Raw genomic sequence first — 57,671 nt, 5'->3', positions numbered from 1 at the left:
GAGGTATTGCAAGCAGCCACAGGGCTGTAAATTACAGTCTAAATAAAATGGAGTATTTTCAAAAAGCCAACCAAGATGTAATCGTGATTGTGGCAATTGAGACTCCAGAGGGAGTGAAAAACATAGAAGAAATAGCATCGGTAGAAGGTGTCGATGGCATATTTATTGGTCCGTCCGATTTGTCCACATCCATGGGTTATTTGGTTAATCCGTCAGCCGATGCCGTACAGGATGCAATTCGAACCATCGAGGATGCAGTATTCAAAACGGAGAAATTTCTCAGCACCATTGCTCCTAATGTACAAGCTGCCAAAAAGCTTTTCGATAAGGGGTACAGAATTGTTTATACTATGTCCGATGCAGTTCAGTTGGCCCAATCAGCACGCGCCGAAATTTCAGAATATAAAAAAAATATCGACAAAGAGCGTTTAGAGTAAGATGGATTTAATTAAGCTAACTCTAATATTTGAGATGAGAGGGTCAAAAGGTTTAGAGCTATGATAACATACACTTTGTTTGTCACTATTCGTAGCAAATGAAAAAAGTATGAAACTAGGGAATAGCCAAAGAGCGGAAATAGAGGAGATAGCGTATTTCACTTTGACCGTGACAACGGAGAACTTCAACGGGATGATTAACATCGATTATCCTCTCATGCACGACTAAGTTCTAGGTCAAAAGACCTCGGAATCATAGCACATGACAAGGCCAAGTTTTTATAGTAGACCATAATCTATTAGTCTATAAAAAGAAAGGAAGAAGTTTATTATTATGTGGAGTTCTACATTATTTGCGATTATGTTTTTCGCAGTCACAGCCGCCATTGGTGATTACATTTCCTTCAAAACCAGAGGCATCTTAAACAGTCTGCTCTTCATGTGTATTATCTATATGGTAGGCTATATGACTGGGTTCATACCCGAGACAACGCCGGCAGATACAGGCCTGGTGGCCATACTAGGCGCATTCGCTACAATGCTCATTATCACCAGTATGGGTACAATGATAGAGTTAAAGCAGTTCGTTGACGAATGGAAGACCGTAGTGATTTGTTTTGCTGGTCTACTTGTACTCGGACTCATCCTTATACCTGTATTAACGATGCTTTACGACCGTTCGATGGCGTTCGCTGCCTTACCACCCGTTTCAGGAGGCATAATAGCGACCGTAATGATCAGTGATGCGGCAAATGCTGTGGGAAGACCGGAGATTGCGGTATTCGCGGTACTGCTGTGTACACTTCAGAACTTAGTGGGAGTGCCACTTTCATCATACTTTCTTGGAAAATACTGCAGAACATATATCAAGACCGACGCTTTTCTCAAGCCCGGCGAAGAGCTGGCAGCTACGGCTGAGACCGTCACAAGTGCAAGTAAGACAAGAAAGCCTTTTGACATCCGTCTATTTAAGCCAATGCCAGACAACATCAACACACCCGCCATGATTGTCGCCAAAGTGCTTCTTATCACGTATTTGAGTTACTTGCTTTCAACGGTTACCCACATACCTTCTGCCGTATTGGCACTGGTGTTAGCCCTATTGTTTACAGAACTTGGCTTCCTCGATAGGAATGCCTTGCAGAAAGCCGGCATGATGAACTTCATCATGTGGACACTAGCGTGTAACCTGATTCCTAGTTTTGCGACAGTTACTCCTGAGTCACTTGCAGGCTTGACGGTAGCTATCATTGTGACTCTGCTTGTTGGCGCTATTGCCCTATCAATCGGCGGCGGTATCATGAGTAAGTTATTAAAAACGGACTTCCGTCTAGGATCGGCTCTGGCCCTTACTTCCATGTTTGGTTTCCCTTTTACATTGATAATTGCAACAGATGTAACCCGCACCCTGAACCTCCCTGAGGAGCAAGTAAAGAGGCTACAGGAGTTCATCATACCTAAAATGGTCATTGCAGGTTTTACCACGGTCACTATAACGTCCGTTCTCATCGCAGGAGTAATAGCACCTCTTTTGTAAACGGATACACAAAAAAAGAAAGCGTTTACCTAGGATTCGACTTTGGCTTAATATCCGAGAAAGTCAACTAAAATCGGTGGGTTAACTCTTTACCGTTAGACTGATTCCCAACATGGGTATTTTCTATTTTCTTACTAAGTCTGCCACGCACATCTAAATAACGGGAGGTTATATTATGAAAACAATTCAAATGGAACAAATGAGTTGGCCTGAAATCAAGCAAGCAATGGAGGATGGCTTTAAGACGGTGATCATTCCTGCGGGCTCCGTCGAACAACACGGCCCACACTTGCCAGAATGTACCGATACGTACATAGCACAGGCGATAGCAATAAGATTGGCGGAGAGTCTGGGCAAGACTTTAGTAGCCCCAGCCATCCGACCGGGTCTGTCTTTGCACCACATGACTTTTCCAGGTACGGTAACCCTGAGACCTACGACTTTCATTTCAATCGTAGAAGATTATATCGACTGCTATGTTAAGCACGGATTTAAGAATATCATCATGTATTCTGGGCATGGCGGCAACTTCATTACATTGGATAAGTTGGCGATCGAAGCAAGAAAGAAATATCCGGGGCTTACTATACTTAACTGCATAAACAACAAGGATATGGAAGTAATCTTTCCCGACATGGAAAGAATTGAAAATCTTCCAAAAGGAGCCATCGGAATGGCACACGCATGCGACTATGAAACATCAATGATGTTAGCTCTGTGCCCGAATCTTGTTAATATGGCTGTCGTAGAGAAGGGCACTACCTCTGAACTGACAGATGAAGCGTTAGAATTGCTATATCGTGATGGCATATTCGCAATTACAGAGAACGGTGTGCTGGGTGATCCTAGTGCAGCAACCGCCGATAGGGGGGAACGGCATCTTAAGCGCATGGTTTATGAATGTGAGAGAAAAGTCAGAGCAATTATTAACTTTACCGAAGTTGAAGTTATTCAACCAGTTTAAGAATGCATGTGGAGAACCAGATATGCAAAATACATTTGAACTTAGGAGGTTATTTTATGAAGACATTATTCTTGGAACAAATGAGTTGGCCTGAAATCAAGCAAGCACTGGAGGATGGTTTTAAGACGGTGATCATTCCGGCGGGTTCCGTCGAACAACACGGCCCGCAACTGGCGGAGTGTACTGATTCGTATGTAGCAGAGGAAATAGCAATAAGATTGGCAGAGCGTCTGGGCAAGACTTTGGTAGCCCCCGTCATTCGTCCAGGTCTATCCTTACACCATATGACTTTTCCAGGTACGGTAACATTGAGACCCGAGACATTTACTGCAATCGTTGAGGATTACATTGATTGTTACGTTAAGCATGGCTTTAAGAACATCATCATGTTTTCAGGACACGGTGGAAATTATAGGTCGTTGGACGAGGTAGCAATTGCAGCAAGAAAGAAATATCCGGAGCTTACAATATTTAACGTTATTAATATTAAGGATATGGAAATAATCCTCCCTGACCTGGAAAGAAGTGAAAGTCTGCCGAAGGGAGCCATCGGAATGGGGCACGCCTGCAATTATGAAACCTCTATGATGCTTGCGCTTCACCCCGATCTTGTTAACATGCCTGTCGCAGATAAAGGCAATACCTCTGAGCTGAATGATGAGACGTTGGAAACACTGTACCGGGATGGCATATCCGCAATCACAGAAAATGGTGTGCTGGGCGACCCGAGCGCAGCAACCGCCGACAGAGGGGAACGATATATTAATCGCCTTGTCTATGAATGTGAGAAAAAAGTCAGAGCATTGGTTGAAATATAATCAGTGCGGAACAAGTAGAGAAGTAGACATGTAGAACATCAATAGCCGTATTTAATGCCTTTAGGTTCTAATAGGTTAAAAATACAATCGGATGTGAAAATGGAATACAAAATGAAAACGTTGTGTTAGAGCAAATGAGCTGACCTGTAAGAATAAATCGCTGGAGGTTATATAATACAGTGGTCTTTTCAATGCCATACTGGGACAGAGGTGGAAATGTCCATCTATTCATAAAACCAATAGTCCATATATGTTTTCATTCGTGGTTCCGAGTGGCAAAACAAAGGAATTATTTTCCCATGGAGGATATCTAATGAAAGTATTGATCCCACAACCTATTACCGAATTGGGTGTGAATTATCTGCTGGAAAAAGGGTACGAGGTGGTTGTTCTTAATGATCATTCGGAAGAGAATATTATAATAAATGGAAGAGATGCCGACGCTATGTTGGTTCGCACAGCCCAATATCCAAGGTCAATCATTGAAGCATGCCCAAAACTGAAAGTCGTTAGCCGTTTTGGCGTTGGCTTCGACAACATAGATGTAGCTGCCTGCACAGAAAAAGGCATTTGGGTTTGCATTGCAGCGACGGGGAACGCCAATGCTGTGGCAGAGCACACGATAGCGTTTATACTTGCGGTTGCGACCAATCTTAAATATCTAGACAGACAGACACGAAACGGCAACTGGGAATCACGTAACAAAAACAAAGGCAGAGAAGTAGTTGGGAAAACTGTTGGCATTATTGGCTGTGGCAGAATTGGCCGGTTGGTAGCCAAAAAAGCTGCACTTGGGCTGGGAATGAATGTGATTGGTTATGATCCGTACTTGCCCATTGATACGAAACTAGAATATATAGATAGAAAAATTGAAATGGAAGAGGTGCTTGCGCAAGCGGACTACGTATCAGTGCATACACCATCCACACCGGAAACAATCGGACTGGTGAATGCCAGTTTTCTGAGGCAGATGAAGCCGACAGCGACATTGATCAATTGTTCCCGTGGCGCTGTTGTAAACGAACAAGATCTTTTTACTTCGCTAAAAGAGAAATGGATTTACGCAGCTGCGCTTGATGTGTTTGTCGATGAGCCGGTTAAGAACGACAATCCCCTGCTCATGCTGGACAATATTATTTTGAGTCCACACAGTGCCAGTTTGAAATTTGAAACCATGGACGCGATGGGACTACAAGCGGCGGAGCAAATTCATGAAGTGCTAAGCGGGAAACGCCCGTCCTATCCCATAAATGAGATTGGGTAGGGAGAATGTGAAGCTCGAAGAAAATAAATTTACAATGATGAATGGGGAATTTACTATGGAGTACACTTTATCGGATGAAAAATATTTTTGTTTTTGGAGCGAAGAGAATGAGCCTGTCCTGACAATTGATTCCGGAGATACTGTAGAATTTGAAACCAGGGATAATATAAATAATCAGTTTCGAAAACAAAGTGGGAATGTTCCATTTGAGCCGATTACTTATGATAAAGTCAATGTCAATCCAGTCACTGGTCCTGTTTACATCCGTGGAGCCATGCCTGGTGATGTTCTGGAAATTAAAATTGAAAAGATTGAGTTAAAAGACGACGGCATAATCATTGCTTCGGGTGGAAAAGACGTTTCCGGGCATCTCGGGGATTTTTTCGAGGGTGACTACATTAAAGTATGCCCTATCAAAGAGAGTATAATTACCTTTAACGACAAATTGAAACTCCAGTCAAAAACTATGATTGGAGTGTTAGGTGTTACACCGAAAGAAGAAAAGATCTGGGCGGGTTACAACGGCTCATGGGGAGGAAATCTGGACAATACCATGATAGCCGAAGGTGCTACTATATATTTGCCGATTGAAGTAGAGGGCGCTTTAGCCGGCTGCGGTGATGTCCATGCATTGATGGGAGACGGCGAAGCTGGCAGTAACGGAGTCGAATGTCCTGCTCATGTTACCTTGACTTTTACGGTTCGTAAGGATTTGAAACTTAACGCTCCTGTCCTTCAAAATAAGGATTTTTTCACCACCATCTCAACTCAAAAGACTTCAGATGAGTGCATTCGGGAAAGTACAAGAGCAATGTTCCGCATACTTAGTGAGAAAACTACATTACAGCCACAGGAGATATGCATGCTGATGTCAATTGTCGGACACAATCAGGTTTGCGTTGCTGTAAGTAAAAGAACCAAAACATTCCGATTTTTAATGCCGAAGTACGCGATAGAACCATTTGGATTTACCTTTTAAATTGAGCGGATATGGGGTGCTGATGTGAGCACTGATTCAGAATGGATGGAACCGATGTTGAATAGTCAACATTTTATAGCATCTTGTTAAGGATCTGCAGTCATTCCTGATAGCTACTAAGTTATGACTTCGGTGGTGACTGTATATATAATTGTTGATTGACCTATAGTAATTTTTTTAATGAGGGATACTGCAAGAAAGGACAGATGAGTATGACAGGAGATGTTGAAGCTGCAGTACATGATTTTATGCGGCAATATAGGTCGGCCATGGTACGTGACATTATGGAACTGTGCAGAATACCCAGCGTGCGCAGCGAAGCGGGGCCAAGCATGCCCTTCGGACAAGAGTGTGCCGAAGCAGTGAAAGCGGCGGCTACGCTTGCGCGGCGCCTGGAGTTTGAGACTGATGAATATCCTCAGCAGGGTTACGCGGTGGCAAGCTATGGTACAGGTGATAAAACTATCGGTTTTTTTGGCCATTGTGACGTGGTACCCGCAGGGAGTGACTGGACCTATACTAATCCCTATGAGCCTGTAGAAAAAGAGGGTATTCTGATTGGCCGTGGAGTAAGGGACAACAAATGTGGTGTTGTGGCTGGTCTGTATGTAATGAAGGCGGTACGAGAACTTAAGTTGCCGGTACGAACAAAACTTTTAACGTTTATGGGAAGTGACGAGGAAAACGATATGTACGACGTGATGGCGTTTACGGAAAAGGAGCCACCCCTCGATTTGTGCATTGTGCCTGATACCAGTTTTCCGGTATGCATTGGTGAAAAAGGCTTGCTGGAAGTAACAGCAAGCTGTCAAACACCCTTTAAGCAGATTGTTAGCGTAAGTGGTGGGACGATGGTGAATGTCATCATCGGTCGTGCGGTTGCGCAGATTCACTTGAATGATGAACTGTACGAAGAATTGGAGCAGCTGTGTGTCGGAAACGATGATTTTACCCTGACTCGAGGTAATGGCCTGATCACGCTAGAAGCGCGAGGACGCTCGGGACATGCGGCCAAACCAGAAGGTACGGTTAATGCCGTTCGCTTATTAGCTGAAGTGTTGGCCAAGTGTGAAAGCCTATATTCAGAGGACCGTGCAATCATGACCACGGTCGCAACAGCATTAGCCGACGACTATGGCAAGGGGATGGCTATGTCTGATGAGCCATCCGGTAGCATGACGGTATCCTGCGGTTTAGCGAGAACTATAGATGGTAAATTTAGTTTAACTTTTAATCCAAGGTATTGTGTTACCTCTACCGTGGAACAGGTGTTGGAAGGTTTCAGAAACTTCTTTGGGCAGAGGGGATGGGTGTTGAGTGATATTAATAACAACAACGGATACTACACCCCACCAAGTACGCCTGCTGTTCAGGCATTAATGAAAGCTTATAGCCAGATAACAGGTGATAAACATAGGGAACCATACATCATGGGAGGCGCAACTTATGCTCGTAAGCTAAAAAATGCCATTCCTTTCGGACCCAATTTCCCGTGGGTGAAGAAACATATCCAGTTTGATGCAGGTCACGGCGAAAGCCACCAGCCAGACGAGGCATTGGATGTAGAGAGTTTTTTGACAGCTATGGAGATATATGTACATGCTGTGCTTGAGATGGATAAAGTTCTTCACGATTAAAAAAGAGTATAACATCTTGAAATAAAAACAGGAACATAGTTTGTAATATAAGAATGGAATTAAGGAAACAAAGAAAGTGCACGAAGCAGAGGCTATGTGCACTTTTCACTTTTATTTACCCTTCTTCTTGCTGATTGTCTACACTTTTACCACTGTACAATCGTTTTATTTGATTTCCAGTAGAGCTTCCACACCAAATTCTATTGCAAATTTATTAAGCTCACTAACAATTGCCTTAGAAATCGGTATACCATTTGTTTTACGTTCGTGCTCGCGTGTCCATTCAAGTTCTCCCGGTAGCAGTAGTTTTTCAATTCCCTCAATGTGCTTTACAGCACGAAAATCGGAAACAAACTGTTCCATTATTCTGTTGATATGCTCTTCTGACATAAAACAATCCGGTTTAATGGCGATAAACATGTGCGGAATTGACTGTTTACCACTTGTATCAGCATTTGGGAGGATCCCCCTCGAATACTGACCGCCACTAAGTGTCCCTACGATTATTTCTATCATCATGGCAATTCCTACGCCTTTATAACCAGCTATGGGCTGCAGAAAACCGTCAAGCGCCTTTTGAGCATCCGTCGTTGGATGCCCATCCCGATCTGTTGCCCAATCTTTGGGTAACGCCCATCCTTCTCTCGCATATGATATGATTTTATTTCGCGCGGTAACTGAATTGGAAATGTCAAGCATTATTGGAAATTCACGCCACGGAAATGAAATGGAAAACGGGTTATTGCCAACAAAGGCTTCAAGTCCTCCCCAGGGTGCCATCATCGCAAGAGATTCCGTAAAGGCTAAACCAATATATCCCGCTCGTGCTGCATGGCAGGTGTAATATCCTGCCGCACCGAAATGACATGAATTTTCTACAATTGAAAACCCAATCCCGCATTTTTCCGCTTTTGACATTGCCTTATCCATCGCAAACACAGAAACCGGTGGCCCCATATTCCCTCCACCATTTATGTAGCAGGCTGCTGGCATTTCATCGACTACCCTGATATCGCTGTGACCAGCTGTCATAAATCGACTGACATAAAACGGAAGAAGATTGATCCCGTGTGTATCGACTCCGCGAAGGTTAGACGATACTAGCGCATCAGTTACTATAGTTGCATAGTCATCGTCGACCCTACATTTTTTTAAGGCAACCTTACACCACTGTCTGAGCCTGTCTTCCGTAAAAATACAATAATCTGGTGATTGTTTCATGCTTTTCACCCTTTCAAGTATTTGTAAAGTATCACCTATCTGCATCATTATGCTATATGCGATGAAAAACAATTTAATATTAATTAAGGCTCGTTAAGTAAAATTTAATAATCCGAATTCTCGTATACAGAGGAAACAATGTTACTTATTTTTTGCTAGTTCATCCAGGGAATTGTTCGATCCTAGCCTCCGCAATCTCCTACTATCGCCTGTCTGTATGGCCGATTTCTTATTCGTTCTGCCGTAAATCCATGACGGGGATGTTGCTATCTATTAAGTTTTACTTAATAAAATCTTCACTTAATGTAGATTGCCCAAAATTTATTGGTGTAGATATACTACAGTCAAATGACACTTTTAACATGTCTTTAGAAGTGTTAGTTATGATTAGAATATTCTTAGTACCAAAATATGAGGTTTATGAATTTAATAAGGTGATATTGCCGGAAACGGAAAGGAGAAGAAAAATCATGAAACTGAATCTGACGGATAAAGTTGTAGTGATCACTGGTGGTGGCTCTGGCATCGGAAAGGCAGCTGCACTGGAATTTGCACGGGAAGGGTGTACACTTGCAATCTGTGGTCGCACAGAAAGCAAGCTAGAAAGCGTTCGAGACGAATTAGAATCGTTGGGATGCAAGGTATATACACAATCAGTGGATGTCTCTGATATTACTGCGCTGAAGGAATTTGCAGCAAATATATATCATCAGTTTGGACGTATTGACGTTTGGGTCAATAATGCGGGTATGAACATAAGAAAGCGCATTTGGGATTATACCGAAGAGGAATGGGATCAGATTGTAAACACCGATTTTAAAGCAGTTTTCTTTGGTTCCCTTTCTGGAGCAGAATATATGCGGCAGAATGGAGGAGGAGTCATAATCAATGTTTCCTCCTATTCAGCTCTTATTCCAAATGCCGACCGTGCAATCTATTCGGCCGTGAAGAGTGGTGTACTAAGCCTGACGAAATCCTTTGCTGCAGAGTACGCTCAGTTTGGTATCCGTGTATTGTCGATATTACCTGGCCTTATCAAGACAGATATAGTGTCCTGGCTTAACGATTCCGATACCGCCTCTTATACGGTAGATGTGGCGGCTGGACGATTGGGAGCACCGGAGGATCTTGCAAGACCTATAGTATTCCTTGCCTCCGATGCAAGTGGCTATATGACCGGTACTCATGTGGAGATCAGCGGCGGGAAATTATGTGTGCAAAAACCGTCGCTTTCCTGGCTGTGAGGAAGAATATGAGGAGTATAATAAACCAGCCCATTTTGATGCTAGCACCTAAGTCTATACGAGATTGCCCTTATTCCAAGTACCAATGTCAAGATAAGTGCGGATGGGAGATTAATAGTAGAACCGTTCTTTTTGATCAGTGTTTATTGAATGGAAAACGAACATCGCTGGTAGGAAGGTGTCACTACGCTCATTATTAAACCTCCGGTTCATTTGGTGTGTTAGGAAAGCTTTGTGATTCTTGTTTTTTTTACCTTCGTAGTCATCTAAGAGTACGATAACTTGCCATACAAAATGCGCTCGTAGCTTATAATCTAGCGACCTTAATCCATAAGTTGAACAGTGCGTAGGAACTTAGACGATGAAATGAAGAAAGATAATTAGAGTTAAATGCTCTTCTAACGAAACATCAAAAGTTCTAATAGATTATCGGAAGTGCCAAAGGTAGAAGACAAAGGGGCCACGTATGCAGTGCTGAGGGAATGATTCGTGTACTTGGGATATGATTAAATACTTATGAGGTTAGAGCGAAAAGCTAAAGAGAGTACTAGAGATAACTATGTTTCCCCTGACAAATAAGAATAGTCACAGTATGAATAGTAATTTTACAAAAGGAGGTTTTCAATCATGGTAGATGTGTTAAGGAATTTTATTAATGGCCAATGGGTTGAATCTAAAACAGATAGTCTGGTAAATTTGGTGAATCCCTCCACTGAAGAAGTATTCGCAAGAGTTCCTTTATCAACAAAAGAAGATGTAGATAATGCGGTAAAATCAGCTAGAAGAGCCTATAAAGAATGGAGTAAAATTCCTGTACCCAAAAGAGCGCGTATGTTATTTGATTATCAACAACTTCTAAAAAATAATCACAAAGAACTTGCTCTATTGATTACAAAGGAAAACGGTAAATCTTATGATGATGCATATGGAGAAGTATTGCGAGGGATAGAATGTGTTGAATTTGCTGCAGGGGCTCCGACTTTATTGATGGGAGAAATGTTACCAGATATCGCTTCAGGTATTGAATCTGGAATGTACCGTTATCCTGTCGGAGTAGTTGGCGGAATCACACCATTTAACTTTCCAATGATGGTCCCATGCTGGATGTTTCCTTTGGCCATTGCTTGCGGTAATACATTTATTTTAAAACCTTCGGAGCGTACTCCTCTTTTAGCACAAAGATTAGTAGAGTTATTTGATGAAGCAGGGCTACCAAAGGGCGTATTAAATATTGTCCATGGAGCCCATGATGTAGTGAACGGTATGTTAGAACATGATGATATTGATGCAATTTCATTTGTGGGTTCACAGCCTGTAGCTGAGCACGTGTATAAAACTGCCACAAGATATGGAAAAAGGGTTCAAGCATTAGCTGGAGCTAAAAATCACTCCATTATTCTATCGGATTGTGATATGGAAAAAACAATCCCAGGAATAATTAATGGTGCATTTGGAAGTGCTGGACAACGTTGTATGGCAACGTCAGTCATTGTAGTTACTGAAGATATTGCTGATGAAGTTGTGAGTAAACTAAAAGAAGCTGCCGATGGCATAAAAATAGGTGATGTATCTGATTCAAGTGTAAATCTAGGACCTGTGATTCAAGGATCTCATTTAGATAAGGTAGCATTATTGATTGAACGAACCCTTGAAGAAGGCGCAGAACTAGTACGTGATGGAAGAAAGGATGTAGAACATTTAGATAAGGGGTACTTCATAGGAGCTACTATATTAGATAATGTTACTACTGAAATGAATATATGGAAAACAGAAGTATTTGCCCCTGTTCTATCAGTAATTAGGGTTAAAGATTTAGCAGAGGCAATTGAAATTACGAATAAATCAGATTTTGGAAATGGATCTGTCCTATATACTCAAAGTGGTAAATCAGTCAGACAATTTAGAGAAAATATAGAAGTTGGTATGTTAGGAGTAAATGTAAATGTACCAGCACCAATGGCATTCTTTCCGTTTTCTGGTTGGAAAAACTCATTCTATGGGGATCTTCATGTAAATGGTAAAGATGGTGTGAATTTCTATACTAGAAGAAAAATGTTAACCTTAAGATGGTAAATTAATAGAATGCCTGTTATCAATAGTATAAATTGGTAACAGGCATTTTTGATCCTGAGGCTTACACAAGAAATATAGGACACATAATTTTAAGCCCATCTTTACGTTGATTCATAAATTTGCTGAAACTAGGGGAACCCAAAGAGCCTAAAAATTATTAATTCCCTTCCGCAAGTTTGAAGAGAACGATGAAAAAAAGAGGGAAATAGTACACCAGCAACCTTCTAATGCTGCAGGTAAAGTAAAAAAACAATTTCGAGTGAAACGAAAGTCAAGCAGGAGAAAGTTCGAGGTAAACTTAAACAATCTACGGACTGATTAAAGAATAATAGAAATTAAAGATATTCATATATTATGGATAGATTAAGACGCTCTCTTCTAGGTTATTACAATTATTATTGCTTTACAGATAATCCGAAGTGTAAATAAAGTCAGAGACAACTGAATACTTACTGTTTAAATAGCTCAACAAGGGGAAGTCGAAGTTACTTTTGATAAATTCTGACCTTTTCTTAAAAAATACCCTATCTGTGGCGAAGCGGAAACTGAAGGAAGCTTAGGCACATCTTCTTTAAGTTTTTTGGCACATCTAGGGAAAACGAACAGAATTTGGGGTATAATGGAGTTATACAGTTGAAGCAGGGTGGGCAATGTGGTCACTTCCCATATAGAAGGGAGGTGGCAATAATGGTTACTGTGTACGAGGCGCTAACTCTCATGATTACATTTGGAACCTTAATCGTAGCAGTCATTGCCGTAGCTATTTCTTTAAACACAAAAAGAAAATAGCTCACCCTGCTAATGTCCGTTAGATGGTGAGCTATTTCTTGCTTACTTAGGACCACTGCTCTTCTTGCAGTAGACTGTATGTGGAGAATTGGTTGCTCGAACAACCAATTCTCTTTTTAATATTATGTTCTTATATTTATAATATACCATTTTTAAAAATAAATTCAAAATACTTATTACTATTGTATTTTTTCATATACAATCTAATGATAAAAGAGATAAGCCCATAGTGTGTAACGGATAAGATAAAATCTGTCTGTTAAACATTATGGGCCTTTTTTCTTTAATGGAAAAGAATAACTTCATATGTATTGTTGTATTTATTCCATTGTCTGAATCTGATTTACAGTTACATTTTTTGATTTAAATATCGAGACGTTACCATTACCTTTTGTATGATACTTTATTTATTTTTGGGGTTAATTCTTTGAGCGTTTCCTTAAATAAATTTTGTTGCACCAAATCCTAGACTAGCTACAATCAAAGAACCGACAACACTTCAAATTAATGTACTAGTTTCCAATTAGCTCTCCTCCTTATTTACAAAAAAGTAAATTCTATACTTATCCTCTATAAATTCAGCCTATCTTGCCTCACCATTTCATCCTTGATTAAGGATCTGCGGATTTCCACAGCAATCGAAACACCTTATTCAAATTACTTTAGTATTGAAAGTTGTAGGTGGGAAGAGGATGGATTCTTCTCTTTTTATTCTTCCCAAAGTTCTTCAAATGTTAGTTAGTCAAAATTTCACATTCTTATTAATGAAATTTATATGTTTTCAATCTCTAAATTCATTATTTTGGATATTTCTTCTCCGATTACTCATAGCATCCGCAGCACGCTTTGCTTTTGCTTGTGTGGAGTGAACATATAGCATAGTTGTAGTGGTTGAAGTATGACCTAATTGTTCCATCACAAGCGTAATATCATTTGAAGTTTCCAATAGATTCGTAGCATAGGTATGTCGCAATTTATGTGGTGACATAGCCACATTATCATTAAAGGCTTTTGTATATTTCTTTACTAAGTCTTGAATTGCACGAATTGAAAGGGGAGAAGTAGTCCCCTGGTACTTACCAACAAAAACAAACTCATGATCGGCATTTGAAGCGCCATATTTCTCATTTCTAACTGATAAATACTCTTTTAAGTCTAATAATGAGTCTGGAACAACCTGAACAGTATCTGTTTTATCTCCTTTACGAATAACACGAATCGTTTCTTTGCGAAAATTTATATCTCGTATACGGAGGTTTGCCAATTCATTTAGCCTAATGCCACTTCCTAAAAATAAAGATAGAATTGCATAATCCCGCTCTTTGTCGCGTGAGAAGTACCTCAGTTGGGCCCTAGATAACCCTTTTTCATACTCATTTTTCATATAATCTAAGAAATATATATCATCGTTTTCGATAAAGATAGAATCAGCTATTTTACGTGCACGCTCTCCCAAAGATTCTTTTTCTTTATTTACAGAGATCTTCTGCATAACATTACGATAAAAATATGGTTCGCCTTTCTTTTTACCATCTTTTGTCTCCTTGTTTTCAGTTTGAGTTGTTAAAAACTTAAAGAGGGAGCGTAGAGCAGATTTCTTTCGATTTACAGAGCTTCTTTTCCTTGTTTTTGTTTCATCCTTAGTAACCTGTATATCCTCGTTAGATAGGGCATCAAAGTAATACATGGCATCCTCTAAAGATAGGTGTTCTAAAACATCCATTTTTATTTCCCGAATAGCTTTAGCATTAGAAAATCCTTCTACTATTAACCAATTAAAGAAGTGCTCAAAATCTTTTAGATAGTTAAATAGGGTAGAAGGTGATAAAAACTCTGATTCCTTACGTCTAACATATTCCGTTACGTAAGGGGGCATGATATCAAGCATTGACTCATATTTCTTTTTATGCTGCATGTGCTGTCTTGATTTTGCCAATGATGATTCACTCCTTAATGTCGAATATTGTCGATTTCGTATATAATACATTTTTGGCGAACATTATTATTATTGACAATAAAATAGGAATAACGCATATTTTATAATAGTTAAAGCCCCGTATCGTGATACGGTTAGTATAATTTAGGAATAGAAGAGTACTCGTATCAAAATACGATGAAAACTAGTCTTAAAGTATAAAAGTTTTCTCATCTGATGCTTAGAAATAAAGTTTTTCTATATTTTTGGGATAGGAACTTATTTTACTATGATAATACCTTTCAACTTCATACACAGGAATCCATATTTCCTTTTCACAAATTAAATCATACACATCAGATAAAATTTTGTCTCTTTCTTGTTTTGATGTTTTTTTCAATCTTCAAATAGTTTACTGTATATCTTTCTCTAAGTAGATTACCAATTCATTCCTTTTGTTTCATTTTAAGTTAAGAAAATCTTTTATATGTCTGTATTAGCATTTCCATTTCTATAATCATGACTTTTCAAATTTACCTCCGCTACCATTGTTATTTCAAGCGGTAAATTCTATTCGTCTTATCCATATCCTCAACCAACTCAACTTTACCTTGCTGCACCATTTCATCTAAGATTAAGCATACTTTTGGATAATCTTTAGGTTTATCTGTAGAAGAAAAACGTTCCTTAGAAATAAATCCTTCATTAATTAAACTTTCGCACATTTCAAGTACACCGGTTATACCAGATTCTAGTAATTTTATTATTTGTTCATGAAGTTGAGCGGAAGATGGAGCATAATTGGACTGTTGATTTTTAAATAAATCATCAAATGATATTTGTTTCATAAGTTTTCTCCCTATTTATTATATTAATCATTAAGTAAAAAAGCGTTTCTACCTATTCCGCTTATCTGGTCTTTATATCCAAGCAAAGTTCGTAACATGTATTAGGATACTCTAATCTTTCTCTTAATTCTTTTGTAGTTATATTGGGTTCGGATGCAAGTATTTGTTGTATCTTTACAATTTCACCAATATCATAGTTTATTTTATAAACCATAAAAGGGGATAGGTGATCAGAAATATTTATTCTTTCTAATTCCTCACTACCTGTCCATTTAAATACCCTAATTTGATTTTGAAAACGAATCAAATTCTCTTGTTCGGATAAAAAGCGGTAAATTAAATCACTTTTTATCTTGGATACGTCGGAGTCTTCTGTGTATCCTTTTTCTAATAAAAAGACTACAATACCCATAAAAGTATCAACAATTTGTAGAGGAATAGACTTTTTAGAATCCTGTGAAATGACTTTATTCACTCGATAGTTCTTATTTCTATAAGCCGAATGAGCATTCATCTGTTCAATAATTTTTTCGTTTAATCCAAGTTTGTCATATTCACCATTTCTATCAATCTTGATTTTAACGTCAACCAACTCATCGTCATTTAATGATGGTAAATCTCTGGTCGCTCCATAAAATAATCTTTCAGGTATTTTTATATAGAATAAATTTCTCATTTCCGATGAAGACATGCTGAGTTTAGCAGCAGAAGCAAAAGCATCTTCGTTGTTGACAATAAGAATATTTATTTTTACATTTTCGTTGATAACCGTATGTAATGTTCTAAAGTACTTTTTAATATTCCTATCCTTAGAATATTCTCTAAAATGTAGTTCAGATTTTGAACTAGCATTCTTATTTATATCTCGCACTTTTGTAACGATATGAGCAAGTGCAAAGTCTGTCCCACTATAAGCTCCATAATATGAATATTCCTTATCAAATTGATCAATCTTATTAGATTCGTCAAAGTAAATTAAATAGTTCATCATAGACTCCTTGCTCTATATTATAGCTTGTTGACTAAATATAAAGTCTGGTATAGAATAATTAATAAGTTAATATATTGTTTTCTCCGCTACCGATTAGGCAGAGCTGACAATTATATCATGTTCGGAAATAGCTTTTCCCCGCTACCGTTAGGCAGGGTTGAGCTATTTTTTCTTTTATTATACCAAACATATATTCTTAAATCTATAATTGTTCATAAAATTGATATTATACACGAAGTACTAACTATATAAAAACGGATAGATGTCCCCCTACCCATAATTTTTGTTCAAACGAATTAAAGTTGAGATATAAGTATTAAAGTTATGACATACTAATTAAAGTAGTGACATAGTTCTAATCATTAAATGTTAAAGGAATGTCTCTATTCTGGAGACATTCCTTTATTTTTAATAAATTCTTAAACTAAAGCACCCGTTAGCTCAATAAGTAGTTGGATATTCCTAAAATGTTTACAGTTTTTTTCACAACAATAAATCATTCTTCTTTTCTGGGAGAAAAATTAATTTTAGCAACATCACTAATGATCGGGAGGTTACGCTCTTCTGCCACTTGCACTTGACTATCAACCCATATTTCAACTTTTTGATCTATTTCAAAGTTTGCAGATGAATAATACTTTGTATCTAATTGAATAATTCCTTCACCTTCATCATTCAGCCCAAAACCATTGCCCTGTATTAACAGTTGATCTTTATCTTCATCAACTTCTACTATTATTCCTTTAATATCTGCTGAACGGTTATATTCACTATTAACCTTTGAATTTGCAGGGTCTTCAACGGTTTGTTGAATACAAGCAGATAATAATATCACTAAAATAAAAGCAAATAATAACTTTTGAATTTTCATATTATTCCTCCTCGTATATATAGTCGTAACATGGTCATTATAGTTTCGCTATTGGATTAAACTGCCCCTTTAGTTTAATAATATCATTCGCATAACTCCCTCACAGAAGTAGAAAATAAGATGAGGTGAATAAAGTATGTTAAAAATAAAAAGTGGTTATATTATTTGCTTTTCCATGATTTTAAGCTTAATTTTTTACAGTAAATCCACAGATGCAATATCATCTATAATGAAATTATCACCTTCCCAATTGAGTAGTGATAAAGGTGAACATAAACAAATTCAGGAATTGGAGCAACGTTTAGGAAACCTCGAACCACCTGAACCTACCACAATCTTTGATTCACCTTTTCCTTTTGAGACTGGTACAGAAGTTCATTTTCCTACCGATGTTATCCCTATTTCAGAAGTGATAACACAAGGAACAAAAATCCCTTTCAAAATAATAAAAAGCGAACCTAACTATGTTAGACCCATATACGAAGAACACTGGCATAGCACATATTGGGGTGGGAGATGGAGCTATGTACCATCTCGAATACACTATGCTCTCCACCGTATATTCCCTTTCTATGCTATTGGGATTGCAGCGGAATTAAATTTTCAAGGGGATATGGGTATTAGTTTTCCTACCACAACAAATGAAACAGACCTTGACCTATATATAGTTGTGTTTCAAACAAGCATCACAGACGTTTATACGAAAGGAAACCAAGTTGTTGTTGTTGGAACTCCTAAACGAACTGGAGTAGAAGTTTTAAGTATTAAAACAGCCGATATACATCCTAGTAATAAGGATAAGCTTTTATTAGTTCAGTTAGCAACGAATGGTGCTGAACTCGATTATTCTCTAATTAGTTATCAACGACCAGATTTTTGGCTAAAACAAAAACAAAAAACAAATGAACTTGAATAGAGTAAAAAAGAGTGAACCTTTATATAAAAGCCTGCATCTACGTTAACAAGTTGATACAGGCTTTATTTATATTGTCGTTCTTCTTCAACTCTTCTGCCCCGTTTGTTCAATAAGGATTTCAACAAAAAAGGTGGTTAATCCTTCTTGGATCAACGCTACCCGATAGTTTAAGTGCAATCTTTCACATTCTCAAAATAGATTTGTTATTTTATTATATAAATTTGTTAACCATTTATTTTAAACAGTTTGGTTGTTTAATCTTTCAAGCTCTTCTTCAATTCTTACAGGGTCTATTCGTTCAAACAATGGTTCTACTTTTGACAAATGCTGTGATTTAACAATAAACTCTTTCCATTCGGTTTCTTTTACGTTTAACATTTCCTTAACTTTTTTACTTGAAAAAGGAAGAAATGGAGTAAGGATATGAGCTAAATTTGCAATGAGGTAAACACAATCCGCCAAAGTTTGTTTGCAAGACTCAATATCATCCTTTATTTGTTTCCAAGGTTGTTGTTGATCAAAGTATTTGTTTGAAAACCTAACAAGTTCAAATACTTTTTCCAATCCTTGTTTAAAGGCAGCAGTTTCAATACATTGACCTACTTCATTATATAAGCGATTAACTTTATCCTGAATGTTTGTAGAGATGTCCTTTTCGGGAATAACACTATCAAATGACTTTTCTATAAATTTTAATGTGCGGTTAACGAAGTTACCATAAGCTCCTAATAACTCGCTATTATGGCTATATATGAATTCTTTCCAGGAAAAATCAGCATCTCGATTCTCAGGTGCATTTATTGTTAGGAAATATCTTATCGAATCTGGATCATATCTTTCTATAATATCTGGAACCCAAACAGCCCAATTTTTACTAGTCGATAACTTTTTCTTTTCTAAAGTCAAATACTCGTTTGAAACAATATGGGTTGGTAATGGTTCTTTTCCAAGACCCGCAAGAATTCCAGGCCATATTATCGAATGAAATGGGATATTATCTTTCCCGTGAATGTAATAAGATTGAGTGGAAGAATTCCAGAACCTTGAATCATCACTATTTGTTTCCTTCGTCCATAGTTTACTTGCTGTGTAGTATCCTGAAACAGCCTCAATCCAAACGTAGATTTTCTTATTTTCATATCCATTAACTGGAACACTTACCCCAATAGGCAAATCTCTTGAAACTGCTCTATCTTGTAAACCCTCCTTTAAATACCTATTCGTAAGAGCTATTGCGTTCTCACGCCAGAGGCTGTTATTTTCAGCTTCCTGTGTATATTTTTCCAATACAGATTGGAAAGAACTTAAGGAAAAGTAAAAATGCTCTGTGAACCTTGTGGTTGGTGGATGGCCGCATATTTTACATTTTCTATCTAGCAATTCAAGTGGTTCTAACACGCTTGAACAAGCATCACATTGGTCACCACGAGCATTTGAGCCACAATGAGGACAAATACCCTCTACATAACGGTCAGGTAAAAATTGATGATCATATTCACAATATGTTTGTTCAATTTCTTTTTTATAGATGTATCCTTTATCAAGCAACACTAAAAATATCTCTTGAACAATTTTATGATGATGTATAGTATCCGTTCTTGTATAGGTATCGTAAGTGAACCCCAACCTCGAAAAACAATTCACAAATTCTTGATGGTAACGGTCAGCAATCTCTTTTGGTGTAACACCTTCTTGTTTGGCTCTTATTGTAATTGGTGTTCCATTACAATCGCTTCCTGATACATATAAAACCTTTTCACCTTTTATACGATAATATCTTGCAAGAATATCCCCAGGTAATAAACTGGAAATATGACCTAAATGTAATGAGCCATTCGCATAAGCCCAAGCCCCGCCAATAAAAATACTCATAAATAGAAACCCTCCTGTAAAAAATTTAATTTAAAACAAAAAACCTCGCCTTAACTGTAATAGTTAAGGGCGAGGTTTGAATTTCCACACGGTACCACCTTAATTTACAAATAGCTCACACTATTTGTCTCAACAAGTACGGAGTATTAAATGCTACTCTTATACTGTGACATTGATAACGAGTGCCAAATCCCGTCGTAACCTACTAACACAAAAAGTACGTTCAGTACGAAGCTCAGAGACCATTGTTCAAATGAATGTTTTTGCTTCTTTTCAGCTACCGAAGCTCTCTGGTAAAAAACAATATCATTTTACTTTTTCTCTTCATTGCCTTTATTTGATAATTAACATTAGTTTATTTAAAAATTTCCCCGAAGTCAATATCGGACTAATCTTTATATTAAAAATATTTTTTATTTTATTTGGCGACTTCCTTTAAAGTGACTTTTTAACTAAACTGCCTCGTTACTTCAATAAAGTGCATTACTTTTTTAAAAGTAAACAGCCTATAATGGTTTCCAATTAGGATCTTTCTCATCCTTCATTAGGCTTTCTTAAAAACCCAATACATCTCTCCTCGCAAGCTTCAAATAAGATATAGTTTTTCTGAGCTTGCCTTAAAGATGGAATATTGGCACTGCCCCCATAATCAGGGTCATCATATTGAACTGCATCATCTTCCCAAAAACAAATACTAAAAATATCATAGGTTCCAGGTGGTTCTTCATCTAATGTTTTATACCCTCAGCAAGGACGTGTATATTTCATAATCTCTCCTTTTTATTCCTCTTTACCCAACCCTGACCAATAGTTAAATAACTTGTAAGTAAAGTCATTTCTCCCAAGGCTCTTTGAAAATACCCCCTGTATTTCTTGTTCAAATTAACTTTTTGACAAGCTTAAACGCTAATTTCTCTGCTTTATGCAAGAATTTGGTTTGATAACAAACTTTAAGCAAAAATATGATTCGGTTTTTAATAGAATTTTGAGGTATTTCTTATCAAGTCTTTAACTTTTATCTGATCCTTCCAACCGATGTTCGACTAGTAATAAGACATCAATTCATTCAGTATTTAATCATTCTGTATAAGGTTTAGATGTTGAAGTAAAAATCCCGGAGAAGTAATTTTCTTCGATGAGGCTATTGAAGTGGTTGAGGTTAGGACTTATGTTTACCATAAGGATATAAGGTATAATATTTTTAAAGTTGTATTACAAAAACGCATTAAATCAGGGACTTAACTAAAGTGTAACACTTTAACGGTTATTAACACTAATTGCTTAAGTGCATTTGCAAAAGACTCTTGGAATATATTTAAAAAGCAATGCCTAAATAATAAGCATCGCTTTTTAATATGATTTTTGTTTCCTCACTCCACATGGAATAACGGACTCACCTTAATCTCGGTACTGTGTTTTTAATTTTGTTGTTCGAGGAATATGTCCACTGAATTTGTCTGTTCATGGAAATAAACCCAAATTATAACATTGTGTAGTCAGTTTTAAAATTGATTGGATATTTATGTTTTTCTTCTAGACCTCTACACATTCTTACTAATCCACGTTTCCAATGAATCTTTTCTTTTTGATAAAACATCTATGCCTAGTGATGAGATAAAACTACTAGTACTTTCAGTTATTTTAACTGCTACCACAGGCTTTCCTAGGCTAATTGCAAATTTAATTTCATCAAGTGCCATTCCAGTATTATTGGCTGGTCTATTTGAACATATAACAACGCTAGCATATTTAATTTGCTTTTGAATCTGAGGATCAACATTGAATCTCCTATCAACACTATCAAATGGCGAACTACTTGGTACAGAATAATCTCTAACATTGAATTTTGTACGATCCAATAGAGCACTAATTTCGGTATAATCATTATTGTTCCAGCGATGTGGAATAAATATATTAATTTTCATTCTTTTCCTCCTCTTATATTCCTAAAATCTAGTATCTTTTGATAGTTTCCAATAATGTAATCCAAGAGCTGTCAATTTGCATGCCTTGCTATTCATTGCTGCAAAATACATATGTTCTTCATCTACTGGTTCAACAAGCCCAACACTTTCAAATAACTGAAGTTCTTTAAACACATTTACATTTTCTTGTTTTGCATGTGGTTCTACAACTTCATGCTCATATTCCGGGTTGTTAGTAAATTCAAATGAAGGATCTAGTTTAAATGCATCACTCGGAGAATCAAAATATTGGCCTAATTTACGTAAAATGCTTTTAGGTACTTTGGGTTCTATATCCCTGACCGAAATAAAATGTGAGATATTAGTCTTAAAAACCGGACGTTGTTGCCATGCACCTAAAGATTGATCTATAAATGCATATATCCCAGCTGGTGTAATTTTCCCAGTAATATCAGCTGCACTTCCTCTTAGCCCTTGCAAAAAAAGACTTGTAAAAAGGCCTTGTCCATTGCTTTCCATGGCAACTTCATCTCGCGAACTAGCAGTCATAATCGTAACACCTTCGCCCAGTGTAGATTCATTACTTTTAATAACGGGCGACTCACCAAATTTCCCTGAATAACAACAATCTAAAATAATTATCTTATTTTTACATTTAGAATTATTTGCATACCCTAGAACCTCGCTCATTAGTACACCTAAGTCCTTACCCTTATAATCTGGTGTTACAAGGTGACCATTTTCACTTCCATGACCCGAAAAATATAACAACGAAGCATCAGCATCTCCACTAAACAAGCTCTCAAGCAAATCCAAAAACTCAGATTTTGTTTTTACATTAAGTTTCAACGAAACATCAAAATTAGGTGCCCCATCTCCATTTGTTCTTAATAGCTCTGCTAATGCACTAGCATCATTTACACATCCATTTAAAGGCGCATTTGGATATTCGTCAATTCCAACAATCAATGCTTTCTTCAAATAAACACCTCCTATGTATTCAGAAAATTACTTTCCTGTTTTTTGCTGTTAGGGGGGCCGATTAAAACAAATTAATTACCTCATAATCCCTACTAAAGTTCACAAGCATAAACAGTTGGCAAAGTACTCTTCCCCCCACTAGAAGTAGTTGAATTTGCTTCAGCCTCCGCCTTTGCTTTATCCTCATATACACCCTCTTCCTTTTGTTTCTCTTCTTTCTTTGTTTCAGCATTTTACTCTTTGCTAGTTGATTCATTTTATGAACAAGCTACAAGGAAAACTAATAATAACGCCAAAAGTAAGTAGGTTAATTTCTTCATTAATCTTCAAATTTTTGGTAAATATTTGTAACTAATACTATTATACTATTAAAATACTTCAAAAACGAAAAAATTTATATTCCCTTATGATAATCCTTAATGTTATTAACCTAGTTATGGAAAACTCCTTATTCCATAAAACTGCTCGTTAGCCATCCATGAAGCACAGCTTCACAACTAAGGATAGTATTTTAAACTGTGATTCCTGGTAGTTGAAGAAGAAAAAACAAAGCGCCCATAATCATGAGCACTCTACCACAGTTATTTCTCCATTATTAAAGAAGAGAAAAGGAATTCCTCTTTTTTTGTCGAACAATAAATGGATACATATTAGAAGGTTTAAAAGGAGGAATAATCTTGGGTAGTAAAAAAAAATCAACTAAAGGAAGTTCAAGTGAAACTAGATCAATTGATGGGATTAAAGTGTCACCACCACCACCACAACCTAGCACTAGAAGATAAATATTAATAGAAAGGATGATTGTTTTTGAGTAATAATCAAAATGATTCTACACCTGTAAAAAAAATAACAGGACAAGCACCTGGTGGAAGGATTAATGGATCTGTAAATGGTAAAAAAGTCAATCCACCACCTAAAAAATCTTAAATAATACTATTTTCGGGAATGGTTTTTTCCTTTGGGTTCTTATGATCGATTTCTTTAACAACCATTCCTAATTTTTTGTCTATATATATCCTTTTAACTTCATAGTTGTAATCATTTTTAATTGAGTCCATCCATAATTCAGTATTTTCCAAAACTAGTGATTTATCAGCTTCTAGCGGTCTAGAGGCTTTTGTCATTGAACCAGCTATAAAATCTTCGGGTTTATCTATTTTATATACAACAAATACTGCTTCTTTCTCTTTTTCTCCCTCATCAATCTTTATAAAAACTTCTTCCCAAACAGATGCACTTGAAGATAAAGGCGCTAAATTCCTAGAATCTCTTACTTTGTTAATACAAATTTGTAACACTTCATTCCCCCATAAACTCCAAATCCAACAAAGGAAAAAGCTTACAATAAAACTTAAGGATATAAACAAAACCAAATATTTAAGGTCAGATGTGGCAGAATTCAGTTCTTTTACTGTCCAAACCGGTTGTACTGATAATAGTTTAATATTAACTACTCTAGCCCAAATATTTAATAACAATAAGGTAATAAAACTCACAGGTAGCCACAATAATGCAGCGATTCCTGATAATTCTGGAGCAGTATGCTTTACTGTAGGATTTAATCCAAATAATTGTAACCAAAAATAAGCCATTATACCTGGTAAAATAAAGACAAATGTACTGATAAATGCTGACATAATTACACTCCTTCCTTATTAATAAATTCTACATATTTATCATTATCCCTTTATTCCTTAACACCAATCATTATAAAAAAGAGCCGTAAAGGCACTTTAATTTATGTTCTTATTATTCCACTAACCTAATACATAGGGTTATTCGTTGCTATTTAATTACAACTGTGTTATTAAATAGAAAAACGGGTCGGATTTTGCTAAATTATGGGGGATAAATAATGGCCAAAAGAGCAAGAGGTTGGACAGAAAATAAGATAGCAAGATATATAAAAGAAGGTAGAGGGAGTGGAGAACTGTCCTCATATAAGCCTTGGCTTACTGTTCAAGATGTCAGTAGTAAAGGCAATTCGCCAAGGATTATGGGGTGGAAAACTGGCCGCCGCCATGAATTGTTATCTAATCTAGAAAGAGGTTAAAGATATCAAATAAACTTAAGTGTAGTGAGTTTGATATTGAAGATCACATGCTGAATAACATTAAAATTGATAGGATGTTGCTAAATAATAAGCATCATATAAGAAATGAATGGCTCAGAGTTCTTGATGAATCACCAGACACAAATTTTTATGAGATAAAACAAAAGAACTTTAAAGTATATGCATGGCTTTATAATTTTGATTTTACATGGTTTTACCACAATACTCCAAGATATCATTATAGTAGAGTGAAGAAAAATGATTTATTCTGGAAAAAAAGAGATAAAGACCTTAAGATCTATCTAAAGAACTATACAGTAACCTTGTTAACCCAAGGATACACATTAGAGGAAATTATCAAGAAAGTCTACTCAAAGTCTGGAAAACTTCAATTAGATAAAGAGTTATCTCACTTACCAAAGGTTAGTGAATATTTGCGCCTTTTAAGTAAAAAACATCCACAAACCTTAAGGTTTTACACAACGTTTTAATGCGAATATGCCATATCACAACTTTAATTCCGGTTAGAGATATTAATATAAAAATTCCATGTCAAAACTTTAATTAGTATTTTGAATTTAATACACCCTAAGATTAAGCCTTTACTGTCCTTTCATATCACAACTTTAATTACTTAGAACAATTTTTTTATACCATTCAATCTTTTTACTCAACAAAGATAATTCAACCAGAAATTCTGGACTTTTCAATTCACTTTCCTCTAATTTACTGTGTGCTTCACTAAAAGAGTAAGATTTAGTGGTAGCAATATGGTGAGTCCAAAAAGACTGATCAACATTCATTATATAGTTATGGTTATCCGTTCGAACAGCGATCTCCGCTTATACTCATATAACTATCTCCCTTTAATTTCACATTAAATTACCATTTTGATCTTCTATATTACGCTATTCCTATTTTTGGAAAATCCACTGTGCATACCTGCCATGTAAATAAAAAAAGCAAGTGCACCAAACGCTATTTGTCATCGCTTGGTGCACTTATATTACGTATGCTTTTTTTTATAGGTTAAGAAAGATGCAACAAGTAGAACAGTTAATCCGATTAGGATTGTAACGGGTAAATACTCCCCTTTATTCCTAAAAATAACCATACTACTAAAAAATACACTTAATGAAAACGCAACAATAATAAATGTTATATATATTTTGCTATATTTCATTTACTAATTCGTCCTCCTTTATCTATTGAGGAGTAATGTCGAAAGCTGCAACCCAAGTCATGTCTACTATAACACCTTTACCATTGTTATTAGCACCTAAGCGAGTTGCAAACAACCAAAACCATCCAGAAGTTAAACCGGAAACAACCCCAGCACCCAACAATACTGGGAACCAAACTCCAAGACCACCTAAACCTGCTGCTGAGGTTGCTCCTGTTGCTGCTGCAGTGTTGGCATCATCTATAGCTTCAATAGTATCACAACTATTTAATTTTGTACTATATCCCCACCAATAATATTTAGGTGCTGAAGTAACGCCTTTAGGGGTGCACTTTGCAAATAACGTAAAACCATTACTCTGTTGATTTTGTACCTGTTCTTGGAAATTACTTTTAATAGATAAATCATCTGATACACTAATTTTGCCATTAGAAACTTGTTGATTCAGTAGTTCAAAGTGTTCTTGTTGACCATGGATTAAATTGTAATCAATTCCAGAATTAACAGCTGCCTCAACATTTAATTTAAATAGACCATTTTCTACATACACAAATGGTTCTAATGCCAGGATGTCATCAACAGTGTACATTTCCACGTTGGTGTTGTCGTTTTCAGATACTGGTACCATGGAAGCTTGTGCAAAACCTGCTGAAAGAGTTGAAAATGAAAAAACTGTTAATAAGACTGCAATAAAAATTTTCCTCATTCAAATACCTCCTAATATTAAATTCATATACGAAAAAACGCAATTGCAATATATAGACGAAAAGACTATGAAAATAGTTCCCTACCATTTGTAAATTCAGGAAATTTTTTGCTATTAGACTAATAAATACTAGATTATGGTAGTATATAAGTAAAATATGCCCATTTATAACATTTAGGAATGGGGTAGAATATTTAGTTAGGATGGTATGTAGTAATGTTTAAAAAATTATTTAGGCAAAAAAAACATTCAGACGAAGAATACCGACTTATATATGATTTATTCTATGACCGTGTTTATCGCGATGCTTATTTCATTATAAGGGATAAACACTTGGCTCAGGATGTGGTTCAAGACACTTTTATTAAAGCATTTAAAGATTTAGATAGCTTAAAAGATAAATCTAAAATTGGCGCTTGGTTATCTACTATTGCATCTAGAACAGCTATTGACTTAATTCGTAAACAAAAAGTATGGAACGGAATCCCTACTGAAGACGTCTATTTCGAAAAGGATAAAAATAATGATTCAAACTCTGTTGAGTATGAAGTCGAAATAAAACTTATGATAAAAGAAGTTGGAGAAGTTCTTTCTGAGATTAGTATAGAGCATAGAGAAATTCTGCTATTAAAATACATACATGAGTTAAAAGAAAAGGAAATTGCGGAATTACTTGATATAAAAGAAGGTACTGTAAAATCTAGAATATTTCGAGCTAAAAAAGAGCTGAGAAATGTTTTTATGGGTAAATATCTCAACGACCATCTGGATGGTGAAGTATTATGAGGAATAAGGATTTTCTTAAACAGGATGTTATTAGGGATTCAATAAAAACTGAATATGAAAATGTCCCCTTACCACCTTCTTCGAAAGAAGAAACATGGTTAAACATACAGCAGGAATTACCAGAGGATAAAAAGAAAAAAGTGTTTAATAAACCAGGTATATTTGCTGCGTCCATTTTAATAGTATTTCTTTTTGGAACATTAACATTTGAGAATAGACAAGGTAATGCTTTTGGTTGGATTACTAAATATTTTCAAAAGGATAATGGTACTATAACCCAAATAGAAGATTCAATTAGTACTGGCGAGTCAAATAATCAACCACTCCCTTCTGCTGATTCTTTACATGAAATAGGTACTTTAACTAAGGAAGAGATAATGAGTTTACCTAAAGCACAGCAAGTAGCCGAATTCCACATATTAATCCCAACTTTTTTGCCTGAAGGCTACGAACTTTTAGATGTCACAGTGGTTTACGGAAATAGCGAAACAAGTAATGATATTATTTTAAATTACAGTAACCAACTGACGATCCAACAAATCGCAGGAGCTGAGGACATAGGTAATACATTAATAATTGATAATGAAGATACCAACGTCGAAACCATTTCGATTAATGGAGAAAAGGCCTCTCTATTAACATTTAAGGATAGTACAAGCAGACTAATCTTTAATCAAGCTAAGACCAAAATAATAATTAACGGGAGTCTGCCTGGAGATGAGTTAATATCGATAGGAGAATCAATGAAATAAAAAAAGCTAACTTTAATAGTCTACTAGAACTATTGAAGTTAGCCTTTTTTATAATAGTTTTCTATATTAAAAGTAATAAATAGAGCTTGAAACACTAGTGAATGTTTCTGTTCTACTACCCTTCGTTACCTTATGCACTCCCCTGGTGCGATAATGATAGCCCTTTGGCGCAATATATTCTACAAAGTTATATAATGTATTGGTACTATATTTAACAAATTCTTTCCCGCTACTATAATCAACCCATCTCGATCTCGAAGAATCCCAGACCTGCAAATACAGAGTTGTTGTGATTTTATCAGAACTAGTATAACTATCCGTTTGACCAGAAACTTTAAGGTAACTTCCGTTGTTATAAATAGATACTTGTGCTGATTTAATATAGTCTGTTGCTTGTATGGTTATTTCTCCTTCTTCTCCATCATTAGGTAATAATGGTTCAGTGACGGATGGTAACTTCGGTGTATGTTCAAACCCAGGAAGGTTGGTATTATCAATATCAATAACCCTTTCTTCTGCCTGTACCCTATCAAAGTTTAATAGATAGACAATAGAAAAAACAAAAATTAAAGTTAACAAATACAAAAATTTCTTCATAGTTCTATTTACTCCTTTATTTGATAATATACTTTAGGCGTATAAAAACCTAAAATCGTTCCATTAGAACTATTAATTTTTTATATAAATCATAAAAAAGACCACAAACTATTTGATGGACTGTAAACAATCTAATCCTAAGAATCTTCATAAACAGATATATTACTCAAATTTGAACTAATTTATATACCCAATGGATACTGTCTGTTTTTCCGACGGTCCTCTGAAATCCCAACGGCTCATAGAAACTCAATAGTCTTTCAATCTCGATTTGAGTTTTAACCTCATCTAACTCTGTTTTGTACTTTTTTATTTCATCTGTTTCAGTTGGAAATGGTTTAAGAAGTAAATAATCAAAGCCAGACGACCTACAGTATTAAATTAATTGCTTAATCGCACTGATACCAATACCCTTTCTTCGATATTTCTTAAAAATTGATATATCCGATAATAGGACAAAATTTCCGTATACATTAATAGTATTTAAATCGTAAGGTTTTCCTTCATTTAAAGCTATGTCTGCTAATCCAAGCTCCCTGGCCTGTTGAAGGGTTTCATCATCAAATGAATCTTCATCATATTCTTCATGACCTTACTCAAAATCTTCAACTTCAAAATATTGTTGAAAGACCCTTACAGAACTCATTGTTTCATATAAGTGTAAGGATAAGGCATCGCATTGTTCTCTAATATCTGCTATATTTTGATTCTTTGTTGAAAAAACAACAATAGATCCATCGCCTACTTCTTCCTCATCCAAATAGATACTAAAGTTACCGGTTACATAACTAATTACATCTTCCGCGAGAGTTGTGAGAAATTCCAATCGAATATCTTTAAACATAAAGCCTCCCATTTATTTTTTGTCGTGAATTCATTTATCATTTTCTTATTGGACCATGAATATTAGACACTTACCCTTTTAAAAGGGTATATTGTTTGTTCTTGAATGTTTTTTCTTGAATATCATGAGTTATTTTAGTGCCTTTGTCAATGCTGCACTCTTAAAATTGCACCATTGACATTAATCAAATATTTACAATATGTATTCAATCATACCCTCAAAAGAGGGAGAAAAAATAGATAGTCCATACCTAGACCGAAAAAAAAGACTGCATGCACAGTCTGGGTTTTAAATAAGTTAATTCTATTATCTTTCAATACTCACAAATGCCTTACAACTAACGAAAAACATTATTACAGCATAAACTACAACTACATATTTAAAAATATCCCAATTTAATAGATTTGCAACTGAATCTCCCGCTTCATGAAACTCAAAAAATGATAAAACCATTGCAATAAATCCTCCAAATAACCATGTTCCAAAAGAAGCGAATACAAATACTACTATGAATATTACTACTAAATCAAACAAATCATTCAACATATTCAATAATGCTCCAAACTCTATATATCTATTTTTATTTTTGTATCTATATCCCTAATTATAACGAACCCCACAATTACCTCAGCACCCACATAAATTACAAATTCTATCATTGAATTTTCTATTTACTTAATCCCGTTTAATCCACTTTGCCCAAAGTTCACGAAACACCATATTATGCCTGATCATGACAACATAACTAAATGCTAAAATGCAAATGGATACCGGTTGGATTGGCAATCCTAAAACAAGATTTACAATCATGATATATGTAAGAGCAGCTGTCAAACATATTCCGAGAATATTTATGTATAAAATTAGTCTGTATAAATCCATGCTCAGTCCCTCTTTATTTGTTCAAATGACATTTCTTATAGTACTTTCCATTTCCACAAAAACAAATCTGTTTCGTCTGCTCCAACTCAATTCTTTCTACTTATACTTTATAACTTTTCATTTCTTTTTCAAACTTAATCCAAGATTTTGTAGGCTCTATCGGAAATTGCAACCCATTTTTCGTAATAGACGATATCTTTATATATCTGTCCTTAAATTCTTCATCAGTAAGGCTTAATTGTTCTTTGATATCCAATGTCCTAGCGACTAGAGCAGGAGCTAAGTCGGAGAAATCATACTCACTATTTGTTTCATCATTATGAAATTCCCCCGAATTCCCAGCTCCATTTGTATCTATATATTGGACTTCTATATATAAATCAAGTGAAGCGTGCAATTTACCTTCTAAAGCTAAAAATTCGGCCATTCTATAAGTAGCATTACGATATAGTCCCCAGGACTTAGCACTTGCCATATTTATTCGATATATATTAATTAATTGCCAAAAAACATCGCGATCCTCTGGCTCAAATCCCCACTTACTTTTTAAACCATCCTTTATTTCACGGTATTTCTTAATATAGTCATTACCGTACATTTCAAGTTCACTAACTATCAAATTATATTGGTCTACTTTATCACGTTGCTTTTCTGTCACCACTACTTTTCTTTTTATGACAGGGAGTGTTCTACCGTACATGGTTTCTTTACAATGTGGACATTTTCTTTTTCTTGTAGGCGGTTTTTCAAGTTTCTCTATGCAATAGGGACATTTTGCTTCCTCCTGAGATAAATAACTATTAAATAGATCCAACTTAAATAAACTTGAAATCGAGCTGTTGTTTGTTCTAATAGTTAATGTTTGTTTATCTTTCTCCTTATGCTCTTTCTCAACTTTATCTCTGGAATGAATTTGAGTTGAGGGCTTGGGCTTTTGAAATAATTTCTTGAAAAAACTCATAGGACTATCAACACCACCAATTGTTATTTTAATCCAATTATACCATTCTATTGGCTTCTGTTTACTAAAAAACACATATCCAACATAGATATGTGCATCAGTTATTTCATCTTAAATTCTCTATGCTAAACAATCTTTGTATAGCCACAATCCCTACAAGTAGAATAATATTTTCCATTTTTGATTTAAATTGGCTACAATCACACTTATCACATCTACCTGCATTTTTATCTGGCACTTCTTTATAAGTGTCTATTTTCTCACTATCCATTGAATTCACCTTTCCTATAAAAAAATATCCCCCCTGAGGAGGATATCTTTGTTAGTTTACTCATTTAACTGAGTCTTTCAGAGCCTTCCCACTTTTGAATGCAGGAACTTTACTTGCCGCTATTTCAATTTCTTCTCCAGTTTGTGGATTACGTCCTTTGCGAGCTGCACGCTCACGCACTTCAAACGTTCCAAAACCGAGTAATTGAACACTGTCACCGCTTGCTAATGCATCTTTAATAGTTTCAAATACTTGATCTACTGCTCTAGTTGCGTCTTTCTTTGTTAATTCACTTGCCTCAGCAACTGCATTTACTAATTCTGTTTTATTCATTATGTATTTCTCCTTTCGCGTGCTAACGCACATTCCTATATTACTTAATATTACTTAAACCAACAACATTATTTGTTGAAGTATTCGAATTAAGGGTGTTATCATTCAACACCCGCTGTTGTTCGACTGTCTGATTTTCCAAAGAATCGCTTTCCCTCATGAAGTAGGTCGTAAATTCTTGGACCGTCTAATTCTTTGGGATTTCAGTTATTTCTTTTTCCTCCAACACATTTAATGTGTTCTTACATAAAGTTACTATGTATATTGACCCTTTGTTATTAATACGTCTCAACAACATAAAGTTTGGTTTTTGAAATTTACTATTAATCACTTTTCATACCTCTTTCGGTTAGTTCACAATAAAACTACAAAGGCCATTAAAGATAACTTCATTAATTATTCTTTCGATTCTCATATAATTCTACAAGTAATTTAAAATAAGCCTCTCGTGTGGTTAATTCTTGTATCTCCGCCAAAGTTTCTTTTGGAATCTCACTAGTATCTATTTGAATGATCATCGCGTTAGTCCTTCACCCCTTTCCGTTACATCCATTCAAATTTGGTTAGCTAATATTGTGACTGCTGCACCTATGATAATTGCAAATAACGGCAAGCTGACGTATAAAATGACCTTTTGTCTTTTCCTTCTAACTTCAACTTCTTCAGGAGTTAACCAAACACTATAATAGAATTCTCACGTTCCTACTTTCGCGGAGATAAGACAAACTTTATGATTGAGCGGAATTACCCGTTGAAGGAGTAAGGTTAAATGGTTTCCTATTCGTGGCACAGAATAGTTTGAGGTATTGAAGATGTAATAGAATGGAGTACTTTAGATACTTAGGTGCTAATCCTAGAATCTAGAGTGGGAAATTTTCATTAGCTAATTCACCAAATATTAATAAGTTGCTTATTACAAAATATGAAATCGATTATTTCTTAGGTTTGGAGTTACTTCGTATTTATTTAGAACTGTTTTTCCAGTTGCTCACTTGAAGTTGAGTAATCTAGAACCAAATCTTAATGAAATACCAATAGGCAACATATCTTAAGGTTTGCAAAGTTAGAAATTAATGACGAATCTGAAACAGCCAAAGGTTTTATAATGAGTTCAATCGTGCATGAATTGATACTCATTTTTTAGATTATATAACATCGATTTCATCATGCCACGACGTATCATTTATTCTCATTATGCCATAAAGATGAAGATATGACCGCCAACCGCCATTCATCACTTTTTCACGGGGCTGTCGCCTTCACGCTCCTAGATAAGTGATTCTTTGTCGGAAAAAGATAAACCCTAATGCATCTTGTGTTATTAACATGATAACTTTTCATGTTTTTTATTTATATTCAAAAAAGAGAATAATCTGTGTTTAATAGATTCTTGGATGATAGATTTATAAGGGTTCATCTCATGGTTATGCAAATTTCTTGCAATATGTCTAAAACGAATACCATTTTCATTATTGGTATCTAGTGTTATCGGTTCCCCTTTCTTTATAGAATTAATAATTGCTAAATCATTTGAAATAGTTCCTAATAAAGGAACGTTTAATAATTGAGATATTTGTTCCACACTCATGAAATTCATATTGTTTTTTTTATTAAGATACTCCATGTTAACAATTAACTTTATATCGTTTAAAGACTGTTCCTCCAATATACCGATCACCCTGTCTGCATCTTGAGCAGAGAATGGAGATTGATTCGTTACTATTATTGCCTCATCAGCAACTTGGCTAGCATTTTTAAAACCTTCTTCTATTCCGGCAGGGGAATCAATCAAAATATAATCATAGTTCTCAGAAATACTCTCAATAATTTTATTGAAAACCTTTGGATTAAAATCTAAATGGGTAAGATCCTTACTACCTGGAATAAAGGAAAGATTTGAAAAACTTTTATGGTTGATTAAAACTTGAGCAGTTGAGCACTTGCCTTTGATTAAATCTCCCATATCATATATTACTCTATTTGTTAAACCTAATGGAATGTCCAAATTCCTTAAACCAAAGTCAGCATCAACTAAACATACTTTGTTACCTAGGATTGCTAGTGCCACACCTAAATTTGTAGTGATTGTAGTTTTTCCAACTCCTCCTTTTCCAGAGGTGATAGTAATAATTCTTGCCATACAATTTACCCCAATCTAAACTATATGTTTATTAAAATCTACTTGAAATAATGATACGTTACTATCTTGGATTATATTTAAGAGCCTCTTGAAGTCTAACAGATAATTTGTTTTTTTGTTTCTTAATTTTATAGAATCTTACTAAATTAATTATGCAAATAAAGCATAGAATCCCAATACAAAAGTACATTGTAGTATCCTCATATGAAATAATTATTCATACAACTTTTATTTTTTCACCAACAAACTAAATACCTATACAAAAATATATGCATAGTCCTTAAGACTCAATTTGATTGCAAAAAAATAAACCTAATTATCTTAAATTTTAAGTTTTCCTTTCCTTATTATTTATTTTATTAGTTTTAACCCATAATTTGGAGAAAGTTATTTATACAATATAGTACCTATATTTTATTTGAATAAGTACTACAGAAATTCATTTTTTTGGATCTCTTTATAAAACCCCAAAAATTTGTTAGTTTATTTCTACACGCTTTTGATGAAATTTCTCATACCAATCTAAGATTTTCATACTCGGCCTAATATTCAATTCTTTTATTAAGACAGCATTTAGCTTTCTTAACTGTTCATCTACTGCGCTATATCTATTTAAGGATGCATAAATTTTCATTAACTCAAAATAGCTTTCTTCAAATTCTGGGTAAAATTGTTGTATTTTTTGGTTGATATTTATTGCAGCATAAATGTTTGATTGTTCTTGATAATACGAACTTAAATTTAGACCAAGATTTAGCCAATTTCTCCGTAATCGTTCTGTTTCTGCGGTCGCCCATATATAAGTGTATTCACCAAGATAATCTCCACTATATTCATAAAATGCACTTTCATAATCTTTAAGATTGCTAGCAGTAGGTTCTGATAATTGATGTATCTTTTGTTCCCATACCTCTGAATCAATTACAGTGTCACTGGCTGATAAATAATAACCACCTCTTTCACTGCTAATTGAAATATTATTTAATCCAAGCCTCTTGAGCATTTTTCTAATTTGATAGATTGTTGAATACAGTTGCTGGAATCCAGAGGAAGTATCAAATTCCGACCATAAAAGGTCGATAATAGTTTCTTTATGGACTGTTTTACCTCTATTATGTAACAAATAAGCAAATAGTTCTTCGGACTTGGATGTTCTCCATTTAAAGGACTTCGGTTCACTATTGTTAATTTGATATTTAAGTTTGTTAAAACAAATAATTTTAATTTTATTTTCAGTTGCTTTTGTAAAAAACAACGATTCAATTAACCCCCTACTCTTATCCTTCAAATCCCTTATAATTGTAATCACGTATGTATTTTTCGATTCTACCAAGGGGATTATAACATTTTCAATACATTTTACATCTCCATTTGGCAAGGGTATTTCCTCATGAAATAATACTGTTTCTCTTAACTTTAGAGCCCTTAAAAATTCATGTTTATAAATATTAGCTCTTTTGCCTTCTACAAGGCTTTCAATTGTTTCACCCTTTAAGTCATTTTTAAATGAATTTAATAATCCTTGTCCTGATTGATTTGAAGATACGTATGTAAACTGATTATTTTTATATTCAAAGATATAAACGGGATTTTTTAATGAATTAAATGCATCTAGTATGTCCTTAATCATTTTGAACTTTCCCTTGTATAAATTTTTCTAGATGGTTTTATTTAAAATTACAAATTTGCATTATTTGACATAAATTTAACATTTATATAATTAGAATATTATCAAAGGGAAATATACAGATTCTATACAAGATATGTTGTTATTCAATTTAAGCGTAAGTTATGATGAAAAGGTTATGATAATAGTGTTAAAAATAATTACTGTATATGTTAACTCACATGAAATACAGGTGCTGATACAATTTATAAGAATACCCGTCTGTAACCGTTTACTTTATATTTTGAAGATAAAACCGAGGATAGCAACTGAACCACTACCTACTGCTGATAATCTAAATTTTAAAAGAACTAAAGATTTGAAAATAAAAAAGCATATTGTTACAACATTTTACACTAATAGCTATTACATTTCCTAGGTAGTTCTATGATATTAATCCAAAATAGCCTGTCTCAGAAGTTATACAGGTTGTATGGATTTCTTCTCATGCAGATTTGTTATTAGTAAATTTGTACTATAAAATTTGCCCAAAACTTTCTAAGTTTAATAGTAGTTCAGTACAGTCGGATAATATTGCGACTGAGAAAGATTCTACCTTTAATATAATAAAGGGTTATACCAAAGATGACTAAAATTAAAAAGATGATGTGGATGATCTCAAAGAGTGTCCTGACAATAGATATGTACCTACCACTTACCTATGATGTGAACTATGTTCTAACAAAGAGATTGTATGAGATTAGCTAGTTATTATAAGCGATCTACCTAATATCTCATAAGTTATTCTTTCATAAATTCTATCAACTCAAAGATGATGTCGGTGTTGGAATTAACTTTTTCCAATAATGCTCTCGGTAGCTTTCTTATGGCTAAGTCGAAAAGATAACAGGCAATCAAGTACCATTAGGATAAGAACTATTTCATATATCTAATTTGAAACGGTATTTTTTGGTATGTTATAGTGTTCTCGATATTTTTCAAGAAGTTTGATTAAAGATAACTCTGGGTTCTTCTCCCTAACATCTAAATTTCTTCTCGTTATTTCTGCATTTAATAAATAGATAAATTCTTTACTAAGTTTTAGTTCGATTGCCCTATAATATGTTTCAAGTAATAATTCGTCTGATATTCGTCTCAATGTTCAATCCCCTTCATGATTAAATCTTCTAGCTATAAAGAGTGAAATAATGATTCGTTATTTCATAAACTATATTAAAAAATAAATATTATAAACTAATCCACCCTTTATTAAAAGCTAATATTGCAGCTTGTGTTCAATGTTTTACATATAATTTTTTTACAAATAGAACTGATAAAGTTTTTTATTTCTTTTTCAGAAATTAATAATAAAACAAGTAATTTCACATTTTTTCAACCAATTCCTTAACTTAATGTTTCCTGAGAACAGGAAGATCCTTCTTAAACATAGAACTTCATCCTACTTGGTAAAAAACTTAATTAATATTTATTAAATCTAACAAATAATACTATACGAAATCTATACGTGTAATATATCTAGCCCACCCGTTTCTAACTTTAAAGCCAAAATCGTTCCTTAAATCTACGAATATATTTAAAGGTCCCAACTTAACACTATTGATGGTATTCTCGGATCGAAGAATAATTTGAATTTCCTATTTAGAACCAAATAAAAAACAGTAAGGATGGTTGTTTCCTTACTGTCTGCTCAATCGCTCTACCTTTGACTCTACTTTGTAGACTCTTTTATTTAATACTTCTGTTTTATCGTCAACATGACCAACAATTTTCTCGGTGTATAGTCCTAAACTATCGACGATATTTTTTTGTAATTTTTCTTGACCAACTTCTAGTCTGTTTTGTCCTTGTTTCAATTCATTTATGTCAATTCGTATTTCTTTTAGTTCATTCAAAATCTGCTTTAAGATTTCTTCCACAAATTTTCTCCCTTCGTTCATATTTTATTAACTTATTATATCATCTATTGATAAAACATAAAGTTTAATAAAATAAGAATGAATATGCATTCCCCATTGATTACAAGTGCAGAAGCTCGAAGTTGTAACGGTTTATAGGATGTCACATTAATGCATTGGTCTTTTCTAAAATCATTTTAGCATTAATTAATTTTACTATAGTCCTTTCTTTATAAAGATGATATACTTTCCTTAAGAATGGTTTTTTTTTCTATTCAAGGATTTTTGCTAACTCATTACTGCGAATATCAGGGAATGCACTTTTATCAAGCGCAGCAATACCTGTTACATCTGCATTAGCAAACGATGTTCCATTTGAGATGTGTTTTCCTCCTCTGGCCTGTCAAAAATTGCTTTACGCAAAGTCTTCTTTTGTATGATTAGTATCTTTACTAGCATAAACAAATCCTCAAAGGCATTTGAAAGTACAATTAAGTCTTATAATTGTGAGGAAATAAAATCCCTTTTTATACTTAGGATGTTATGTCCTTTTAACCATTTGATCGACACAAAAAATTCCCACACTAATACTTAATTTATGTATTACAAAACATAATGGTGTGTATACATTCCAAAGTTTCGATTAAAAAGTTTTATATCCTCTCACTTTACTAAAACTAAATCGTTCCTAATATTTATATTCATCTAACAAGAATATTTTTATTTATCATCATGCGTTTGTATTGTTTGCTAACACTTGATGCACTTCTTTTAAGAACCTTTCCAATCTTGACGAAACTATAGCCCTTTTTCTTAAGGTCTAATAAGTTTCTTTTTCTCACCTGTAGTCCATATTCGATAATTTACAACACGGTCTTTTTTTTTCAGCCTTTCTTGGTAGACCCATTTTGGCTCCGGAACCAAAACATTTTTTTCAATCTTATAAAAAAATATTCTTTCTTAGTTATATTCCGCCCACTTCCAAAATTCAATAAGATTAATAAAGTAAAATGATTTTGTTTGTATTGTAATTTGTTTTAAACAACGCAGCCCATGTCTAACAACCCAATTCTCAACAGTCTTTCTATCAACATCTAAGATTTTCGCAGGCTCACCTAACGTTATCATTCCAGTATGAGATCGTCGTGTATCCCTAATCCAAGTCTGTTTAATTTTATTGTTACAGAATGAAATGGTCTATTTAACCTTTCTATAATTGTTGTTAATTTCATATGGCCAACATGTTCTTTTGAAAATTCCACTTCCTCAGCTGATTACATTTTTGACATCCTTTTAATCCCCTTTAAGTTTTTTCACCATATTGAAACATAGACTAAATGCCAATAAATAATTCTCCCTAATATAACGTAGCAAAACAAGGCACTACAATAAATTCAACCTCTATTTTCACGATAATACCTATTACCTTTCATTATGATAACTTTTCTCTTTATTGCTACAGTCTTGTCAAACAGCCTTTCAATGTAATATGTATGGGAAAAATAATAAAAGCCCCCGAAAAATTACTTTTACACCCTACACAAGATAGGTTCTAAAAATAATAGTCGGAGGACTTCTGCTAATTTTTATTTAAATGTTTTCAATAAACAATTTAACACGTTTAAATTACATCCATAAAACTCGCATGGAAAAAACATCAAGCTCCACATCGCAAAGATTGTCATTACTATGAATCGAAAATTCGATAAACAAATAACTTACCTTTATTTTACTTCGTCCTTTTGGATTAAGCAAAAATATGAACATATTAAAGTTATTTATTATTTGTTCAATCTTCACCAATGGGGGAAGTAATATTTTATCCGGCAACTTTAAGTGAAAGTTGTATTTCCCTCCACTCAATTCTCAAATTTTCACAAAAAACTTCCTTTACCGCATTAGAGATGTATTCGTCCCTATCCTCATCTTCTAAATGATTAAATTCTTCTTCATCCAAAATAATTTTAAACTGTACATCCTTCATACCACCAAACGTCACTTTTACCTCTAGTTCCATAACTATCCCCCTAATACAACTTGTCTTTATTAATTCTTATTCTTGAAAGAAGAAAATAATTCATAAAAATAATCAAAATAAAAGCACTCTTCTAGAGTGCTCCAGACTGTACATAAACTCGAACAATTTTGAGTTTGCTATTAGGGGTACTGAGAAAATGATAGCGAGAATTAATAACTTAAATAAAAAACAATTGGATCAAGTCTTACCGCTAGATCATCTTGTGAGAAAGCTTGAAGCGGCTATAGATTTCTCCTTCATTTACCTATTGGTTGGAAACCCGTATTCACCTTTAGGACGTCCAAGTATTAAATAAGTTGTGTTGATTTGAATGACATTTATTCACGATGTATTTGTATACGTTTAATGAGGAAAATATGCCGTTGCCTCCCACGCTGAATATAAATCACCGGCAATTTGTATTTTTTTATCTCATATACACCCAAAACAAAGAAAGGATTCATGCTTAAACATGAATACGTATATGATGAGCACTTTGATTACTATATCTGTCCGAAAGGAGAGACATTAGCTTACACAACTACGACGAAGGAAGGAAACCGACAGTTTAAGCCCTAAGATTACTGGTCAATCTATTTAGAAGTCAATCGAGAAATAGGAAAATTCAAGGGAACCATGGAACTGGCAACTTGTTTTTTACCCTTTTACACCACTGTTCATCATTCCTTTAACATAATATTTCTGTAAAAAGATGAATATTAAAAACATAGGTACAGTACTTATAACGAGATTGGCCATTATAAGAGGTTGAGTTAACGTAAGGTCTAGATGAGATTTCAGTGTTGACAGGGCTGTCATTATCTGCACTTGCAATCTTTAGTTTATAGGGTCTTTGAGTGAATTCATTTAGGCAATATTAATTAATTCCGTAAAACTCGGAATCAGGAATAAAATTGTCGGAAACATCATTGTGGACAATATTAAGCGAAATTAACCACTATCTTTTACTAGATATAAATGAGGATGCACTAAAGGATATTCAAATTATTTGATTATATCGCTTTTTAGAGGAACAGAATATCCGACCTGAATCATTCCGTGATGAGTTCGCCGTAACCATTGTTCCCTCTCATGTTTGCGAAACATTAAGCCTTTAAAAAGGCGTAGCCATTCTTAAACGGATAAGACGTTCAAAGAATGAAGATGGAATGAATGTTGGATATAATGAAGGCTACAATAATACTGAAAAGCAACACATTATTGTGACCTATAACGAATCCACTTAATAAAAACAAAAAAACAAGGGGACAGTTCTCCTGTTACCCTTTATTTAAAATTAAACAAATCCGGTGAAGGTTTACTTGTAGTAAACTTCCACCGGATTTTCATCTTAGAAGCGGTTTTTGTCCCAGCCTCTTTCAACTTGCAAAGAAGGAGTAGATCTACAATCCCTGTTCTATTACATTAGTGATTTCACTTTTGCTCTACGATTTCTCATAAAGAGTAGTATGGAACCAAATAGTAATGACACAATTCCTACCATCAACAAATTATACATATAGGTTGATGTAATAGGTAGTACACTTTCCTTTTCTAGTCCATCTTGAGCTTTTGCTAATGCGTCATAAGCTGCATCTATTTCGGCCTGTGTTGCATTGTCATCAGCTAATACTGCCCTAGCATGTTCTAATGCCTTTTGGTAAGCATTCCAGCTGTCTGAGGTATAATGACTTTTGTTAATGTTATTTGCCATTGATTCTTTTTCATCAAGTGGCTTTTTATCAACAGTAAGTGCCCCACGAGCAACTGCCAGTGCTTTTTCAGCAGCATCTATTTCAGCCTGAGTTACATTTGGCTTATTTAATATAGACTGAGCTGTTTTTAATGCTGTTACATATTTATCCCAAGTAGCTTTTGAATAATCCGCTTCATTAAGTTCATTTGATAATGATTCTTCTTTTTGAAGCATTGTTTTATCAACTGTTAACGCTGCACGAGCCAGTGCTAATGCATATTCTGCTGAATCAATTTCTTCTTGGGTTGCATCTGGGTTACTTAAAATCTCTTTCGCAACTTCAAGTGCTTTTTGATATGCCTTCCAGCTGTCTGCAGAATAATGGTCAGGAACTAGAACATCTGACTTTTCTCCCTCAACTTCTAAAGCCACTTTATATACTAGTTCACCATAAGCTTTCTCAAGGTTTACGTTAGCTTGGTCAACTTCATCCTGAGATGCAATTGGATTGGAAATAACTGTTCTGGCATTGTTGTATGCCTCTACAAATTGTTTCCAGGATCCTGTTGTGTACTCTTCTTTTACCAAATTCTTGGTTGTAATCTCATCTTCTGTTTTAATAAGCAAAGATTTATCAACTACAGTGAAAAAGTGTTCTTTAGTAACATCAGTACGCCCGGTTTTAGACGTTGTTACTAACACTTTGTATTCGCCCGGTGTAAGATCTTTGTTTACGTTGTATGTCCAAGTACCGTCTGAATTAATTATTATATTATCTTGGTCTACAACGATTTCTTCTCCATTAAGACCGATAATTGTAATCTTTACACTTTCTGCTTCCACGTCAGACGTACCTTCAATTATTGGTGTTGTATCGTTTGTGATACCACCAGGTGCATCAATTTGTAATGCATGTCCAAACGGGTCACTAGCAAGGAATTCAAAATCTTCTACAGCGGTCCCATTTTCTTCATTACCAATAAGGTTAGATTTTCCATCCCTTTGGTTATAGTAGATTTTAACTACTACATCACTTGATAGTTCTGTGCCTTCAGCTACAGTTACTTTCAATTTGTTTGTTTTACTTTCTGGGTCAACATCAATTGTTTCAATAGATAGTATTTCAACTTCTACATCTTCAATTGTTACTTTGAATCCAGATGTAAAATCTAAATTGCTATTTTCAAACATAACATCTTTGTCGAATATAACTGTTATTTCTTCATGGCCATGATTGAATGAAGCGCCTGTCGCTAATGGAGCAAGCTTTTCTAGTGCTTCTCTTGCTTGGTTAAGCTCCGTTAATGCTGTATCAACTTCACTTTGTGATGCTGTTGGATTCTCTATTACATCTTTTGCATCTTTCAGTTTTTCAGAGAATTCTTCCCATCCTGCTCGATGATCTTCTTGGACAAGTTCATCTGCACTTTCTATCGCTGTTTCTAACGCTGTTTTATCTATTACTGTGAAGTTTGCTGATTTAGTTACTGTTCTTCCAGTTCCCTCATCGAATGCAGTGACTGTTACTGTATAAGCACCTGGTTGAAGTTTTTCTAAATTAGACCAACTTTCAAAAATCCAACCGTCTCCGTTAATGGTTCCAACTGCATCACTTGCATATTCATTTCCTTCTCCATCAACAATCGTCAATGTAATACTGTCTGCATCGGAATGTACTTCACCAGTAAACGGTGGTGTGCGATCATGTGTATTACCTTTTGTTCCTTCAATTTGGAGACCAACACCGAATTCATCTTTTACGACAATTTCAAAGGCCTCATCGGCAGTACCATTTTCTTCATCACCAAATAAATTTGGATGTGTAGCGTTTGGTGTGTAAGCGACCTTAACTTCTTTTGAATCACTATCTAGTGGTTTATCCACTGTTAAAGTAACTTTATCACCATATGCTACGGCATCTGTAATTGCATAAGCTTCTCCATCAACTACCACTACAAAACCTTCTGTTGGGTTTGACGATGTAAGCTTAACGTCCTTATTAAAGTCAATTACTATTTCTTGTTTTCCATGCTCGAACGTTGCTGGGTTTGTTTCTATAGGTGTTTTCTTTTCTAGCGCTTCTCTTGCTTGGTTAAGCTCCGTTAATGCTGTATCAACTTCACTTTGTGATGCTGTTGGGTTAGCTAATACATATTTTGCGTCTTCCAGTTTTTCAGCGAAGTCTTCCCAACCTGCGCGGTAATCGTCCTTTTCCAGTTCCTCTGCGTCAATAATGGCTTCATCTAACTCTAATTTATCTACTACAAAAAAATTATGAGTTTTAGTCACATCAGGTCGTCCAGATTTTGTAGTAATCACTTCAACTACATACTTACCTGGTGTCAGCTTTTCTTCTAACTGATACAACCATGTATTATTATCAGTATCAAATATTAAATCCTCTTGCGATACGATGATTCCTACACCATCTGGACCTTTTAATGTAATTGATGCACTTTCTGTTTCTGAGTGAAGTGTACCCGAAATTGCTGGAGTCGTATCATTTGTGACCCTATCTGGCTTATCTATTTGTAGCGCAGAACCAAATAGATCTCTAGCTTTAAAATCAAAATCCCCCACTGGAGCACCGTTTTCTTCATCACCTACTAAGTTGGAGTTACCTTCTGTATAGGTATAAAAGATTTCCACTTCAGAATCACTTGAAAGTTTTGTGTCATTAGACAAAATAAGTTTCAATTCACTAGTTTTTTTATTCTCGTCGTCTAATCCAATTCTTTCTACTGATTCAACTACTACTGGCTCATTATCCACTATGACTTGAAATCCTTGTGTAAGATTGTCAATGTTTTTAAAGATTATATCCTTATCAAACTCAACATAAATATTATTATGTCCATGGTGGAATGTCGCGTTTTCCGCGATAGGTTGATATTTTAAAAGTGCTTCTTTTGCAATTTGTAGATTTTCTAAAGCTTTATCTACCTCTACTTGATTGGGATTCGATTTATCATCCATATTTGCAATATCTAATAAAACATTCTTAGCATTTTGTAATGCAGTATTGAAATCCTCCCAACCCTTTTCATATTCGTCCTTTTTTAAACTGTCAACCATATTCACATATTCTTCTAATTTACTGTTATCTACAAAAATGAATGTAGATGTTACTGGAGGATACGTGCTCATTTCACCCTTTGTTGCATTAGCAGAAATAGTATATTCACCTGGTACAGTCATTTTATTTATCGCATCACTTGTCCAAATACCATCTGTAGCAAAGATAGATTTATTTTGGCTTGAGTATGAGTAACCATCTGGTCCTGTCACATTAATATCAACAGTTGAACCAACCAACACTTTACCCGTAATTGCTGGTGTAGGGTCATATACAATCGTAGCAAACACAGGAGTCTCAATTGTTAACGATCTTTCTAGTTCATTGTCCATTAATATTTGAACGGATGTTTTATTACTTAATTCACCTGTTCCATTTGTAACTGAAATGTCTACATGACGATTTCCTAACAGCTTAGTTGTTTCATAGGTAACAAGCTGACCGATTTCTTCAGCTATACTTGCTACAACCTTTCCACTAAGTATTCGGATATTATCAATACTAAGAGTAGCACCATGAGTTGTTCCGTCTGTTCGGTTATATGAACCTGCAACAAAACGGAAATAATAGCTTCCATCCTCTGGTATTACACCCGTATTTGTTGTCCAATCTTGCGCAGATCCTCTACCATATAAAATTTCTGTATGAGCTTCGGTTTCATCATTTTTTACCAAGAATCCATAAACTTCATAATCGTCGCCTCCATCGTTAGCTTTCCAATCGAACCCTAATTGATCGCCTGCATGCGCTTCAAATGGGTCACTGATAGCTTCAATACCAAAAGAAGAGGCTATCCTTCCGTCCTCCTTATTATAATCACCAGACTGAAGAAGAGTGCTTAAGAAACCAATTTCAAGAGCTTGCCCTTTTCCATCCTCACTAAAAACTTCTTTCACTAACGTACCAGTACTCTCTTGATAAATAGCTTCGAAACCTTCCACCATTTGAGAGTCTTTTGAAGATGCTGTTGCATCATAATTTACATTAGTCTGGTAGGTGTATTTTTCTTCAGGACCTGTAACAATATACCTACTCCCAATTTGTTCAATCTTGCTATATTTACGATCTTGAGTTTTAGAAGCTAACTCCCCTAGCCAAATTTGTTTAATATCTTTCCCATCTTTAGTACTTTCGGTGTTAATTTTCCAGTTCGGAAGTGGTCTCTCCTCACTTATAGAGCCTTCACTTCCTTCTTCAAAGTCTCCATTTGGAATAGGAATCGTAGAGAAATCAATTTGAAGCGAAATGCCATTTCCATTTAAGTCCTCATTAACTTTTGCGATGTCCTCACCCGGATCAAGATAATCTCCATCATTATTTGAATCCATATAAATAACTCCATCAGTTATCTGGATTTCCTGACCGCCTTCAAGGGTGTGTTCACCATCTGGAAGAGTTAATTTCTCTGATTCGTCACTTCCTTCAGAGATTTCAAACTTAATATTACCTCCTGAAAACAGTTCTCCATCATACTCCTCAATATCTAATTCAGGAGCAACCTGAACTGGAGTTGCATCATTTGAAGGAACATTCCCGTTATAGTCAATTTTTTCAGCACTTATTGGCACACTGATTTCTGCCGCAGATGCAAAATCCTGACTTAATCCGGGTAGAAAAGTCCCTACTAGCAGTAGTGCAATTAAAAATATTGAAGTAATAGTCTTATACTTTTTCATTTTCTTTTCCTTTCTTATTGTTTTAATTCTACTGATATTGAAATCCGGAAAATCTAACAATCCTTGTGTTTAGAATGCATCATAGGAATAATTGTAAGTTCTTCCAAATTACTTTTAATCTATCATAGTAATCTGTACAAAAAATATACAAAACTCGACAACCATCCAGCATTTACTGTAATACCGTTTGTTGTAGATGTACCAACAGTAAAAATACAATTAGATAATTGCAATGCAATGTTGACTTGCTCTTTTAATATTATTTTTTAATTGCTAATTAGTTTGCTAGAATAAAAAATATAAAAAGGAAACACAATAAATACACCTACACAAAAACAGTACATGCAAATTGTGAGATTTAATAAATCTATCTCTTTACACTCTTTCTAATGCAGCGCGGGAATTATTCGAATTCAAATCAGATGGTGAGGAAATATGCAATCTATTGCCTATTAACTAAGATTTCCCCAAAGGATTACATCGAGATTTGTTTATGTTCAATATGGGTAACCAAGATAATAATTAGTTCTGTTAAAGAGTATTTATCAATGGTTAAGAGTGTTATTAATATTCATTCTTAATTAATAGTAGAAAAATATATACGATTCCCAATATTACATGAACAGTATTTAATAATTAAGTGACACTTAAAGTTATCTCTACGGTGTAGGTTTCAATACTAATTCTCCTAATAATGTTTGAAATTTCACTTTATTTACTGGCCTACTAAAGAAAGTCCCTTTTCACGTGCGACTTGTTGCTCCACTTTTTCATATCCATCCAATGTGAACAAGTCGTTCCCCAATATCCGTCAATATAACACCTTGACACCAGTTGCGAATCATTAATGGTACATCCAACTCGGTTTCTAACCTGTTGACCGCGCGGCTGAATCATATGAGTTCTAGACCAGATCTCGTGAAACTTCCTAAATCGGCAATTTTAACGATAAGCTGCAGCAGCTATTTATTCATAGCAATTACGTTATCCTACCTCGAAATATATCCATTTATGTTATGCTCCATATTAGATATTTATTATTGCATTTTCAGATGCAATTTGGCCCTAATTAATTGCAAACAAAGAATCCGCGGAATCCGCGGATTTAATTTACGTTGATTTACTAACGGTATCATAGTAGCATTGAATCGACTAAAGTAAAGACTGAATGTCTACTTCATATGTTCCAGTTCATCGGTCGGTTCATATCGTTTCACAACTTGACTGTTTCTGTCGATCAGGAATTTAGTAAAATTCCATTTAATCGAATCACCAATCGGCCATTCTGAATACTTCTCGGTAATCGTCAACTTCAATAACTTGGCTTGTAGATTGTTAGTGTCGAACCCTTGAAACCGAGCTTGTTGTTTAATATACCCGAAGAGGGGCGCAGCATTATCCTCATTCACTTTGGAAAAGATTTAAAAGCTCACACCTTAATTGATTCGACAGAAAGCAGCTGCTTCTTCGCTCGTTCCCAGCTCTTGTTCTGCAATTGGTTGCAAGGAAATCCAAGTATTTAGAATCCCTCCTTTTGATATCGATCATAAATCCTCTGGAGGTCGTCAAACTGAGGGATAAACTGGCATTTGCTCGCCGTGTTTACGATAAGAGTAACCTTTCCTGCATATTGATTCAAGGACAAGGTATCCCCATTCGATTTTTCTACGTGAATTTGGTGAATCGTCATACTCCTCTCTCCTCTTCTATAACACGCAATATTACTCAATTGCGATTTGATCTCTGCGATGTTTTCGCCCAGTGAGAATCACTTTTGAGTACACGCCCCATGACTCCCTTATTATACTTTACCTCAGCCCGCAAGACTGACGAACCAATGGGCAAATCCCCTTGAGGCAGGGTAGTTATAACACACCGGATGCAGGGCTGATTAACTTGAAGCACCACTTCATCGCCGATTCGTAGTTATTTGCCCCCTAATGGTTCTCGACAAATCCTTCTACAGGCTGCACTTCATGACAATATTGTTCCGGAAGCGAATATTATTAATACAATCAAAGCTACTCCTTATAGAGATTATGAGACATATATAAGTTTTAACAGGATTAGAAATAAACACAAAATTTATTTAGCCAGCCATATAACATTGGTAAAAAAATGCAGTAAAGTGAATATGTTAAGTTCATATTATTAAAGAACCATTTCGCTAACACTACAAAAATTATGTCCCCAAGTGCAAATTTATCCACAAATTAATTATTTTATAATTTCGCAAAAAATAAAACAACCTATCAGGTATAAGATTCTGTATACGGAATTACCGTAAAAATCTATACCTAACAGATTTTTTAAACATTAGTAAATACAACCCTTGCCAAACAGTAAAAATTAAAAAGAAAAAGAAAATAACTATAAATCTATTATACCTTTTTCCCTTTATATAGGGAAATACAGTAAAATCACTCATGGAAGTACGTTTCAAAATTATTCAAAGAGAAGAAAACCGAATCAGCGTTCTTACTGATATATTCGTTATCTACCCTTTTAATAGCTTCTGCAAACATATTAGCAATCTCCTGATAAGATCCAAACGTTTTAGTTTTCAGTTCGGAATTAATAAAATTCGTTGTTTCATCAACTAATCGTTGTTCTTCTTCTTTATTTTTTGCATATACTTTTATAGAAGAAGGAACCTCTTTCCCTGCAAAATCATCACCTGAAGAAAAACCATATAATCTGGTCGAATTACCTTCTCTAAATCCTAAATAAATGACTGAATGAGCTTCAATTCCATACTTAGTTTCAAAGTGATGATTCCCATATTGAAATGCATCCCTAAAAATAGTAACCACATCATTAGGATTAAGTTTGGTTAATACTTCTTCTCTTTCCTGAATAAAATTTAACGCTTCTTCAAAAACAAAAACGTTACCGGCGAATGTTAATACATACTTGTCTTGTATTACCTTAACTTTTCTATAATCATCATATCTTTCAATTCTACCATCTGGATACTCCACTGTTCTTCTTTTATCTGCCACCATTAAAATACTATCCCCATTATTCTTAACGATAACCATCGTCATAAACTAACACCCCTTTTTACTAGAATAATACAATTAAAACAAATGATGATTGAATATTTTATGCAATTATTAATTCAAAACGTTCCTTACAGGCCATACCCTGAGTTCTTTAGTTCCGATTCAAAAATAGATGGTCGTTTTGAAAGCTATTTAGATTATGGAAAATACAAAAAAAAGAAATAGATACCGATAAAGTAGCTAAAATTATTTACTACTATTCTATTCATCACCAACTTCCTCAAAATCTAAATTTTAAGTTTGTAGACAAAAAAAAGCCTATGAAGAAAGAATATCCTAATCTATAGGCTTAAATTATGCAATATTTAACCAATTATATAGACTTTCTTTCTTCTTATCCTCCACATGTAACCATAAAATTCCGTAGAATCAAAACGCCAAAGCTCATCTATAATTTTCACTAAAATATTACTAAAATAGACTTGAACTTGCTGCTCCTCTATTTTTTTATGTATCAATTAAATTCTTTGGGTAGTTGAGACAAGTTTTGATAGAGGTTATCAACCGATTTTATACTTTCTGCAAAAACGGTATAATGTCCTTATCACCGACTTCAATACAGCCTGGTAGCCCATCTAATTTATCGCCCCCTATAGCCAATTTTTTACCTTAAAAAATTATAATCCTTTAATATGTAGGATATATTAAAAAAGACATTCATTCTAATGAAAAGCACCTCGTTTCTTGAAGATCATTTCCTCGATCTTTTTTAGAAATAAACCACAGTTAGCTAGTTTTTATGAAAATATTAGTGCTTAGACTGTTTACTAGAAAAAAACAAACTCAATTACAAAATAAGTTAGTAAATCTACTACATAATAATTGCAATACTTTGATCAGTTTGCAAACCCATGATAAAAATCATATTACAAACTCAAACAATCATTTTTATTTTTTCACTATTCATTCAAGGAATATATAGTGAAAATAGTCGTTTTATTTTTACTCTCTCATATATAAGGAGAAAAAAATGTATAAAATCTCATCATATCAATTGTTTGTAATCACATATATATACCAATTAGGAACTACCGTTATATTTGGTTTTGGAGGTCAAGCCGGTAAGGATGCATGGATTGCTCAAATCATATCATTGTGCTTAGGGATTCTAATTATTCTGTTATATATCACTTTAATGCGTATGAACCCCGGGTTAACATTGGTTCAGTGGTTTCCAGCACAATTTGGGCGATGGATAGGAACACCCATTGCATTTTTGTATCCTCTTTTGTACCTATATCATGTAGGTAGAGGTCTTGCAGATATTAGAGATATGGTTTCAACAACAATTTTATACAATACACCATTTTTAATTATAGAAGGATTATTTATCATCTTTATTGCTTATTGCGTATATGGTGGTATTGAGGTTATTGGTCGACTGGGTGAAATAATCTTTCCCTTAGTTTTAGTATTGTTTTTTATCCAGGTGACTTTTCTTTTTAGTTCCGGTGTTATGGATATTAATAATCTACGTCCCATTTTAGAAAACGGGTGGGACCCGATTTGGAAGGTAGTATATCCTGGGGGTATTACCATGCCTTTTGGAGAAACACTCATATTGGCTATGTTCTGGACTGATACAAAACATCCTGAAAACGTTAAGAAGGTTACGATTTTCTCCACTATTCTTTCTGGCATCATGATAACATGTTGGAGTATGCTTGCTATTTTAGTTTTCGGAAGTTTATTTTCGCGTTTTTTATATCCACTGTACACATTATTGGGTATGATCAGCATTGCAAATTTCATTGAAAATTTGCAAATTTTCGGAATTCTATACTTTTTTTCAACCGCTTTAATAAAATTGGTAGTTAATATGCTCGGAGCGTTAAAAGGATTGGAACAATTGTTACGAATGAAAGATTATCGTGTACTTATTATCCCCGCAAGCATTGTTGCACTTATTATAGGAATGACAATATCAAAAAATATCTCTGAACATGTTTATTATCACCACACGGAGATATTAGTTCCTTATATATGGGTACCTATGTTTTTAATATTACCAGCTCTATTACTACTCGTTACATGGTTCCGGCAAAAGGTGTTCAAAATAAAAAAATAATTGAGACAATTATAAGGCATTAGTATAAAAAATCCAATACTCATGGAAACCTTGGCCAATTAGCCCCCATTCAATAGTATTTTTAATCCTGCGTGGAAAGTGTGGATAGGTGAGACCCCGCAAAAGTGGATCGATTAGGAAACTCACTCGGCTCAAGTAAGTATCAGCCTGGAGTAGAAATCAACATGTTCTAAGCTAGCAATACAGAAATATGGCCCTAATAGCTAGACTTTTCGGATACCACTAATCAATTAACGACGGACCTGTTACTCCAATTTTTCGAACGACCAAATTCACTTTTACATCAATGTCAGCTTCTGAAAACTCCTTTTCCCAATTCTTCTTTATGGACCTCCATTTACGTAGATCTTTTCGTTTAATCGCATCACTAAACCCAAAGATATCCATACCATACTCTTTTTGTACTTTTGTAATGGTTTCTAGAACGTCTTTTTCAGTTTGTTTATCCAATACATCCTGAATTAGCGCTATATTTTTAACCTCAGTGAGGTCTAAACCGGTGTTGTTTTCACGAATCACTCCTTGACCCTTTAAGGTGACAAAAATTTTAATCTTGTTTTTTTGTATGATAGGTTGAATCTCGCTTTTTATTTTGTTTAAATACAAACTGATGTTTCCTTTTTCTTTGGGTACATTTGATGATACAGTTGTAAAATCTAGGTTCCCGGTTACCCAACGTAATACTCTTGCTTCCTCCCCATTTAAAAAACCAATCAATTTTAGGTCTTTGTTAAAAATTCCAGTTCCGTTGATTTGGAACCCACTTGCATTGGATTGTTCCTGATTTAAAACAATGGCAGGAATAGTTGGGCTGGTCCCTTCACTGGTTGCAGAAAGTAAAAATTTCAAAAGACCAAGTTTATCTAGCGTCCCCATTTGGTTATATTCTTTTAAAGCCCCTTGAGCAGGAATTTTTTCTAGCGGATACGACGTTTTTAGAAAATTCTCAGCTGTATCTCCTTTGATAACAAAAAAATCGGTTAATAGATTGTTGCTCGAATCTCGGGTATAGTTATCCATTATATCTTTTATTCCTTTTCTCGCTAGTTCTTCCCCGATGACGATTACCCGCCGCTGCCCACTAAATATTTTTCGAGAAAGCTTGCTCTGCATTTTCTGGACAGCTTCGAGTGTATCCTCCCCAATACCTGTTTCGACATAAAAGGACTTTCCTTGGCTTCCCCCACCACCTCCCTGTCCACTGACCATATTCGACGAGATAATAACCTGTGAACTGATTTTAATCTTGTCACCCTTAGCTTGATCGATTCCCCAACCGAGATCAATCGCACGATCGTTTAACTCCTCACTATCCCAGAAACCGGATAGGAAGAACATGAATGGAGTAAAAATAAAAAAAACGATTAGTTTCCTATTCATTTGTCTTCTCCCCCTTTTTTGGACTTGGTTGTTGACCTTCCAATGCACGTTTTTTATCTGCTCCGGAGATCAATGAAGGTCGGTATGTCATGCTCCATCTTGGTACACGGATAAAAACATCTTTCACATCTTTTAAAATAAGAGGTGCTATCGGGCTAAAATAGGGAACTCCGAACGATCGAAGTTTAATAAGATGTGTCAAAATGAAAAAAACTCCAATTAGTATCCCGTATAACCCTAGCATCCCGGCTAATATCAACAATGGGAAGCGAAGCATTCGGTAGGCATTCCCAAGGTTATATCGTGGTACTGCAAACGATGCAATACCGGTCGTGGCTACTACAATTACTACGGGGGCTGATACGATTCCTGCCTGCACAGCGGCTTGCCCTATGACGAGCGCTCCAACAATACTAACAGCTGAGCCAATAGGTCTTGGTAACCGGATTCCGGCTTCACGAAGACCCTCAAACATAAATTCCATTAACATTGTCTCGACGACAGTAGGAAATGGGACTCCTTCCCTAGCTGCAGCTATACTAATTAACAAATTGGTAGGGATTAGCTGTGGTTGAAATGTTACGATGGCTACATACAAAGACGGTAAAAGAAGTGCAATATTAAATAAGCTGAATCGAATAAATCGAATAAAAGTGGTATAGATAGACCGCTCATAATAATCATCTGCAGCCTGTAAACCGCTCCAAAATGTCATTGGAACAACTAGTACAAATGGAGTGTTATCGACAAAAATTGCAACTTTTCCTTCTAACAAACTGGAACATACAATATCAGGACGTTCGGTATTTTGAACCTGTGGGAATGGTGACCATGTTTTATCCTCTATAAATTCTTCGATGTAGCTTGAATCCAGTACACCGTCGATTTGGATTCTCTTGATTCTTTTCCGAACTTCCTCTATAACGCTATTCTGGGCAATTCCATCCATATAGGCAATAACAATATCAGTCTGGGTAATTTCACCAATCGTGATTAATTCCATTTTGAGGTTTATACTTCGGATTCTTCTACGAATAAGGCTTGTATTGGTACGTAATGTTTCTGTAAAGCCATCCCTCGGACCACGAATAGATGCTTCTGAAGAGGGTTCTTCCACACTTCGTTTTTCGTATCCTTTAAGGTCAGCAACTAAAGATTCTTTTACTCCATTTATTAAAATTACCATATTCCCCTTTAAAATCTCATTTACCATATTTATGATTTCCGATTCCTTTTGAACTTGTGCGATAGCAATAAGCTGCTGTTCAATGATTTGTTCAATTTTGGGATACTTCCCAAATTTGTCAAAAATCCCATCATACATCAAGGGCTTTAATACAACTTGATCAAGAGTCTTTGAATCAACTAAACCATCTATATAAATTAAAAGAAGTTTAGTTGCACCCTGGACTCCAATTGGACGAAATACGATATCTGAAAAATTTTCAAAAATCTCTTGAAATATCCTCTCGTTAACTGCAAGATTAATGTTTAAATCTATATTTTGAGTGCTAGGTAACATAAAATTTGGTGATTCAATATCATTTGAAATCTTGTTATTCTCCAAACGTTTCAGATATTTTTTCCAAAACATATAAACTGTCTCCCTTTATCCTACTTGTCATTAAAAAAATCATCAAATTTAGTTATAACATCCCCTTTAGCTACGTCAATCATTCATCAGTTAGTTGCAAATGAAAACACTCCCGAAAAGAATCTCTCGGGAGTATATTTTTATATGCAGTCCTGCTATATTGGTGTAATTCAATCTTAAACTAACCTGCTCAATACTAAAGTAAGTAATGTTCAACCACTATATATAAAATTAAGTATCTATACTAATCTGAGATTAGTAATGAGTAACCGTCAAGTAAAAATTAGCAGTTTTTTACTTGTTTGAAATGAACACTTTTGCTTAAAATACATGCTGTCTATTTTTCATTCGATAGCTATCACCATTCATTTGGACAATTTCTACCAGATATAATAGCCATTCTAAAATAGTTGTTGTAATACCTGCATCACCCATCAATTCATTCCATTGTTCAGGGCTTATGTTCGAGGTTAATCCTCCTAATGATAAATGATAATAAAGTTGTTCACTACTTGAGTTCAAAACACGAATAACACCGTTCAAACATTTGAACAGTTATAAATTGTTGTTTACTATTTGTATGATAGAGCCTAAAATAGCATGAAAAAGTAATAATGAAGTTTTTTTACTGAACTTCCAGGTATTAGGATATGAAAAAAGGGTTCCTAATCCTCAATACGTCAGTGATTTAAAGTATTAGGATCTATGTGCTAAGTGCCCGATTTAATTTACAGAATCTGATTCAATCCATACTTTTTTCTTCAAAAGGAGTTCTATGACATTTACCTATAGAGTGATCTGCATAGCCCAAATAGATAAAGCCTAAAACTACATCCTTATCTGCAAGGCTTAAATCTTCAAAATAGCACCCAGATTCATAATAAAAATTGCCCTTAAGAGTAAAAAATCAGATTAGCCTAACTGTTTCTATATTGAAATGTTGAATGATATATAAAATATCAAGTGAATTAAAACCAAATGCCCCCTCTTTCTATACACCTTAATAGAATTTGTATCTTTTCTTCCGATGTAATTTTGCCATAAAAAACACCCCTTAAATATAAGTTTGGAGTCCAACATTTAAGGAGCAGTTTATAACAGCGCCGCTTTTCACTTTTTTCTATTAATCTAAACCACACATCTCCTCTGACTTCACTTTCGAAATCTCCCTCGTATCTCGGTTAACAGACCAAAGGGAATCGTAGACTGAATCCGGAAACTCTTACATCAGTCCTTCTAGTGAACCACACCCCTTTGAAAGGCCATTTTGCCTAACAGCTAAGGTTGATTCAACCAGTGATTCCTTTTCCATATGCATCCGCTGCCACTTCTCAAAGACTGGTTTCCACCTCTGTAGGTAATAACTTTTGATGACGTTGGTCCGCTTCGTAAAATGAATGTAGGGGCTCTACAGAAGTATAGCTGTCCCCCTGGATATGCTGAATCTCTTCTAATTTTTGTAGCATTACATTCTTCTGCTCCTTTTTATCATACAACAATAAAGATCGATACTTTATGGATCGAGGTGCTCTCGTTGTATTATGTTGCTTAAAAAATTGATTTACGATTTATTCTAAGCTTAAAAGCTCTGCGTTAAACTGAACTTGTAAAACCTCCGTAAAATGTTACGATATCCAAATCAAATCACCTCTAAAAACACAAGCATATAAAGCCCGGTTTGTATCATACTTAATTTATATATTCTAGCTTCATATACGCCGTATAAATTTGGCTGTTGCTTTTTAGAATAAACGTGGATGTATTTGGATTATAGTCCACTTTTAAATCTTCACCGAATAAATGATCTGACTTATGTCCCAGTAGGACTGGTTTAAAGTTGGTTGAAAAGGATTGTTCGTTTATTTCTGAACTCAGTTCTTTCACCCCAACAAACGTTACTCGATCGGCTCCAATGGAGCATCCTCCTAGGCTAGGATTTATCTGATACGCCTTCGCAGGCTCTTGACTTAGTCTTTCTATTGCCCTTTCTGTAAATAGAACATTCATGCTGTTGTCCTCCTATCTTCTAGACTTTGCATTATCTAAGTCACAGCCTCTCATATTGTAATCTTTTGGGGAGAATTATCTCGTGCGCACTCTATTAATCTAAATATCGTTCCGTATTCTTCTGTAAAGCCCTGATCAGCCCAAACTTACCCTGTTCCTCTGGAGTAATAGAGCTTAACAATCAGTTCACCTATAATTCTTCTTTCCATGTTTTAAAACGTTTAATTTGCTACAAAATGTTAATCTAGTTTTATTCTACTTATTACTTATACAGTAAGCGTGTGGAAAGTGACCTTTAGAAATGGTTTCCTTCTCAATGTTTATTAGGCTTATACAGACGATACCCAATATTAAGCCTCGCGCATTCAGACTTGTTCTTACTATAGTTGATAATTCTGCTCCCAGACGAATGTTGTAAAAATCGTTACAGATTCCTTAGCTCCCACAAAATTTCCTCCGGGCTTTGGCGCTGCATAAAATTTGGATTGATGTAGGAGGAGCGAATAATGGCGTTCTCATCAATCATGAAAGTAGCCGGGACTGGCAAAACCCATTTCGTGGTATTGTTGTACTCCGCAAGATCGAGCCCGATACCTTCCATTACTTCCCTTACTCCCTGCGGAACGTCGAAGAGCAGGTTGTACTTTGCCGTTACCAAGCCGTTCGGATCACTAAGGACTTGAAAATCCAATCCTTCTTTTTCCTTAAGAGATAACGAATTATCCGGCTTTTGTGGGCTAATCGCTATAAGCTGCGCTC

At 35.0% G+C, this 57,671-nt stretch carries 47 protein-coding genes, 4 pseudogenes and 1 other annotated feature (2 of these 52 only partly in view); of the genes and pseudogenes, 18 read left to right on the top strand and 33 right to left on the bottom strand.

From position 1 onward, the window contains the following. The 7 genes from AC6CHV_RS08530 to AC6CHV_RS08500 form a co-directional block, all read left to right on the top strand. Positions 1–437, top strand: the 3' portion of a protein-coding gene (locus AC6CHV_RS08530) for an aldolase/citrate lyase family protein (RefSeq protein WP_498078716.1). It extends 361 nt beyond the left edge of the window; 437 of the gene's 798 nt are visible here — the last part of the coding sequence; the start codon falls outside the window, past its left edge; its stop codon occupies positions 435–437. 334 nt (positions 438–771) lie between these two features. Further along, entirely contained in the window at positions 772–1,974 is a 1,203-nt protein-coding gene (locus AC6CHV_RS08525) for a hypothetical protein (protein WP_498078715.1), read from the top strand. Positions 1,975–2,149: 175 nt separating this feature from the next. Beyond that, positions 2,150–2,938: a creatininase family protein gene (locus AC6CHV_RS08520; protein ID WP_498078714.1), complete on the top strand. Its 789-nt coding sequence runs from the start codon at positions 2,150–2,152 to the stop codon at positions 2,936–2,938. A 56-nt stretch (positions 2,939–2,994) separates the two neighbouring features. Then, a complete protein-coding gene (locus AC6CHV_RS08515; protein ID WP_498078713.1) occupies positions 2,995–3,756 on the top strand; it encodes a creatininase family protein in 762 nt (253 codons plus the stop codon). 313 nt (positions 3,757–4,069) lie between these two features. After that, positions 4,070–5,020 (top strand): NAD(P)-dependent oxidoreductase, encoded by a 951-nt coding sequence (locus AC6CHV_RS08510; protein ID WP_498078712.1) that lies wholly within the window; start codon positions 4,070–4,072, stop codon positions 5,018–5,020. A gap of 7 nt (positions 5,021–5,027) precedes the next feature. Continuing rightward, complete coding sequence (locus AC6CHV_RS08505; RefSeq protein ID WP_498078711.1) at positions 5,028–5,999, top strand: acetamidase/formamidase family protein; 972 nt, start codon at positions 5,028–5,030, stop codon at positions 5,997–5,999. A gap of 212 nt (positions 6,000–6,211) precedes the next feature. Beyond that, positions 6,212–7,636, top strand: a complete 1,425-nt coding sequence (locus AC6CHV_RS08500; protein WP_498078710.1) for a Sapep family Mn(2+)-dependent dipeptidase — start codon at positions 6,212–6,214, stop codon at positions 7,634–7,636. A 165-nt stretch (positions 7,637–7,801) separates the two neighbouring features. Here the strand turns inward: AC6CHV_RS08500 and AC6CHV_RS08495 are convergent, their stop codons facing one another. Then, positions 7,802–8,857: an Ldh family oxidoreductase gene (locus AC6CHV_RS08495; protein ID WP_498078709.1), complete on the bottom strand. Its 1,056-nt coding sequence runs from the start codon at positions 8,855–8,857 to the stop codon at positions 7,802–7,804. A gap of 383 nt (positions 8,858–9,240) precedes the next feature. Here AC6CHV_RS08495 and AC6CHV_RS08490 point away from each other — a divergent pair, with 383 nt between their 5' ends. The 3 genes from AC6CHV_RS08490 to AC6CHV_RS08480 all read left to right on the top strand — a co-directional run bounded on the left by AC6CHV_RS08490 (position 9,241) and on the right by AC6CHV_RS08480 (position 12,963). Beyond that, on the top strand, positions 9,241–10,101 hold the full coding sequence (locus AC6CHV_RS08490) for an SDR family NAD(P)-dependent oxidoreductase (RefSeq protein WP_498078708.1): 861 nt from the start codon (positions 9,241–9,243) through the stop codon (positions 10,099–10,101). 627 nt (positions 10,102–10,728) lie between these two features. Continuing rightward, a complete protein-coding gene (locus AC6CHV_RS08485) occupies positions 10,729–12,174 on the top strand; it encodes a CoA-acylating methylmalonate-semialdehyde dehydrogenase (RefSeq protein ID WP_498078707.1) in 1,446 nt (481 codons plus the stop codon). A gap of 687 nt (positions 12,175–12,861) precedes the next feature. Then, the gene (locus tag AC6CHV_RS08480; RefSeq protein ID WP_498078706.1) at positions 12,862–12,963 is read left to right on the top strand and encodes a putative holin-like toxin; all 102 of its coding nucleotides are present in this window, start codon (positions 12,862–12,864) and stop codon (positions 12,961–12,963) included. A 781-nt stretch (positions 12,964–13,744) separates the two neighbouring features. Here the strand turns inward: AC6CHV_RS08480 and xerS are convergent. From xerS to AC6CHV_RS08460, 4 genes are all read right to left on the bottom strand, one after another. Then, the gene (gene xerS / locus AC6CHV_RS08475) at positions 13,745–14,878 is read right to left on the bottom strand and encodes a tyrosine recombinase XerS (RefSeq protein WP_498078742.1); all 1,134 of its coding nucleotides are present in this window, start codon (positions 14,876–14,878) and stop codon (positions 13,745–13,747) included. Positions 14,879–15,429: 551 nt separating this feature from the next. Beyond that, complete coding sequence (locus tag AC6CHV_RS08470) at positions 15,430–15,726, bottom strand: DUF3895 domain-containing protein (RefSeq protein ID WP_498078705.1); 297 nt, start codon at positions 15,724–15,726, stop codon at positions 15,430–15,432. 61 nt (positions 15,727–15,787) lie between these two features. Further along, positions 15,788–16,714, bottom strand: coding sequence for a DUF3800 domain-containing protein (locus AC6CHV_RS08465; protein ID WP_498078704.1), 927 nt, complete (start codon positions 16,712–16,714; stop codon positions 15,788–15,790). A 499-nt stretch (positions 16,715–17,213) separates the two neighbouring features. Beyond that, positions 17,214–17,588 carry a hypothetical protein gene (locus AC6CHV_RS08460; protein ID WP_498078703.1) on the bottom strand — a complete coding sequence of 125 codons (375 nt, stop codon included), beginning with the start codon at positions 17,586–17,588 and terminating at the stop codon, positions 17,214–17,216. A gap of 136 nt (positions 17,589–17,724) precedes the next feature. Between AC6CHV_RS08460 and AC6CHV_RS08455 the strand changes: the two genes are divergently transcribed. Further along, positions 17,725–18,504 (top strand): hypothetical protein, encoded by a 780-nt coding sequence (locus AC6CHV_RS08455; RefSeq protein ID WP_498078702.1) that lies wholly within the window; start codon positions 17,725–17,727, stop codon positions 18,502–18,504. Between the two features lie 237 nt (positions 18,505–18,741). Here the strand turns inward: AC6CHV_RS08455 and metG are convergent, their stop codons facing one another. The 5 genes and pseudogenes from metG to AC6CHV_RS08430 all read right to left on the bottom strand — a co-directional run bounded on the left by metG (position 18,742) and on the right by AC6CHV_RS08430 (position 24,919). Further along, positions 18,742–20,376, bottom strand: coding sequence for a methionine--tRNA ligase (metG, locus tag AC6CHV_RS08450; RefSeq protein ID WP_498078701.1), 1,635 nt, complete (start codon positions 20,374–20,376; stop codon positions 18,742–18,744). A 62-nt stretch (positions 20,377–20,438) separates the two neighbouring features. Continuing rightward, positions 20,439–20,713 (bottom strand) — a binding site (T-box leader). Positions 20,714–20,882: 169 nt separating this feature from the next. After that, positions 20,883–21,144 (bottom strand): annotated as a pseudogene (locus AC6CHV_RS08445) (CPCC family cysteine-rich protein). Positions 21,145–21,917: 773 nt separating this feature from the next. Next, positions 21,918–22,301 carry a TIR domain-containing protein gene (locus tag AC6CHV_RS08440; protein WP_498078700.1) on the bottom strand — a complete coding sequence of 128 codons (384 nt, stop codon included), beginning with the start codon at positions 22,299–22,301 and terminating at the stop codon, positions 21,918–21,920. A 21-nt stretch (positions 22,302–22,322) separates the two neighbouring features. Beyond that, a complete protein-coding gene (locus AC6CHV_RS08435) occupies positions 22,323–23,282 on the bottom strand; it encodes a caspase family protein (RefSeq protein ID WP_498078699.1) in 960 nt (319 codons plus the stop codon). Positions 23,283–24,205: 923 nt separating this feature from the next. Continuing rightward, positions 24,206–24,919, bottom strand: a complete 714-nt coding sequence (locus AC6CHV_RS08430) for a hypothetical protein (protein WP_498078698.1) — start codon at positions 24,917–24,919, stop codon at positions 24,206–24,208. Between the two features lie 218 nt (positions 24,920–25,137). Between AC6CHV_RS08430 and AC6CHV_RS08425 the strand changes: the two are divergent. Both AC6CHV_RS08425 and AC6CHV_RS08420 read left to right on the top strand, forming a co-directional pair. Further along, positions 25,138–25,329 (top strand): annotated as a pseudogene (locus AC6CHV_RS08425) (heteromeric transposase endonuclease subunit TnsA); the annotation flags it as partial. A gap of 53 nt (positions 25,330–25,382) precedes the next feature. Beyond that, positions 25,383–25,826, top strand: coding sequence for a TnsD family Tn7-like transposition protein (locus AC6CHV_RS08420; protein ID WP_498078697.1), 444 nt, complete (start codon positions 25,383–25,385; stop codon positions 25,824–25,826). Between the two features lie 515 nt (positions 25,827–26,341). On the opposite strand, the gene AC6CHV_RS08415 is transcribed toward AC6CHV_RS08420, so the two are convergent. Beyond that, positions 26,342–26,518, bottom strand: a complete 177-nt coding sequence (locus tag AC6CHV_RS08415; RefSeq protein ID WP_498078696.1) for a hypothetical protein — start codon at positions 26,516–26,518, stop codon at positions 26,342–26,344. Between the two features lie 22 nt (positions 26,519–26,540). Further along, positions 26,541–27,224, bottom strand: coding sequence for a hypothetical protein (locus AC6CHV_RS08410; protein ID WP_498078695.1), 684 nt, complete (start codon positions 27,222–27,224; stop codon positions 26,541–26,543). A 216-nt stretch (positions 27,225–27,440) separates the two neighbouring features. Here AC6CHV_RS08410 and AC6CHV_RS08405 point away from each other — a divergent pair, with 216 nt between their 5' ends. Both AC6CHV_RS08405 and AC6CHV_RS08400 read left to right on the top strand, forming a co-directional pair. After that, on the top strand, positions 27,441–28,010 hold the full coding sequence (locus AC6CHV_RS08405; RefSeq protein ID WP_498078694.1) for a sigma-70 family RNA polymerase sigma factor: 570 nt from the start codon (positions 27,441–27,443) through the stop codon (positions 28,008–28,010). Beyond that, positions 28,007–28,762 (top strand): DUF4367 domain-containing protein, encoded by a 756-nt coding sequence (locus tag AC6CHV_RS08400; RefSeq protein ID WP_498078693.1) that lies wholly within the window; start codon positions 28,007–28,009, stop codon positions 28,760–28,762. The genes AC6CHV_RS08405 and AC6CHV_RS08400 overlap by 4 nt, the downstream gene beginning before the upstream one ends. A 66-nt stretch (positions 28,763–28,828) precedes the next feature. On the opposite strand, the gene AC6CHV_RS08395 is transcribed toward AC6CHV_RS08400, so the two are convergent. The 12 genes from AC6CHV_RS08395 to AC6CHV_RS08340 form a co-directional block, all read right to left on the bottom strand. Beyond that, positions 28,829–29,359 (bottom strand): hypothetical protein, encoded by a 531-nt coding sequence (locus AC6CHV_RS08395; protein ID WP_498078692.1) that lies wholly within the window; start codon positions 29,357–29,359, stop codon positions 28,829–28,831. A 592-nt stretch (positions 29,360–29,951) separates the two neighbouring features. Further along, the gene (locus AC6CHV_RS08390; RefSeq protein ID WP_498078691.1) at positions 29,952–30,203 is read right to left on the bottom strand and encodes a hypothetical protein; all 252 of its coding nucleotides are present in this window, start codon (positions 30,201–30,203) and stop codon (positions 29,952–29,954) included. A 306-nt stretch (positions 30,204–30,509) separates the two neighbouring features. Next, positions 30,510–30,656 (bottom strand): hypothetical protein, encoded by a 147-nt coding sequence (locus AC6CHV_RS08385; RefSeq protein ID WP_498078690.1) that lies wholly within the window; start codon positions 30,654–30,656, stop codon positions 30,510–30,512. A 222-nt stretch (positions 30,657–30,878) separates the two neighbouring features. Beyond that, on the bottom strand, positions 30,879–31,085 hold the full coding sequence (locus AC6CHV_RS08380; protein WP_498078689.1) for a hypothetical protein: 207 nt from the start codon (positions 31,083–31,085) through the stop codon (positions 30,879–30,881). A gap of 100 nt (positions 31,086–31,185) precedes the next feature. After that, complete coding sequence (locus AC6CHV_RS08375) at positions 31,186–32,121, bottom strand: hypothetical protein (RefSeq protein ID WP_498078688.1); 936 nt, start codon at positions 32,119–32,121, stop codon at positions 31,186–31,188. Positions 32,122–32,152: 31 nt separating this feature from the next. Beyond that, positions 32,153–32,317 (bottom strand): DUF8096 family protein, encoded by a 165-nt coding sequence (locus tag AC6CHV_RS08370; protein WP_498078687.1) that lies wholly within the window; start codon positions 32,315–32,317, stop codon positions 32,153–32,155. 60 nt (positions 32,318–32,377) lie between these two features. Continuing rightward, a complete protein-coding gene (hbs, locus tag AC6CHV_RS08365) occupies positions 32,378–32,650 on the bottom strand; it encodes a non-specific DNA-binding protein Hbs (protein ID WP_498078686.1) in 273 nt (90 codons plus the stop codon). Between the two features lie 1,321 nt (positions 32,651–33,971). Further along, a complete protein-coding gene (minD, locus tag AC6CHV_RS08360) occupies positions 33,972–34,790 on the bottom strand; it encodes a septum site-determining protein MinD (RefSeq protein ID WP_498078685.1) in 819 nt (272 codons plus the stop codon). 478 nt (positions 34,791–35,268) lie between these two features. Further along, positions 35,269–36,420, bottom strand: a complete 1,152-nt coding sequence (locus AC6CHV_RS08355; protein ID WP_498078684.1) for a BTAD domain-containing putative transcriptional regulator — start codon at positions 36,418–36,420, stop codon at positions 35,269–35,271. Positions 36,421–37,345: 925 nt separating this feature from the next. After that, positions 37,346–37,555: a sporulation histidine kinase inhibitor Sda gene (locus tag AC6CHV_RS08350; RefSeq protein ID WP_498078683.1), complete on the bottom strand. Its 210-nt coding sequence runs from the start codon at positions 37,553–37,555 to the stop codon at positions 37,346–37,348. A 538-nt stretch (positions 37,556–38,093) separates the two neighbouring features. Beyond that, the gene (locus AC6CHV_RS08345) at positions 38,094–38,333 is read right to left on the bottom strand and encodes a hypothetical protein (RefSeq protein WP_498078682.1); all 240 of its coding nucleotides are present in this window, start codon (positions 38,331–38,333) and stop codon (positions 38,094–38,096) included. 1,798 nt (positions 38,334–40,131) lie between these two features. Then, complete coding sequence (locus AC6CHV_RS08340; protein ID WP_498078681.1) at positions 40,132–40,329, bottom strand: hypothetical protein; 198 nt, start codon at positions 40,327–40,329, stop codon at positions 40,132–40,134. Positions 40,330–40,486: 157 nt separating this feature from the next. Here AC6CHV_RS08340 and AC6CHV_RS08335 point away from each other — a divergent pair. Both AC6CHV_RS08335 and AC6CHV_RS08330 read left to right on the top strand, forming a co-directional pair. After that, positions 40,487–40,639, top strand: a pseudogene (locus tag AC6CHV_RS08335) (transposase); the annotation flags it as partial. Between the two features lie 69 nt (positions 40,640–40,708). Continuing rightward, a pseudogene (locus tag AC6CHV_RS08330) lies at positions 40,709–40,902 on the top strand (IS5/IS1182 family transposase); the annotation flags it as partial. An 847-nt stretch (positions 40,903–41,749) separates the two neighbouring features. Here AC6CHV_RS08330 and AC6CHV_RS08325 read toward each other — a convergent pair. The 3 genes from AC6CHV_RS08325 to AC6CHV_RS08315 all read right to left on the bottom strand — a co-directional run bounded on the left by AC6CHV_RS08325 (position 41,750) and on the right by AC6CHV_RS08315 (position 49,824). After that, complete coding sequence (locus tag AC6CHV_RS08325) at positions 41,750–46,777, bottom strand: hypothetical protein (protein ID WP_498078680.1); 5,028 nt, start codon at positions 46,775–46,777, stop codon at positions 41,750–41,752. Positions 46,778–48,296: 1,519 nt separating this feature from the next. Next, the gene (locus tag AC6CHV_RS08320; RefSeq protein WP_498078679.1) at positions 48,297–48,467 is read right to left on the bottom strand and encodes a hypothetical protein; all 171 of its coding nucleotides are present in this window, start codon (positions 48,465–48,467) and stop codon (positions 48,297–48,299) included. Between the two features lie 730 nt (positions 48,468–49,197). After that, positions 49,198–49,824 carry a hypothetical protein gene (locus tag AC6CHV_RS08315; protein ID WP_498078678.1) on the bottom strand — a complete coding sequence of 209 codons (627 nt, stop codon included), beginning with the start codon at positions 49,822–49,824 and terminating at the stop codon, positions 49,198–49,200. 988 nt (positions 49,825–50,812) lie between these two features. On the opposite strand from AC6CHV_RS08315, the gene AC6CHV_RS08310 reads away from it, so the two are divergent. Then, on the top strand, positions 50,813–51,910 hold the full coding sequence (locus tag AC6CHV_RS08310) for an endospore germination permease (protein WP_498078677.1): 1,098 nt from the start codon (positions 50,813–50,815) through the stop codon (positions 51,908–51,910). A gap of 243 nt (positions 51,911–52,153) precedes the next feature. On the opposite strand, the gene AC6CHV_RS08305 is transcribed toward AC6CHV_RS08310, so the two are convergent. The 6 genes from AC6CHV_RS08305 to AC6CHV_RS08280 all read right to left on the bottom strand — a co-directional run. Continuing rightward, on the bottom strand, positions 52,154–53,311 hold the full coding sequence (locus AC6CHV_RS08305) for a Ger(x)C family spore germination protein (RefSeq protein WP_498078676.1): 1,158 nt from the start codon (positions 53,309–53,311) through the stop codon (positions 52,154–52,156). Then, a complete protein-coding gene (locus AC6CHV_RS08300) occupies positions 53,304–54,905 on the bottom strand; it encodes a spore germination protein (protein ID WP_498078675.1) in 1,602 nt (533 codons plus the stop codon). The genes AC6CHV_RS08305 and AC6CHV_RS08300 overlap by 8 nt, the downstream gene beginning before the upstream one ends. A 321-nt stretch (positions 54,906–55,226) precedes the next feature. Beyond that, entirely contained in the window at positions 55,227–55,427 is a 201-nt protein-coding gene (locus tag AC6CHV_RS08295) for an ATP-binding protein (RefSeq protein WP_498078674.1), read from the bottom strand. A gap of 809 nt (positions 55,428–56,236) precedes the next feature. Beyond that, on the bottom strand, positions 56,237–56,473 hold the full coding sequence (locus AC6CHV_RS08290; RefSeq protein WP_498078741.1) for a peptide-methionine (S)-S-oxide reductase: 237 nt from the start codon (positions 56,471–56,473) through the stop codon (positions 56,237–56,239). Between the two features lie 121 nt (positions 56,474–56,594). Further along, positions 56,595–56,912, bottom strand: coding sequence for an iron-sulfur cluster biosynthesis family protein (locus AC6CHV_RS08285; RefSeq protein ID WP_498078673.1), 318 nt, complete (start codon positions 56,910–56,912; stop codon positions 56,595–56,597). A 424-nt stretch (positions 56,913–57,336) separates the two neighbouring features. After that, positions 57,337–57,671: the 3' portion of a redoxin domain-containing protein gene (locus AC6CHV_RS08280; protein ID WP_498078672.1), read on the bottom strand. It continues 316 nt past the right edge of the window; 335 of the gene's 651 nt are visible here — the last part of the coding sequence; its start codon lies beyond the right edge, outside the window; the stop codon is at positions 57,337–57,339.

This window comes from Ferdinandcohnia sp. GQ5 (assembly GCF_059759275.1).
This window is presented reverse-complemented; position numbering and strand designations above follow the sequence as displayed.

Bases quoted from the DNA above. Each gene is read 5' to 3' on its own strand.
- AC6CHV_RS08525 (WP_498078715.1), top strand. From the start codon at position 772: ATGTGGAGTTCTACATTATTTGCGATTATGTTTTTCGCAGTCACAGCC.
- AC6CHV_RS08520 (WP_498078714.1), top strand. From the start codon at position 2,150: ATGAAAACAATTCAAATGGAACAAATGAGTTGGCCTGAAATCAAGCAA.
- AC6CHV_RS08515 (WP_498078713.1), top strand. From the start codon at position 2,995: ATGAAGACATTATTCTTGGAACAAATGAGTTGGCCTGAAATCAAGCAA.
- AC6CHV_RS08510 (WP_498078712.1), top strand. From the start codon at position 4,070: ATGAAAGTATTGATCCCACAACCTATTACCGAATTGGGTGTGAATTAT.
- AC6CHV_RS08500 (WP_498078710.1), top strand. From the start codon at position 6,212: ATGACAGGAGATGTTGAAGCTGCAGTACATGATTTTATGCGGCAATAT.
- AC6CHV_RS08495 (WP_498078709.1), bottom strand. From the start codon at position 8,857: ATGAAACAATCACCAGATTATTGTATTTTTACGGAAGACAGGCTCAGA.
- AC6CHV_RS08490 (WP_498078708.1), top strand. From the start codon at position 9,241: ATGATTAGAATATTCTTAGTACCAAAATATGAGGTTTATGAATTTAAT.
- AC6CHV_RS08485 (WP_498078707.1), top strand. From the start codon at position 10,729: ATGGTAGATGTGTTAAGGAATTTTATTAATGGCCAATGGGTTGAATCT.
- AC6CHV_RS08480 (WP_498078706.1), top strand. From the start codon at position 12,862: ATGGTTACTGTGTACGAGGCGCTAACTCTCATGATTACATTTGGAACC.
- xerS (WP_498078742.1), bottom strand. From the start codon at position 14,878: ATGCAGCATAAAAAGAAATATGAGTCAATGCTTGATATCATGCCCCCT.
- AC6CHV_RS08470 (WP_498078705.1), bottom strand. From the start codon at position 15,726: ATGAAACAAATATCATTTGATGATTTATTTAAAAATCAACAGTCCAAT.
- AC6CHV_RS08465 (WP_498078704.1), bottom strand. From the start codon at position 16,714: ATGAACTATTTAATTTACTTTGACGAATCTAATAAGATTGATCAATTT.
- AC6CHV_RS08460 (WP_498078703.1), bottom strand. From the start codon at position 17,588: ATGAAAATTCAAAAGTTATTATTTGCTTTTATTTTAGTGATATTATTA.
- AC6CHV_RS08455 (WP_498078702.1), top strand. From the start codon at position 17,725: ATGTTAAAAATAAAAAGTGGTTATATTATTTGCTTTTCCATGATTTTA.
- metG (WP_498078701.1), bottom strand. From the start codon at position 20,376: ATGAGTATTTTTATTGGCGGGGCTTGGGCTTATGCGAATGGCTCATTA.
- AC6CHV_RS08440 (WP_498078700.1), bottom strand. From the start codon at position 22,301: ATGAAAATTAATATATTTATTCCACATCGCTGGAACAATAATGATTAT.
- AC6CHV_RS08430 (WP_498078698.1), bottom strand. From the start codon at position 24,919: ATGTCAGCATTTATCAGTACATTTGTCTTTATTTTACCAGGTATAATG.
- AC6CHV_RS08420 (WP_498078697.1), top strand. From the start codon at position 25,383: ATGCTGAATAACATTAAAATTGATAGGATGTTGCTAAATAATAAGCAT.
- AC6CHV_RS08415 (WP_498078696.1), bottom strand. From the start codon at position 26,518: ATGAAATATAGCAAAATATATATAACATTTATTATTGTTGCGTTTTCA.
- AC6CHV_RS08410 (WP_498078695.1), bottom strand. From the start codon at position 27,224: ATGAGGAAAATTTTTATTGCAGTCTTATTAACAGTTTTTTCATTTTCA.
- AC6CHV_RS08405 (WP_498078694.1), top strand. From the start codon at position 27,441: ATGTTTAAAAAATTATTTAGGCAAAAAAAACATTCAGACGAAGAATAC.
- AC6CHV_RS08400 (WP_498078693.1), top strand. From the start codon at position 28,007: ATGAGGAATAAGGATTTTCTTAAACAGGATGTTATTAGGGATTCAATA.
- AC6CHV_RS08395 (WP_498078692.1), bottom strand. From the start codon at position 29,359: ATGAAGAAATTTTTGTATTTGTTAACTTTAATTTTTGTTTTTTCTATT.
- AC6CHV_RS08390 (WP_498078691.1), bottom strand. From the start codon at position 30,203: ATGTTTAAAGATATTCGATTGGAATTTCTCACAACTCTCGCGGAAGAT.
- AC6CHV_RS08385 (WP_498078690.1), bottom strand. From the start codon at position 30,656: ATGGTTTTATCATTTTTTGAGTTTCATGAAGCGGGAGATTCAGTTGCA.
- AC6CHV_RS08380 (WP_498078689.1), bottom strand. From the start codon at position 31,085: ATGGATTTATACAGACTAATTTTATACATAAATATTCTCGGAATATGT.
- AC6CHV_RS08370 (WP_498078687.1), bottom strand. From the start codon at position 32,317: ATGGATAGTGAGAAAATAGACACTTATAAAGAAGTGCCAGATAAAAAT.
- hbs (WP_498078686.1), bottom strand. From the start codon at position 32,650: ATGAATAAAACAGAATTAGTAAATGCAGTTGCTGAGGCAAGTGAATTA.
- minD (WP_498078685.1), bottom strand. From the start codon at position 34,790: ATGGCAAGAATTATTACTATCACCTCTGGAAAAGGAGGAGTTGGAAAA.
- AC6CHV_RS08355 (WP_498078684.1), bottom strand. From the start codon at position 36,420: ATGATTAAGGACATACTAGATGCATTTAATTCATTAAAAAATCCCGTT.
- AC6CHV_RS08340 (WP_498078681.1), bottom strand. From the start codon at position 40,329: ATGGAACTAGAGGTAAAAGTGACGTTTGGTGGTATGAAGGATGTACAG.
- AC6CHV_RS08325 (WP_498078680.1), bottom strand. From the start codon at position 46,777: ATGAAAAAGTATAAGACTATTACTTCAATATTTTTAATTGCACTACTG.
- AC6CHV_RS08320 (WP_498078679.1), bottom strand. From the start codon at position 48,467: ATGACGATTCACCAAATTCACGTAGAAAAATCGAATGGGGATACCTTG.
- AC6CHV_RS08315 (WP_498078678.1), bottom strand. From the start codon at position 49,824: ATGACGATGGTTATCGTTAAGAATAATGGGGATAGTATTTTAATGGTG.
- AC6CHV_RS08310 (WP_498078677.1), top strand. From the start codon at position 50,813: ATGTATAAAATCTCATCATATCAATTGTTTGTAATCACATATATATAC.
- AC6CHV_RS08305 (WP_498078676.1), bottom strand. From the start codon at position 53,311: ATGAATAGGAAACTAATCGTTTTTTTTATTTTTACTCCATTCATGTTC.
- AC6CHV_RS08300 (WP_498078675.1), bottom strand. From the start codon at position 54,905: ATGTTTTGGAAAAAATATCTGAAACGTTTGGAGAATAACAAGATTTCA.
- AC6CHV_RS08285 (WP_498078673.1), bottom strand. From the start codon at position 56,912: ATGAATGTTCTATTTACAGAAAGGGCAATAGAAAGACTAAGTCAAGAG.